Raw genomic sequence first — 42354 nt, forward strand, 5'->3', positions numbered from 1 at the left:
GGGGCGGCCCGCCCGGCGGCGGCGCCGGCGGCGGTTCGCGGTACGGATAGCGCGGGTCGCCGGGCTTGCCGGTGATGGCGTCGGGCAGCGTCAACCTCGGCTCACCGCCCTGTCCCGTTCTGGGGAAGGGCACCGGCAGTGCCGGGGTCGCCCGCTGCCCCACCTGCGGGTCGGTCAGTTCCGAGGGCAGTTTCACGTTCGGGTCCAGACCGAGATCGGAGAAGGCCGCATCGATGAACGGCTGCAGGAACTGCCCCGGCAGCAGATTGGCCACATAGGCGTTGAAGAAGGGCCCCGACGAGACCGACTCGCCCAGCGACATCGCGAAGGAGTTCAGTCGGTGGATTGCGTCCTGCAGGCGCTCCTTGCGGTTGGCGACGATGGTCAGCACCTCGTTGACGCGCTCGAGCGCCGGCCCGAGTTGCTCGCGGTTGTCGGCCACGAATCCGGAGAGCTGTTCGGAGAGGCGGGTGACGTCACCGGCGATGCTGTCCAGTGCGTTGCTCTCGCTGCGCAGCTGTGACAGCAGCGACGTGGAATCGGCGATCAGCCCGACCACCGCATCGCTGCGGTCGGCGAGCACCCCGGTGGCGCGGTTGGCGTTGGCCAGCAGCGTGCGCAGCTGGTGGTCCCGGTCGTTGAGGGTCTGGGAGAACCGGGACAGGCTGCGTACGGCCGCCTGCAGGTCCGGCGGTGTCGTCGAGAAGGTCTGCGCCAGCGTGGCCAGCGACTCCGACATCTGCCCGGTGTCGACTCCCTCCACCGTGTCGGCGATGTCACCCAGCGCATCGGTGAGCTGATACGGCGACGTGGTGCGACTCAGCGGGATCGGCCCGGCAAGCTCGCCGTCGCCGCGCGGAATGACGTCGATGATCTTGGCGCCCATCAGGCTCTTCGTCCTGATCGCGGCCTCGGTGCCGGCGCCCAGGTGCACCGCGGGGTCGATATCGAAGGTGACGAGCACCCGTGATCCGTCGAGCCCCACGCGTGTCACGCTGCCCACCTCGAAACCCGAGACCTGAACCGCAGCCCCGGGGCGCAGCCCGCCGGCCTCTGCGAAGTACGCCGCGTACGTCCGGTCGTCGTTCAGCAGCGGCAGCCGGTGGAAGTTCAGTACCGCCAGGACCGTTGCCCCGGTCAGGGTGAGGCCGACGAGCCCGACGGCGACCTTGTTGCGTTCGGCGAAAGGCTTCACTTCGGCGCGCACCGCCCGGTGTCCTGGCCGGCCACTTTGACGTACACAGGTTGCCCGCCTTTCCCGTTGAGCTTGAGCACGACATCGCACAGGTAGAAGCTGAAGTAGTCGCCGTAGAGCCCCTGACGTGCCAGCAGCCGGTACTTGTCCGGCAGTTCGTTGAGAACCTTGTCGAAGTAGTCCTTGTCGTCGAGCACCTGGTTGGCGACGCGATCCGTCTGCGCCACCACCTCCTTGGCCGGTGGTCTGGCCTCGACAAACAGGTCGGCGACGGCATCGGCAGCGCTGTCGCTGTAGGCCAGCCCGGCGCTGAGTTCGCTCCCCCGCCCGGCCAGTTCGCCGACCAACCCGGCGAGCGAGGTGATGGAGGTGTCCAGTTGGTCGGTGCGCTCACCCAACGACCCCAGCACCACATTGAGATTCGTGATGACCTGTCCGATCAGTTCGTCGCGATTGGCCAGCGTCCCGGTGGCCTCCGCGATCTGGGCGAGAAACGAACTGATCGTGCCGCCCTCGCCCTGGAATGCCGAGATGAGCTGGCGGGTCAGCACATTGACCTGGTCGGGATCAAGCGCCCGGAACAGCGGCCGGAACCCCCCGGTCAGCGCGTCGAGGTCCAGCGCGGGCGCCGTCCTGGCCAGCGGGATCGTGCCGCCGGGCTGCAGCACGGTGCCGTCGCCGGCCCCCTCCTCGAGCGCCAGATAGCGACCGCCGACGAGATTGTCGTACCGGATCACCGCCCGGGTCGCGTCGGTGAGCACCACCGAGGGGTCCACGGCGAACTCGACGCTGACAGTCGTGTCGCGGTCCAGTTCGATACCGGAGACCTTGCCGACCTCGACCCCCGCGATGCGGACGAAGTTTCCGTTGGCAAGACCGCTGATGTTGCTGAACTGCGCCCGGTAAGTGCGTTCCTGCTGGAAACGCAGTTGGGCGAAGATCGCCACGAGCAACACGATTCCCGCCACGCAGACGGTGACGAAGATCGTCAGTCGCACGACGACGGGGCCGAGCCGTTGTCTCACGTCGGTACTCCTCGAGCTGGCAGGTCGATCAGGGTGCGGGGTCCGGGAGGTCCGGCGGTGGCGGGGCGCCGAGCACCGCGGGCGGTGACGGCGCCATCGTTCCGGGCGCGACGGGCGTCCCGGGTACGGGCACCGGCGGCGGAGCAGGTGGTGGCGGGATGCCCGGCCACAGTGGTTGCCCTCCGGGTCCGTACAGCTGTGCGCCGTAGGGCGGGGCGCCCGGGTAGGACACCGGCCCGGGAGCGGGGCCGGGCAGACACTGCCTGATGCTGGGGGGCTCGGGCACGGCCCGGGTCGCCGGCAGGTAGTTCGCGTAGCACGGGTGCCCGATACCGGGATTGGGCCTGATGTCGATTCCGGTTCCCCATCCGGTGTTGGTGACCAGTTGCCGCACCGGGAACGCCTTCGTCGCGTCGGGAAGCGATCCGCAGCTCGGTTTTCCGCCCGGCCCGCCCTTGGCGGCCACGATCGGCAGATGCTCGGGATAGGAGTAGGGGTCGTCGCCCATCAGGATGGCGGCGTCGGCGATGTAGGTGCGGCCGTTGCCGCCGATCGCGTCCCGGCCCCCGTTGTCCAGCCACCACTGTGCTCCCAGCAGCAGACACGTGTAGGTGGGGTCGTAGTGGCGCAGCAGCGCGGTCGTCGGCGCGGTCACGCTGACGGCGTCGACCAGGGCGCGCTGGTTGGTGGCCAGCAGGGTGGTACCGGCGTCGGCGAAGCCGATGGTGTTCAGCAGCAACGCATCCAGTGCCGAGCTGTGGTTGGTGATCGTCGCGGCGGTGGTGCTGGACGCATCCAGCACCGCCAGGATGTCCGGTGCCGCGGCCGCATAGATGTCGTTGACGTCGCGGAACGCCCGCCAGTTCTCGGCGATGACATCCTGACGCGGGTTGACGGCCGTGAGCACCTGGTTGGCGTCGGTGATCGCCCGCCCCATCCGCTCCCCCTCACCCCGGAACCCGTCGGCCAGGGCCGAGAGGACGGCGTTGAGTTTGGCCGGATCGATCTGATGCAACAGCTCGACGAGGTTCTCGAAGACGGTGTTCACCTCGGTCGTCACGTTCTGCGAGTGCAGGACCGCTCCTGCCGAGAGTCTCCGGGCGCTCGGCTCGGCCGGATAGACCAGATCGACGAACTTGGCCCCGAACACCGTGGTGGCCCGAATCTGCGCGCCGACGTTGGCCGGGATGTTCGGGAGCTGGTCCGGAGCGATCTCGAGTTCCAGGGTCACCGGATTCACATCGCTCGAGATCGATCCGACCCGACCGACCTGCACTCCGTTGAGCATCACCTTGGCGCCCGACTCCATCACCAGGCCGGCGCGATCGGAGGCGAGCCGCACCGGGACGTACGCGCTGAAGCGCCCCGTGTAGAGGCCGGCGGTGAGGCCGACGAGCGCGGTCAGGGTCAGGATCAGGATCAACGTCCACCAAGCTGGGTGCAGGCTGCGCTGCCCGGGTCGGGTTTCCATGTCTAGGAAGCCAGGTGGAAGTTGCCGGACTGGCCGTACACAGCCAGCGATACCAACAGGCTCACCGTCACCGCTGAGACCAGCGACGCGCGCACGGCCCGGCCGACGGCCTCACCGACACCAGCCGGCCCCCCTGATGCGGTGTAGCCGTAGTAGGTGTGCACGAGCATGATCACCACCGCCATCGCTATCGCCTGAACGAATGACCAGAGCAGGTCGGTGGGTATCAGAAACGTGTTGAAGTAGTGGTCATAGACTCCACTGGACTGTCCGTAGACGGCTGTCGTGCCGAACCGCGCCGCGAGGAAGGACATCAGCACGGCGATGCAGTACAGCGGGATCACCACGATGACCCCGGTGACCACACGTGTCGAAGCCAGGTAGGGCACGGTGCGAATGCCCATGACCTCCAACGCGTCGATCTCCTCGGCGATGCGCATGGCGCCGATCTGGGCGGTCGCCCCGGCGCCGATGGTCGCTGACAGAGCGATGCCCGCGGTCACCGGGGCGATGATGCGCACGTTCACGTAGGCCGAGATGAAACCCGTCAACGCCTCGACACCGATGCCCGCCAGCTGGTTGTAGCCCTGCACGGCGATCAGTGCGCCGGCCGACAAGGTCAGGAACCCCACCACCACGATCGTTCCGCCGATGAGCGCCAATGCCCCGGTGCCCAAGCTCATCTGGGCGATCAGCCGAACGACTTCAGTCTTGTACCGCAGGACGGCGAAGGCCGTCGACCGTAGCGCGTGCCCGTAGAACTGGGTCTGTCGTCCGATGCGGATCCACCCTGCGGCGAGGTTCTCGGCATGTCTGCGCAGCCACCACAGGGGCCGGTTCGGCGCGCGGGAGGTCACAGCAGTCCCCCGAACTGTACGGCGGTGATGATGAGGTTGATGACGTAGAGCGCGATGAAGGAGTAGACGACGGTCTCGTTGACGGCGTTGCCGACACCGGCCGGCCCGCCGCCGACCGAGATTCCCTTGTAGCAACCGATCAGGCTGGCCGCCAGACCGAACAGCCCCGCTTTCACCAGGGAGACCACCACATCGGTCAGCCCGGTGAGGAAGGTCAGGCCCGCGACGAACGCCCCCGGCGTCACGTGCTGGACATACACCGAGAACAGGAAGGAGCCCACCAGGGTGGCCAGGGACACGATTGCCGAGAGCAGGATCGCCACCAGGCCTCCGGCCAGAACTCTCGGTACGACCAGCGATTGGAGCGGATTGATGCCCAGCACCCTCAGGGCGTCGAGCTCCTCACGGATGGTGCGCGCCCCCAGATCAGCACAGATCGCGGTGGCCGCCGCACCCGCGACCACCAGAACCGTCACGATCGGGCCGAGCTGAGCCAGCGATATCCCCGCACCCGTACCGGCGAAGTCCGCCGCGCCGAAGTCGAACAGCAGGATGTTGAGCGTGAACGCCGCCAGCACGGTGAACGGGATGGCCAGCAGCAGCGCGGGTGCGATCGACACCCGCGCGATGAACCAGCTCTGCAGGAGAAACTCCCGCCAGGCGAAGGGCCGCTGGGGAATCAGAATCAGCGTGTCGAGGGCCATCGCATAGAAGTCACCCAACCCGCGCAGCGGCTTTGCGAGGTCCATCCGAGCGGACATCAGATGCCGGTCCGGTCAGCGTGGCAGCGGCGGTTCCCCATCGAACTCCTTGTACAACAGCCGAGTTGAGCATTTGGTCGCCAGTGGCGTCCGTCACGTTCGACGGTAGATGTAGCGCAACAGACTTCCCAGCCGCTGCCCGGTCAGCGGAACATACTCTGAGAAAGCGCTTTTCACATTCAGACAACACGGGCCCGGGCACGTGACGTGCCCGGGCCCGCGGTCTGCCGATCTGGGTGCCGACGCGTGAAGCTCTCAGCCCTCGCGGCTTCGGAACGCTGTCACGGTGCTGCTGAACTCCTCGGTGCCGAACGAGATGAACTCCTCGGCCAGGGCGTATTCCAGCACGCCCTGCGCCGCGCGCGCGAGGTGCATGTTCATCGCCTGTTTCGAGGTCTGGACGGCTTGGGCCGGCAGTCTCGCCAGCCGCTCGCCGAGTGCCAGCGCCTCGTCGAGCACCGCGTCGTCGCCGACGATGCGGTTGGCGAGGTTCAGCTTCTCGGCGACCGATGCGGTGATCCGGTCGCCGAGCAACACGTATTCCTTGGCCTTCATCATGCCGATCAACAGCGGCAGCATCGCGGTGCCACCGTCTCCTGCGGTCAGGCCCACCGGAACGTGGGGGTCAGCGAGATAGCTCGACTCGCCCATCACCAGAAGGTCGCTCAGCAGCGCGATCGAACAACCCAGCCCGACGGCCGGCCCGTTGACCGCCGACACCAGCGGTTTGCGAAACTCGATGACAGCCCGGAACAGCTCCCGCGCCTCGGCGAACTGGGCCCTGCGGCGCGCGAGGTCCGAGATCATCCGGGTGAACATCTCCATGTCGCCACCGGCCGAGAAAGCCCTTCCCCGACCGGTCATCACCACGGCGCGGACCTCGTCGTCCACCGCGAGCCGGCCCCAGACGTGGGCGAACCCGTGATGGAGATGCTCGTCGACCGCGTTGAACTGATCGGGGCGGTTCAGCCGCAGCACATGGACGTTGCCGACCTTCTCCACCAGCAGCGACGGTGCGAACTGTTCGTAGCCTTCCAGCGTGACGCATTCCGGGCTCACGGTCATGGCTGTCCCTTCACGTGGTCGTTCATTGCGGCCCGGGCCGCAGGGTGGCCAGCGGCTCGCTACCCGACCAGTCGTGGCCCCAATAGCTGTCCGCCGAGATCTCCTCGGCGCAGTAGTAGTCGCCGTCGACGGTCTGGCCTTCGGTCCCGAACTCGATGTCCCACCCTCCTGGTGCGCGGACGTAGAACGACACCATCTTGTCGTTGGTGTGTCTGCCCAGCGTCGAGGACACCGAAAATCCCTGGGCGATAACACGGTCCAGGGCCTGACCGACCGCGTCGAGGGTATCGACCTCGACCATGACATGGACCAGGCAGGGCGCGCCGAAGCCGGGTGTCGGGCACAGCGCCATGCTGTGGTGGCGCCCGTTGACGCCGAGGAATCGGACCCGCTGCGGCGGCACACCCTCCGGTGTGGGCAACCGGAACGCGCCGCGCGGGTAGAAGCCCAGCACCTCGGTGTAGAACTCGAAGCTGGCATCCATGTCCGTCACCGGCACGACGACGTGTCCGAGACCCAGGGCACCGGTGACGAATCGCGCCCCGAACGGCGTCACGACCGGCCGGTGATCGAGCAGCGGACCGTGGAAGGCCTCGATGAGCGTGCCGGCCGGATCGGTGAAGGACACCAACTCCTCGACCCGGCGTTCGTCGGCGTCGGCGCTCGAGCGCAGTTCGACCTCGGTTCCGTGTTTCTCGACGGCCGCCACCAGTCTGCGCAATGCGTTGCGATCGGCCACCTGCCATCCGACCGCCTGCACGCGGTCGACATCGCCGGTCACCGCGGTCAGCCTGGCCGGATGCTCGTCCATCCGCAGATACAGCGCTTCCGGATCGGGTCCGTCGCCCTCGGCGAACCCGAGGACGTCGAAGGCGAAGGTGCGCCAGCGGGCCAGCTCGGCGGTCTGGAACCGGATGTAGCCCAGCGAGCTCACCAGCGGTGTATCGGTCGACATCTCTCTCCCATCAATTCGGTGATGTCTCAGTGGCCCGGTCAGATCATGAATTTCATCTTGGGTGGCGGGTCCATGCCCAGCATCGACATCGTCGAGGCCTGGTAGACGTTGCCCGGCACGTGGATCACGTGGTTCAGTCCGGCGTGCGCGTCGCGCCAGTACCGCTGCACCGTGCCGCTCGAGCGGATCGCGTTGCCTCCCGAGCGGGCGAACAGTTCGTCGACGGCCGAGACCGCACGCCAGGCCGCGCGCACCTGGGTGCGGCGACCGGCAGCCCGCTGTTCGAAGTCGGGGGTACGCCCCGAGTCGACCAGCTCCCACATCCTGTCGGCGTTGGCGAGCAGTTCCTCACGGGCGCCCTGGATCTCGGCTGCCGACTCACCGATCGTGTACAGCAGGATCGGGTCTTCGCGGACCGCGGCCCCCATCGCGTCCGCCCGCGAACGCTGGTAGGCGACGGTCGCTGCCAGAGCGCCCTCGGCCGCACCGATCAACGCAGAGGTGATGCCCAGCGGGAAGACGTGCGACCACGGGAGGCGATAAAGAGTCTCACCGCAGCCGGCTTCGGCCTGGGCCCGGCCGTCGAGCACATGGTCGCCGTTCATCACCCGGTATCCGGGGATGAAGGCGTCCTTGACGATGATGTCCTTGGAGCCGGTTCCCCGCAGCCCGACGGTGTCCCACGAGTCGGCAACGATCTGGTAGTCGGACCTGGGCAGGATCACGTGCAGCATCGTCGGGGGTTGGGGCACCGAACCGTCACCGGCACCCTGCATCGCGCCCAGGATGACCCAGCGGCAGTGATCGGTGCCGGAGGAGAACTGCCACCGGCCGTTGAGCCGATAACCGTCGCCTTCCGGGACTGCGATGCCCTGGGGGGCGTACGGCGAGGCCACCCAGGTGTCATCGTCGTCGCCCCAGATCTCCTGACGGACCCGCGGGTCGGCGAAGCCGAGCTGCCAGGGATGAACCCCGACGACGCCGCTGACCCAACCGGCGGAGGGATTGATCGCCGCCAGGCCCATGATGGTCTCGGCGAATTCACGCGGTGACGCCTGCTGACCTCCGTAGCTGCTTGGTTGCAGCATCTTGATCATTCCGGCGTCCCGGATGGCCTTCGCCGTCGTGTCGGTCAGCCGGCAGAGCCGTTCCTCTTCGAGTGCGTCAAGTTCGAGTTGTTCGGCCGCACAGAGCAGTTTCTCGAGCACTGGTGTGGTCATCGCTGTGGTCTCCTCGTTGATTGCGACACAGCTACGGTGTCGTCGCCTTGTGTACGGCGGTCGCGCGAGCCATCTGTTCGTCCCAGCGCTCCTGCGCTGTGGCCAGGTCGACCTCGAACTCGAAACGGTTGACCATGTCCGGGGTCACGTCCTCGGCATCGACGTAGAACTGCTCGTACCAGCGCCTCAGCTGGTACACCGGGCCGTCCTCCTCGCACAGCAGCGGGTTGTCGACACGGGTCTTGTTGCGCCAGATCTCGACGTCCTGCATGAAAGCCGCACCGAGGCTGTCGGCGAATTGAGCTGCCATCTGGTCGGCGTCCTCATCGGACATCCCGTCCACCCGCCTGACGATCGCACCCCATTGCAGGACGAACGAAGTGGGCGACACCGGGTAGTGGCAGTTGATCAGCAGCCCCTCCGAGGCGACACCGCCGGCTGTCAGCGTCTGCCCGTTCACCATGAACGAGGGCCCGTAGTAGGTGGCCCAGGAATCCATCAGCAGACCTTCTTGGCCGTAGTTGGAATCCAGCTCGATGTCAGGGCGCCCGGTCGCCGACATGAACTGCGAGGCGATGTGCTTCTCGAAGACGTTCTTGAAGAACGTCGGTTTGACCAGGTGCACATAGAAGAAGTGCGCCATGTCCACGACGTTGTCGATCACCTCTCGACAGTTGCTCCCCTCGACCAGTAGCGAATTCCAGCTCCAGTCGGTCCATTCCGACGTCCCGTAACCGTCGAGTACCGGAATCGTCACGTCCTCGGGCGGCGGCTTGCGCTGTGGGTCGTTCCAGACGAACAACAGACCGTTGCGTTCCAGGGTCGGCCACGCCTGGGTTCGCGCCACTCGCGGAACACGGCGCGAGTAGGGAATGTTCGCGCAAGCCCCCGAAGGCCCCCAACGCCAGTCGTGGAACGGGCAAGCGACCGCGTCGCCCTTGATCGTGCCCTGGGCAAGGTTTCCACCCATGTGCCGGCAGTACGCGTCGAGCACGTTGAGCGCGCCGTCGGAGGACTCGAAGACCACCAGCGACGTTCCGAACGCGTCTATCTGGTGCGGCTTCCCGTCCCGAAACCCCCGGGCCAGACCCAGACAGTGCCAACCCCGCGCGAAGCGGGCTCGCTCCTCCCCGGAGTTGATGGTGCGGATGTCGTCGGAAGCGGTTTCTGTTCCGGTGCTCATACTGTGCGACGCCTCCCTTTCTGGGACGAGGTGCTCGGGGTGCGAGCGGCTGTTGTCGATGGTGCTCCGGCAGAAGCGGGAACTCCACCCCAGTTCCGCTCGGCGGGAGACTCATTGGTCGGGCGCATGTCGGCGCATCTGGCGATCATCGGCCGGAGAAGTTCGCAGGCCGTCTCTCACGCACCGCGGCCAGTCCCTCCAGGCAGTCGGCGCTCCCCGCGAGCCGCACGACTGCCCGCGACTCCGCGGCCAGCGCCTCGGTCACCGAGGAGGCGATGCCGTTCCACAGCAGGTTCTTGCATTCGGCGACCGCCTGTGGCGCCGCCCCGGCCAGCAGTTCTGCCAGTGAGTCCGCCTGGGCGCTCAGTTCACCGTCTGCCACGACCTGTGTGATCAGACCGATCCGCAGCGCCTCGGCCGCATCCAGGGTCGGATTGGTCAAGGTGATCTCGACGGCTTTGCGCAGGCCCACCAGCCGGGACAGGATCGCTGTCGTGCCGGCGTCGGGAATCATGCCGACCCGAACCGCCCCCGACATGAACTTCGCACTGTGCCCGGCGATCACGAAGTCACAGCTGCAGATCAGCCCCAGCCCGCCCCCACCGGCGGCGTGTCCGTGGACGGCCGCGATCACCGGCACATCGAGACCGATGAGCATCGCGGCTACCGATTGGAGCCAGGCCGAGACCTCCTTGATGTGGCTCGGCAGCCGGTCCGATTGGGACAGGAAGTCCTTGACGTCGCCGCCTGAACAGAAACTGCGGCCCGCACCGGTGATGACCACGGCTCTGATGTCGGCGTCGGAGTGGCAGCGCAGAACCGCCGCGTGCAGCGCACTGACCATGTCCAGATCCATGGCGTTCGCGGTCTCGGGGCGATTCAGCGTGATCCTGGCGATGCCAACGGTATCGACGGTCAGCAGCACCGGGCCTGGCGTGACAACCGCGGCGGTGTCCGGGAAGCCGGTATCGGGTCTCATGGGTTTTCCTTCATTCGTCAGCCGACCGGCAGCGGAGGTGTGGTGACCACACACCGGGTGCCGGTATAGATCGTCGCCATGCACTTGTTGCAGTGAATGCACTGCGACTCCGCGGACGGGTCAGCGCTGATCCGGTTGATCAAGTCCGGTTCGCGCAGTAGCGCCCTGGCCATCGCCACGTATTCGAACCCTTCGGCCATCGCTGTCGTCATCGACGCGTGATCGGTGACACCACCGAGCAGGACCAGCGGCATTGTCAGCTCCTTGCGGAAGCGACGAGCCTCGTCCAGCAGGAACAGATCCCGATAGGGATAGCTCTTCAGGAACGCCCGGCCGACCAGCTTGAGTCCCATGCGAACCACCGGCGACATGGCCTGGCCCCACTCCCTGATCGGGGCGTCGCCGCGAAACAGATACATCGGGTTGATCAGGGAACTGCCGGCGGTGAGTTCGAGTGCGTCGAGGGCCCCGTCCCGTTCGAGGGTCTTTGCCACCTCGAGGGCTTCCGGCGGCCGGAGGCCACCTGGCACCCCGTCGTCCATATTCAGCTTGGCGATCACGGCACACTCGCCGCCCACGGCATCCCGCACGGTGGCAGCAATCTCTCGTGCGATGCGCATCCGATTGGCCAGCGAACCACCGTAGTCGTCCCGGCGCCGATTGAGCAGCGGGCTCAGGAAGGAGCTGGTGAAGTAGTTGTGTCCGAAATGCAGTTCCACTGCGTCGAATCCGACGTCGACGGCCATGCGGGCCGCGCCACCGTGTGCCAGCCTGATGCGTTCGATGTCCGCCCTGGAGGCCGTGTGCACCGCGCGCAGGCTCAGCGGATTGACCGTCGCCGACGGGGCCACGGCACGGTAGCCGGTCAGCGCCTGGTTCCCGACTGCGCCGGCATGGCCGATCTGAGCTGACACCGCGGCCCCCTCGGCATGGACCGCGTCGGTCAGTCTGCGCAGCCCCGGCAGCGCTTCTGGGCGCAGCCAGATCTGCGCATCGTCGGTCCGGCCCTCCGGCGCGACGGCCAGGTAGGCCACCGTCGTCATTCCCACGCCCCCGGCGCTGACCTGACGGTGGTAGTCGATCAGCGCGTCGCTGACCACGGCGCCCGGTGTCATGCCTTCGAACGTGGCGGATTTGATGACGCGGTTGCGCAGGGATATCGGACCCAGCTGGGCCGGAGCCAGGACGTCGGGGGTGGACAGTGTCATCAACGGCTCCGTCCGTATCGTTTCGCCGGCAACGGCTGCACATATTCCGCCGTCGAGACTGTCTTCGGTTTTCCACCGCGACAACGGCCATTCCGGTCAGCGGAACGGTGAATGTCGTGTCTCAGCGGGGGCGGTAATGTCCGCACGGTTCCCGACAACGGAGTATCCAGTGACATCGTCGACCTCGGTCACCTTCGAAAGCACGAGCCGCCGAATAGAAGGTGAATACAGCCTGCATTATCACGAAGCAGGCGAAGGGCCGCCACTATTACTGCTGCACGGCTCCGGACCCGGAGTGAGTTCGTGGTCGAATTTCTCCGGAAACATCTCCACTTTCGCCCAGAGTTTCCGCACACTGTGTCTCGACATGCCGGGATTCGGCGACAGCCGTGCCGTCGCCTGGCGAGACGCCTACTCCCGGGTCGCGGCGGATGCGGTGCGCGCATTCCTCGACGAACTGGACCTCGGGGCGGTGGACATCATCGGGAATTCGATGGGCGGCAACGTCGCCGCCGAGTTCGCGCTCGCGCACCCCACCCGGGTACGCCGGCTGGTCCTGATGGGGCCCGGGGGCCTGGCGGTGAACACGCTCTCCCCGCCGGTCAGCGAAGGCGCTCGGCGCATGTTCGAGTTCCTTGCCGCGCCATCTCGGGCTGGCATGCGCGCCTGGGTGGACACCATGGTCAGCGATCCGAGCACGGCCACCGAAGAGCTGATCGACGAGCGAATGGCAAACGCCATGAAGCCCGGGGTCATCGAGACGACCGCGGCGATCTTCGCTACCTTCGGCGATCCCGCGCTGGACCGACTGCCGCCGTTGTGGGCACGCGCGAAGGATCTGCAGACGTCCACTCTCATCGTCTGGGGCCGAGACGACCGGATGCTGCCGTTCGAAGGGGGACTTTTCCCGTTTCGGCAACTGCCGAACGCCGAACTTCACGTGTTCGCACGCTGTGGCCATTGGGCGCAAATCGAATGCAAAGAAGAATTCGAACGCGTTACCATCGAGTTTCTGACCCGGCAATAATCCGTGCTTGTCACAATGGGGGGTGGCACTTCCCTCCGGCTGACACTGCTGTAATATTCCAGCAATGAGCGACGCAGGGGCTGAGGGTCGAAAATACCTGAAACTGAGCCCGAACGGCTGGATCGTACTGGGAATTGTTTCCTACAGTAATGAGGTCTCGGGGTATCAGGTCAAGAAATGGTCTGACTTCGGCCCGGGGTTCTTCTATCTGAGCCCATCATTCAGCCAGATCTATGCCGAGTTGAAAAGGCTCGAGGATTTGGGGTTGGTCACGTCCAGAGACGCCCTGCCCGACGATACGAACGCCCGGAACCGACGGCTCTACCGAATCACGGAGGCCGGTGAGCAGGCGCTGACCGACTGGTCGCGGCACGCACCCGTGGAGCGCCCGGTACTCAAGCAGCCCATGCTGATGCGGGTGATGCTGGCCCACCTCGGGGACCCTGTCGCGCTGAAGACCCAACTGCTGGACTACATCGACTGGGCGGATCTGCAGTCCAGACATGCGGCGCACTACGCGCAGTTCGCCGCCAACGACCCCTACTTCGCGTACGTGTGGATCGTGCTTCGTTGGGCCGAGAGATACTACGCATCGGAAAGCACTCTTGCCGGAGAGCTCCTCAAGGACATCGACCTGGCGGCCGGCCGCTTCGCCCGGCCCGACGAGAAACCCGAGTGGTTCGAGGCGCCGATGTTCTCGGACCGCAGTACCGGAGTTGCCGAGCCTCGCAACAGGACCGAGAGGTCGACCTGACCTCTCACCGGCTGCACAGTCGTTCTCGCAGTAGTTGTTTCTGCACCTTGCCGGTCGCTGTGCACGGCAGCACGTCGACCACCTCCACCCGCTCCGGGCACTTGTGCGCCGCCAGTCCCGCCGATTGCAGGAAGTCACCGAGCTCCCCGGTCGACGGCGGGGTGCCCGCCGGTCCGTGCAGCACCAGAAAGGCGGCCACCCGTTCACCCATCAGGGCATCGGGATAGCCGACCACCGCGACATCGTCGATCGCGCTGTGCGCACGCAAGTTCGTCTCGACCTCCAGCGCGCTGATGTTCTCCCCACCGCGGATGATGATGTCTTTCACTCTGCCCCGCACGGTGACCGATCCGTCCTCGCCGAACTGGACCAGATCACCGGTTCGGAAGTGGCCGTCGGCGGTGAACGCCTTGTCGTTCAGAGCGGCGTCGAGATAGCCGAGGAACAGTTCCGGCCCGCGTACGACGAGTTCACCCACCCCGTCCCGCTCGTTGATCAGGTATCCCTCGGATGGGTGAATCGGCAGTCCGTCGGTGCGCGAGCGGGTCGCCACCGATGTCGCCGGCCCCGATACACTGAATGTCGGCAATTCGCTCGAACCGTAGGTGCGGGTGACGATCGCGTCGAGGACCTCACACCCGTCCGCCACCAGATCCTCGGGCACATCCGCGCCCCCGCAGATGAACAACTGCAAACTCGACGCCTGCCGGCGTTGTCGGTACTCAGAGACCAGACCGCGCAGAAACGGTGTCGCGCCCAGGCTCACCCGGCAGCGGTCCCGCTCGATGATCTCGACGGCGGCCTCGGCGCTCCAGACGTCCAGCAGCGAGACACTCTCCCGCAGCAGCGTGGGCAGGTAGACCCCGTAGACGATGCCGATCAGATGTCCGATCGGAGACGCCATGAAGGTGCCGTCACCGGTACCGAGTCCGAATTCCCGGATGATCGAGCGCATCTCCCAGACCACCGTCTGATGACTGTGAAGCACTCCCTTGGGCTCGGAGGTCGTTCCCGATGTGTAGAGAAGCAGGCAGATGTCGGCCGGCCGGCCCCGTCGGTCCATCGGCCCGCCCTGCGCCGCCAGCTCCTCCAGGCCGACGAACCCCGGGGGCAGCTCCCCTTCCGGCCGTACAACCACGACCAGCGGCGGATCAGCGAGCTCGTCGAGCATGTCGGAAACCATCGCGACATAGTCGAAACCTCGGAACCGATGCGGAATGAACAGCGCCCGCGAGGCAGACTGCCGCACGATGAACGACAGCTCGGCGCGACGGTAGGTGCTGACCACGGGATTGACGACGCATCCAGCCCAACTGGCCGCGTGAACGGCGACGATCGCCTCGGGCCAGTTCGGCAGGAACACGGTCACCACATCGTGTTCACCCACACCCCGTGCATCCAATCCGGAGGCCAAGGTCGCCGCCGCAGAACGCAGTTCGTGGTAGGTGATGGGCTGGTCGTCGGTGTCGACTGCCGTCGACCCCGGATGTGCCGTCGCGGCGTCATCCAGGAACGACGAAAGGGTCCGGTCCTCCCAGAATCCGGCCCCGGCGTAGTCGACGTCGGAAGGCCTGGTGGGTACCAGCATGAGCACTCCTTGTGGATCGGTTCACGGCGATGTGGAAACGGCCCGACGCGGTCTGTTCAGGTGATCGCGCCTGCCCAGTCGGGTGCGCACTTGAAGGCACCGCGGTAGAACAGCAGCGGACCGCGCTGCGGGTTCGACCAGAACCCGGTGGGTTCGGCGACGACGATCGTGTGGTCGCCGACCTCGATCTCGTCGACGACGTCGGCTTCGATACGGGCCAACACGTGGAGCAGCGCCGGAGCCCCGTTGCCTGCCGGCTCCCAGGGCGTGCGGGCGAAGCGGTCCGCTGTCCTGTCGGCGAAGACCCGCGCGACCGATTCTTGGTCGCTGGCCAGGATGTTGATGCACAGCGCCGTTGCGGCCCGCAGCTGCGGCCAGGTCGTCGACGACCGGGCCGGAGCGAAGGCCACATAGGTGGGATCCAGCGACAGGGCGACCACCGACTGACAGGTGAAACCCCGGGGAACGCCGCCGGGCCGACCGGTGACGACCGCGACACCGGTGCCGAAGTGACCGAAAGCTTCCTTGATCTGCGCAGTGCTGAAGCGCCCCACCGGTGGATCCTCAGTCATCGTAGCTCACCGTGATGTCTTCGGATTCCGAAAGTGCCTGGCATGCGAGCACATAGCCATCTTCGATATCGATGGCGTCCAGGGCGCCTCCATCGACCATCGTGACTCGGCCGCGCTGCACCTTGCAGACGCATGCGCAGCACGACCCCTCGCGGCAGGAGTACGGGGCGTCGATGCCGGCCTCGATCAAGGCATCCAGGAGCCGGGTCCCCGCGGGCCAGGTGGCGTTGAACTCCCGGCCGTCGAGCCGAACCGTCACGGTACATTGCCCACTCACGCGGCCCCCTCCTGCGGTCCCTCGCCCGAGGACGGGTCGGTGCGCGTCGTCAGGGCGATGACTCCGTCGCGGATCTGCAGCGACAGCGTCGCCCACAAACTGGGGCACGTCGGAATCGTCGCGGTGAGTCCTCCCTGCGCGGCGCGCCGGGCCAGCTCCGGACACACCTTCACCGCGTCGTCCGTCCACTGGATACTGATCTGCTGTTCGGTGTAGCGCTCCACCAGAACCGCGTTCTGGCAGAGATCGCACGATACTCGGTTCATCCTCGTTCCCCATCTGCGGTCACATCGCGGCGATATGACAGTTGCTGTGCGCCAAGCATTCTGGCGATGAGCGCCCCGACGCTCAGACGGCCATTCGGGCTCTTCCCAACTGGCGGTAGATCTGTACACCCGCCCTCCGGACCAGGGCAGCGGTTCTGCTGTCCAGCGCGAGTTTGTCGATGGGCCCGCAAATCGACACCGCCGCGATGACATCGCCCCTCATTCCGACCGCGGCACCGACGCAACCGACCCCGCGCAGAGTCTCCTCCCGGTCGAATGCCACGCCGCGAAGCCGTATCTCGGCCTGTTCCCGGCGGGTACGGTTGTCGCAGGAGGCTGTGTCGGCCTGACTGTCCGGCGATGGCACCAGGTCCGGCTTCGCGCCAGCACCATGGGCGAGAAGTACTTTGCCCACGCTCGTCACCCCGGCCGGGCGCCGGCGCCCGGGACGCGTGTCGATCTCCAGCCCGTGCTGACCGTCGAGTTTGTCCAGGTAGATCACGTCATTGCCGTCGAGGACGGCCATGTGCACGGTGTGCCCGGTGATCCGCCGCAGCTCGCGCAGGTGCGGCAGCGCGGCGCAGTGCAGCCGATCCTGTTGCACTGCCAATGATCCCAGTTCGAAGAGCCGCAACCCCAGGCGGTACTGCTGGCCGCTGCGGATCAACCACCCCAGCTGCACGAGCCGTTCGAGCATTCGGTGCACCGATGAGCGCGGCACCCCGGTGCGCCGGGCGATCTGCGCCAGCGTCAGCTGCCCCGGGCCGTCGAAGGCGTCCAGGATGAGATCGGCCCGGGCCAACCCCACCAGCGGTGCGCAGTCCTGAAGTTGTGTGGACATCAAATCCTCCGTCCTCCGTACCGCGGCGACATCGCCACGGAGCATGGGAGCCTTATTACTGTTAGGTACAATACCGCGGACGCCGCGACGTAACCGGTTTCCGACGAAAACAGGTGATAACTGCTTGTTTGACCCGCGCAGCGCCCGCGAAATCGCGCACCGAGATATTTCTGTTAGGTACTCATACTTGTTGCGCGCTCCGGAATGCCCAGGTAGAAGTTCGACACCAGGTCCTCCTCGCGTGCGGCCAGCCGATACGGGCCGAAGTCCTCGACGCCCGCAGCCCGCAGGACCTCGGCATCGGTGAGGAACTGCCCCGTACCCGCCTCGGCCGGGCGGAGCAGCAGCGCATGTACAGCATCAGCGAAGATCTGGGTCGTACGCGCCTGCGCCCGGACAGTGGCTTCACCCATTGCAGCCATCAGGCCGGTGCTGGCCACAGTCGTCTCCGGCCACAGCGAGTTCACCGCGATCGGGATCGTCGCGAATTCCGCGGCCCAACCGAGCGTGAGCAGGCTCTCGGCATACTTGCCGACCGTGTGTCCGACGTGATCGGCCAGCCATCGGGGATCGAGATTCAGCGGCGGCGAAACGTTGACGATGTGCGCGTCGGCCGACTTGGCCAGCCAGGGCAACGCGCTGTGCACCAGCGCGTAGGGCCCTTCGACGTTGATGGCCAGCAGCCGGCGAAAGTTCTTCGGCGCCAGAGCCGAGGTGGGCCGAAGATCCAACGCTCCGGCGTTGTTCACCACCGCGTCGATACCGCCGAAGGCCGCGACCACTTCGTCGACCGCCCGGGCCACCGCCTCGGGATCACGAACATCGCAGGCGATGGCCAGGGGTTGTCCGCCCGCATCGCGCACCGCACTCGCCGTCTCGGTCAGCGTGCCGGCGATCTTCGGGTTCGGCATGTCCGTCTTGGCCAGCAGCGCCACCTTGGCTCCGTCGGCGGCCACTCGGACCGCGATGTCGCGACCGATTCCCCGGCTCGCGCCGGTGACCACGACCGCCCGGCCCGCGAGTGAGCCCTCCGGCCGATACGTGCTACGCGTCATTGCTGCCTCCAGGTTCGTTCGACGCACCGGTCGGGCTGGTCGTTTTCTGTTTAATCATATAACTGATTGTGCGCACGCCTCTCGATTGCTGTCAATAGCGCTGGGGCGCAGAGCTATTGCACACCGCCGCGAACGGCACCCGGACGGGGCCCACCTTGCTTCGCAATTGGTTTATATGTTTAGCTATTTCGGTGACTGATGCCTCGGGCCCCCGAACACTGTCCGCCGACGAGGCCGCCGACCTCGGCCGGGCGGTACGGCAGGTGTGCGATCAGCTGGCCACCGAAGAACGGCTGCGCGAGATCACCGAGCACCCCAATGACACTGCCGGTGCCGGATTCGACCTGATGCTGTGGAAGGCGCTGTACGCACAGCTCGAGGTGGGAACCATCGCCGCGCCCGAGCATCTCGGCGGTGCCGGATACGGGGCGGCGGCGCTCGGAATCGTCGCCCACGAGCTCGGGCGATGCCTGGCCCCCGTGCCTTTCCTCGCCTCCACCGTGCTGGCCACCGGCCTGGTTCTCGACTGTGCCGACTCAGAGCCACACCGGTGCGAGTCCATCGCCTTGACGCCCCTGATCGACGGTGACCGGACCGCTGCGGCGGTGATCAGCGGCGGCGGCCCGTGGCCGACAGCCGGCTCCGCGGTCGTATCCACCGGTGGCCAGACCCCGCTGCTGACCGGCACCGCGCACCACGTGTTGCACGGAAGCGGCGCCGACGACCTCGTGGTCGTGGCCGAATGCGGGCCCGAGGCCGTCATCTGCTGGCTGCGTGCGGACACCCCCGGGGTCCAGCGCGAACCCGAACCGGTGCTGGACACGACCAGACCGATGGCGACGATCCGGTTCGACAGGGCCCCCGCGGTCACGATCGGTGCCGGCCGCGGGGTCGAGGGGCTCGTCGCCGAACGCATCCATCGCACGATCGCAGTGCTCTCGGCAGAGCAGGTGGGAGCCAACGAGAAGGTACTCGAGGACACCGTCGCGCACGCCCGGGTGCGCGAGCAGTTCGATCGCCCGATCGGCAGCTTCCAGGCGGTCAAGCACCGATGCGCCGACATGCTCGTCGACCTCGAGTGGTCGCGTTCGGCATCACAGGCAGCACTGTCGGCCGCCGACGACCGACCGGAGGGTTCGGCATCCGAACTCTCTTGGCGCGCAAGTATGGCCAAGGCCGTCTGCTCGGAATCGCTGCGCGCGGCCAGCCACGCCAACGTGCAGATCCACGGTGGCATCGGATTCACCTGGGATCACAGCGCCCACCTGTACCTCAAGAGGGCGCGGACCGACGAGGTCATCTTGGGTGATCCCGCCCATCACTGGGATCAGCTGGGCCCGATGGCGACCCAGCATCACTCCGCCGGCACGGATGTGCAAGGAGCCGTGGATGCCCATGCCTGACGACCAGTCGATCGATGCGCTCCGACTGCGTATCCGCGAGTTCCTGCGAACCTCGCCCCGACCACCAGGTCTGCGCAATTACGGGGCGACCCCCACCGATGCCGACGTCGGGCCCGGGCGGATCTGGCACCGGCACCTCGCCGACAACGGCTACGCCTGCTTGCACTGGCCGGCCGAGTTCGGCGGCGCCGACGCCTCGGTGCTCTACCAGGCGGTCTTCGCCGAGGAGTGCGCTCGAGCCGATGTCCCGCGGCAACTGGCGATGCCCGCCATCGACCTCGTCGGACCGGTGCTGATCAGGTATGGCACCGATCAACAGCGGCAGCGCCATCTCGAGCGTATCCGGCGTGGCGAGGACATCTGGACACAGCTCTTCTCCGAACCCGATGCGGGATCGGATCTCGCGGCTGTGCGCAGCACCGTGACCCGCACGGCATCGGGCTGGGTGATCAACGGCCAGAAGATCTGGAGTTCGGCGGCCAATTCCGCGCAGTACGGAATCCTGCTCGCGCGCACCGGACCGCACAAGCATCGCGACCTGAGCATGTTCATCGTCCCGATGGACTCGGCCGGGGTCACGGTGCGGCCGATCCGCCAGATCGATGACGAGAGCAAGTTCAACGAGGTGTTCCTCGACGACGTGATGCTCGGCGACGACGCGCTCATCGGCGATGTCGGCCAGGGCTGGACGATCGCGATGATGACGTTGGGCCGGGAACGGCTGACCCTCGGAAGTCAGGCGGTCGGCATGTTCAAACGACACGAACGCATGGTCAGCGCGGCGATCCGACGAGGCCGGCTGGACCCGGTGCTGACGCGGTCGATGACCAGGCTGTGGGTCCGCATGTGGTTGCTGCGGTTCACCTGGCAGCGGGCGATCGATGCCGGCGACCTCGATTCCCCCGCCTTCTCGGTGCTGAAGATCATGACCTCTGAGACCGACCGCGACCTGGGCGATCTGGCCACCGATGTGCTGGGCACCGATGCGTGCACTCCGCCCGGCTCGCAGACCGAAGCCGGCGAGATCGTCCACCACATGCTCGTCGGACGCGCCCAGACGATTCTCGGCGGCACCAGCGAGATCCAGCGGGACGTACTCGGCGAACGCGTGCTCGGGTTGCCCAACGACCGCCGACGCGCCGGCTCGGCCGGGGTGCCCGCAGCCGCCAACGGAAGGGAAGCGCGATGACTGCACCGCTGAGCGGCCGTGTCGTGTTGGTCACCGGCGGCGGCCGGGGCATCGGCCGAAGCCACTGCCTCACCCTGGCCGAACTCGGTGCCGCGGTGGTCGTCAACGACCCGGGAGTCGGACGAGACGGCGCCCAGGAGGGTGGTGGCGCCGGGCCCGCAGCCGCGGTGGTAGCCGAAATCGAAAGTGCTGGAGGCAGGGCTGTTGCCCATACCGGTTCGGTCGCGGTGTGGCAGGACGCCAAAGACATGGTAGATACGGCTGTCGAGAGGTTCGGCACCCTGACCGGTGTGGTGAACAACGCCGGCATCCTGCGCGACGCACTGGTCGTCAACACGACCGAATCCGACTGGGATGCCGTGCTTTCTGTCCACCTCAAGGGCACGTTCGCGGTGAGCCATCACGCATGTGTGTACTGGCGCGAGCAGTCCAAGGCCGGCAAACAGGTCGCCGCGCGGGTCGTGAACACCGTCTCGGGTTCGGGGCTGTGGGGCAACGCCGGGCAGTGTGCCTACGGCGCGGCCAAGGCCGCGATAGCCAATTTCACCAACGTGCTCGCAATGGAGGCACATCGCTTCGGGGTGACCGCCAACGCGATCTCGCCGCTGGCTCGTTCGCGGATGACCGACCAGCTGTTCGCCGACCGGGCCGACGACCCCGCGCTGGATCCGGCCCGAAGCTCCGCTGTCGTCGCGTGGCTGCAGTCACTGGATTCGTCATGGCTGACCGGGCAGATACTTCGGATCGACGGGGCGCGGCTGAGCCGCGTCGGCGGCTACACCGAGCGCCCCGAGAGCTACCTCGCCCGGGACGGGTCATCGCTTCGGTTCTCCGAGGTCGGGCCGGCGGCCCGGTGGCTGTGGGAGCTGTTCCCGCGCGGCCTGACCGATCCGCTCACCACCCGCTGAGATCCGTGGCGCATGCCCGACCGGAGAGGAGCCCGATGACCAACCGGACAACCGCAGTGGACGGTCCCCCACAGGAGGCGTGGGCGATGATCGAACAGTCCGTGCGACACGTGTTCGACGAGACCTCGGAGGGCTCCGGTGGCCACTGCGTGGTCGGCGAGCGGCTCGCCGAGCTGGGTTGGGCCGACATCGAAGCCGAGTACTCCGTCGCCGCGACCCAACTGCTGTTCTGCACCCGGGCGCGCACCCTGACCCAGACCGACTGCCTGGATCGGGTGATGCTCGCAGAGCTCGGCGCCGCGCTGAGCCGTCCGGCCGACCGCGTGATCCTGCCGGCTGGCGCGGCCGACTGCTCGGGGGACGGCACCACGATCGAGGGCATCGTGCTCGGACCGGCACACGGCGTGCTGGCGTTCGGCCTGGCGCAGCCCTCCGGAGTCGTGCTGACCGGCACCGTGGACGCCGCGCACCTGCGCTGTGAACCACTCGACACCTTCGACGCGTCCTCGACGTGGACTCGGGTCACCGGCACCGTCTCGGCCGAGCTCGCCGACGGCGCCGGACCGTGGCGACGCGCGATGGCCGCTGGCCGCCGGGCACTGGCGACCGAACTGGTCACCTTGGCCGAACAGATGCTCGACACCGCGGTCGACCACGTCCGCACCCGGGCGCAGTTCGGCTCCCCCATCGGCGCGTACCAGGCGCCGCGGCACGCCCTCGCGGACGCCTGCGCGCGCCTGGAGGGAGCCCGCGCGCTGACCGCCGAGGCGTGGCGACACGGCGACGACCTACGTTCGTTGATCGCCAAAGCGGTGGCGGGCAGAGTCCACCGCCAGGTCGCCGACGTCTCGATCCAGGTCAGTGGTGCGATCGGGCTGACGATGGAGCATCACCTGCACCGCTACGTGGCGCGCGGAATGCAGCTCGACACGCTGCTGGGCACCCATCGCCGGCTCGAATCGGCACTGGCTGAACGGTTGCTGTCGCAGGCTGACCGGGCCGGACCGCTGCCCGACGTCATCTCCTGCGCGTGACCCGCGAGCCGCCACCGGGACTCTGTGCCCGCCGACACGGCGGCACCGCTACGGCGCCACCCGAACGGCCCTCGTAATATCGTTAGTCATATCACTGATTGCGATCACGCACGTCAAAAGGGGATGCGCATGGAGGTCGCCAGCTTTCGCGAGCCCAAGATGTCGGGCCGGGTAGCTGATGTGCTGCGGAAGATGTTCATCCGCGGCGAGATCGCCGAGGGTGAGATGCTGCCCCCGGAATCTGAGCTGATGCAGCAGTTCGGCGTGTCCCGCCCGACCTTGCGGGAGGCCTTCCGGATCCTCGAATCCCAGTCGCTGATCGAGATGCAGCGGGGCGCGCGCGGCGGCGCGCGGGTCACCCGACCCACCCGCGAGACGCTCGCCGACTACGCCGGGCTGATCCTGCAGTACGAAGGGGTGGCGCTCAAGGACATCTACGACGCGCGAGCGATCATCGAGACCCCGATGGTCGTTCAACTGGCCAAGGACCGTGATCCCGCAGTCATCGCAGAACTGGAGGAGATCGTCGAACGTGAGCGCGGGCAGAAGACCGGCGACGAAGGCTTCACCGTCCAGACCGACTTCCACGCTGCCGTTGCGCGCCTTTCCGGCAACGCCACGATGCAGATCATCAGCGAGATGTTGCACCACATCGTGGAGAAGGCCAACAGAACCATGCAGCCCACCGAGGGAGCCCGGGCCGATCAGGCGCTCAAGAGATCGGTCAAGACCCACGCGATGGTTCTGGACCTGATCAAGGCGGGCGACGCCGACAAGGCCGGTGAGTTGTGGAACCGCCACCTGCTCAAAGCCGAGGAGTACCTGCTCTCCGGCTCCAAGATGTCCACGGTGCTCGATCTGCTCGACTGAGCCTCACTGCACGGTCATCCTCGAGCACTCGACAATACCGTCACCGCGGAGACCGCGGTGGGACCACCGATGTTGTGCGCCAAGGCTACCCGGGCGCCATCGACCTGGTTCTCGGCCTCGCCCCTGAGCTGATTGAACAACTCGTAGCACTGCGCCACTCCCGTCGCCCCGGGTGGATGGCCTTTGGCCTTCAACCCTCCACTCGGATTGATCGGTATCGAGCCGCCCACGTAGTGTTCGCCGCGCTCTACCAGCTTGTGTCCGTCGAAACGGTCGGCGAAGCCCAGGTCCTCGTAGCTGATCAACTCCACTCCGGTGAAGCAGTCGTGCACCTCGGCGACGTCGATGTCGCGCGGGGTCAGGCCGGCCATTCCCAGTGCCGCCCTGGCGGCCTTCACCGTGGGCGGAAACGTGGTCATGTCCGGCTTGTGCTGATGCATGACCCGATCCATTCCCACCCCGACACCGCGCACCCAGACCGGCCGGTCGGTGAACCGGTCGGCAATCTCCTCGGCTGCCAGGATCACCGCCGCAGCCCCATCACTCTGCGGCGTGCAGTCATAGAGCCCGAACGGGTCCACCACCACCGGGGCGTCCAGAACCTGGGGGACGGTGATCGGATAGCGCAGCTGCGCCTTGGGATTGGTCAGGGCGTGCTGGTGGTTCTTCACCGCGATCATCGCCAGATGTTCCCTGGTGGCCGGAGCCTCGTACAGGTAGCGGTTCACGTGCAGCGCGAAGTTCGCCGGTGCGACGAGTCCCAGCGGATAGTCCCAGGCCCCATCGCGCGTCATCCCCGACCATTCCCAGAACGTTGCGTTCGCGGCCGTCTCCCTGACCTTGTCGACCCCGACCACGAGGACGACGTCGTAGAGGCCGGATGCCACCGCCAGTACACCGTTTCGGATGGCATCGTTGCCTGTTGCACAAGCATTCTCGATCCGGGTCACCGGGATGTCGACCAGATCCAGCGTGTCGGCGAGAATGCCGGACGGGAAGCCGTCCGTCGTCGAAAGCTCCCCGATCCAGGCGGCCTGGATCTGCGATTTGAGTATTCCCTTGTCGACGTTGGCGACACAATCCGCGTACGCCATCGGGATCAGATCCTTCACCCCGAGGTCGAAGTGCTCGGCGAACTCGGTCATCCCGGCACCGACCATTGCCACTTTCCGCATGAGCAGTCCCCTGTCTAGTTACGTGCCTGTGTCGAGCCGAGCAGCTCCGAGGGCAGAAAGGCCGGCCCGTAGTCGGGTATCCCGGTGCGGGTGGCGATCCTGCGCAGTACGACCGTCCCGGGGGAACCGATCCGGGTTTCGCCGGCCGGCACGCCGGTGACCTTCAGCAGCACTCGGACCGGGCTGTCGTCGAGCTGCACCACCGCGAGCGAGTAGGGGCTCGCGATGCCGGGAACCGGCAGATGCACGGTGGTCTGGGTGTAGACGCATCCGGTGCGTGGCAGCGGCTCGGAGCTGCCGTCGCGACGAAGTCGACCGTCTTCGGTCACCACCGAACGCGGCGGGAACCATGTGCGGCTACCTTGCTCGGAGGGCTCACCGAACACCGTCGCATCCCAGCGCAGTTTCGGGTCGAATGCCCGCGCATATGCTGCCAGCGAGATCGGTATCTCGGGCCCCTCGGCCACCACCGCGGACGGCAGCACCTGCGCCCGACGCTCAACCCGCTGGATCCGCGCGACGCCGGACGTCAACTCGGCGACGGTGATCGACGACTGCTCGGCCGCGATCACCAGGCCCTCGGCGTGCTGCTCGATCGCGTCGACGAGTGCCCCCAGCACTCCCGCCGCGGAGTCGTTCGTCGTCACCGGTCCGACATCGGTGAAGGCGGCCAGCTGCTTGGGGCCGATTCCCGCCGCGGCCGCCACCGGTCGGGAATGGTCGAGGCCCATCCGGGCCAGAGTGTCGGAGAACCCCAACTCCCGCTGCAGGCGTGGATCACCGTACTGGCGGCGCCGGCCGTCGGCCTGCCGGACCACCACCGGCAGACTCCGGGTCTGCCGGGCTGCGGCCACCAGCTGCGGACCGGATTCGCCACCGAGCAGGACCGCCACGGCAGCAGAACCGCAGGCCGAATCGTCGGCAGCGGCGATCACGAGCGTCCCGGGCGCGCCGTCCTGCACCTCGTCGAGCACTGCGGGTGCACCACCGAGCACCTCGCGCACCGCCACCGCGGGGCTCAGGGACAACCCGGCCAGCAGAACCGCTCCGTTCCCGCCTTCGAGCAGCGGCATGTCGCGCGAGACCAGAACGACGCGTTCGGCCTCGGCCGCGGTGTCGGCAGCGCGTCCGGCCGCGACAGCCATGGTCAGGGCATCCTCATCGGGACCGCTCACGCGGCGGCCGGAACCGCCGGCGGTCCAGGGTGGCAGATACGTTCCCGCTGAACAGATCACGCTCATGCGCGGCCTCCCTGGCGATAGTGGTCCCGGCCGGCGACCGAGTCGGCCGCCGCCTTAATAGGGTATATAGTTATCTTATTCCAATGCAACAACGCGTGTCCGCGAACCGTTCGGGACGACGCCGAAAGGGGAACGGTGACTTCAACGTTCGACATGTTGTGCGCAGCCGACGATGACGTCGACGAGATCCGTACCGCGGTCCGCGAGTTCCTGCGCGCCGACCAGGACGAATTCGGCTGGAGCAGCGGTGTCGACACCTGGCTGAGCTCGTGGGACGAGAGCTTCAGCGCAAGGCTGGGAGCCGCCGGGTTCGTCGGCATGACCATCCCGACCCGTTACGGTGGACGCGGAGCCGGTCACCTGCACCGCTACGTCGTCACCGAGGAGTTGCTCCTGCGGGGAGCGCCGGTGGCCGCCCATTGGATCGCCGACCGTCAGATCGCTCCGGCTCTGTTGTCCTACGGAACCGAGCGGCAACGCCAGACACTGCTACCGGCGATCGCCGCCGGACGGTGCTACGTCAGCATCGGAATGAGCGAGGACACCGCCGGATCGGACCTCGCCGCGGTTCAGACCAGGGCGGTACGGGCAGAGGGCGGTTGGCTGCTCACCGGTCGCAAACTCTGGACCAGCGGAGCCCACCGCGCGCACTGGATCGTCGTGCTGGCACGCACCAGCCCGCCCGACCCCGACCACCGCCACGGTGGTCTCAGCCAGTTCCTGGTATCGCCCGAATCGGCTGGTGTGACCGTCAATCCCATCCCCCAGATGACCGGCGAGCAGCATTTCAACGAGGTCGTCCTGGACAGCGTATTCGTCGCCGACGCCGACGTTCTCGGTGAGATCGGGTCGGGTTGGCGGCAGGTCACCGCGGAGTTGTCCTTCGAACGCAGCGGTCCCGAGCGCTTCCTGTCGACGGCGGCGCTGCTGGCCGGCACCCTGACCGCGCTCGCGAAGCGGCCCGACGACCGGCACACCGCCGCCCGGGTGGGCGACCTACTGGCACGGCTGGCGTCGCTGCGCCAACTGTCGGTCTCGGTGGCACGGTCACTGGCAGCCGGCAACGACGCCACCGTCCGCGCCGCCCTGGTGAAAGACCTGGGAACCCAGTATGAGCAGGATTCGGTCGAGGTGTGCGCCGAGATGCTCGACCAGCTGCAGGCCCCACCCGATGCCGCACTCGAGCTGTTGTTGTTCGACGCACATCGCCATGCGCCGATGTTCACCCTTCGCGGTGGCACCAACGAGGTGCTCCGCGGACTCGTCGCCCGTGGCATGGGCGTGCGCTAGATCGACCCGAAGGAGTCATCATGACGGTACCGATCGATCCGCTCGACGGCGGCGTGCTGTGCTCACCGCCCGGGCCCTCGGGCAGCACCGACCTCGACGACCTGCGCGAGCTCGTCGACGACATCGTGCACCACACCGCATCCCGGTCCGGGTCGCAATGCCGGGTCGAGCAGGAGTTCGACGAAGCGCTCTGGGAACGGCTCGATGCCGCGGGCGTGACCAGGCTGACGACCGAGCTCGGATCCGGTGGCGGCCCTGTCGAGATGAGCGTGGTGCTGCGCGCCCTCGCCCGCAACTGCAGCGCAGTGCCGCTCGCCGAGACGGACCTGCTCGGCGCATGGCTGGCCGGCTTGGCCGGTATCGAATGTCCGCAGTCCGCACCGGTCACCGTGGCCCTGGGTGATCCGGCGCGTTGTGAGACCCACGCCGGAACCGTCACCGCCGCGCTCCGTGCCGTGCCATGGCCGGGTCCGGCCACGATCCTGCTCGCGCTACCCGTCGGCCGCCACCTACTGGTGGCCAGGGCATCCGATGTCGGGGTCACGGTGCAGCACAACCTGGCCGGAGAACCACGCGGTCGGCTGGCCGTGGACCTCCCGACCGCGGAATGCGCCGAGCTCGACGTCGCCGTGGCTACCCAGCTGCAGCGGCGCGGTGCGTGGGCACGGTGCGTCCAGACCGTGGGAGCACTCGACGCCGCCGCCGAAGCGTCGGTGGCCTACACCGGCGGGCGGATCCAGTTCGGCCGGCCACTGAACCGATTCCAGACCGTGCAACACGCCCTGGCGCTGATGACCGGCGAGATCGAACGGGCCCGATCGGTGGTCAGCCTGGCCGTTGCCGCTGCCGCCGACCACGGTTTCGACAGTCCACAGGCCGACTATGCCGTGACGCTGGCGAAGGTCACCCTGGGACAGGTCGTTCCGGTGGTCTCCCGAACGGCCCACCAGTTGCACGGCGCCCTCGGGGTCACCCTCGAGCACGACCTGTGGCGGGCGACGATGCGGGCCCGCAGCTGGGTCGGCGAGTTCGGCACCCCAGGCGACTACGCAGCTCACCTGGGCGACATCGCGCTGCGGTCCCACCGCGACGGGGACCCCGCCTGGGACGCACTGTTCGGAACATCCACGCTGGCATGGGCCTGACGGCGGGCCGCGCTCACCGCCGCCGCAGACTCATTCGGGCCGGCCGTAGACTGCCACGACCACCGAGCGGTCCAGTGAATTCTCCGACCAGACGCCGATGACGGTGCGGGTGCAATCGCTCATGATCGCGTAGTCCCGCGGATCGTAGTACCGCTGCTGAAGGATCTCGATGTTGTTCACCGCCAGCGCCGGGTTGACCGCCACCGTCTGAACCGCATCGCCGCGGAACCCCGCCGCCGACGCCCGATCCTGGGGCCCGGAGCCGTCCGAGCCCACATCGTCGGACAGATCGCGGTGAACCATGATGTCCCTGGCATGGCGTGCGGCCGCGGCTTGGAGTTCGGGGCTGACGTGAAGTTCCCCACCGCATCCGGCGTTCCGCTGGATCGTATAGACGTTGGCCACCACACCATCGTTGAGGCGCCTGTTGTCCCCGCGGGCCTCCGGGGAGACCAGCAGAACCACCAGCACCGCGCACGACCCGAACCAGGCCACCGTCTTTGCCGCCGCCATCCACCGACCTGCAGGCACAAGGGATCTCACCGTGGCCCGCCCCGAGCAGCAGCCAGTCGGCGAGCGAATGCCGGGGCCTGGATCGATTCCACCTGGTGGTCGAGTTCCAACAGCATGGCGGCCTCGTGCTGGGCGAGGTCCGCCCGGCCCGGTTGGACGGTGTTTCGCATGGTGTCCTTCGTCGCCAGCACGACCTCGCGCGGTGCCCGAGCCGGCCCGGCGGCCAATTCGCGCGCCGCGGCCACCGGATCCTCGGCCGCCTCGAACGCCAACCCGTGCCGCACGGCCGCTGCGGCGTCGAACCGCACGCCGAACAGCAGTGCGGCGCGGGCCGCCTGCACCCCGATGGCCCGCTGCAACATCCAGGTCGCGCCGCCGCCGGGATGGATGCCGAGTTGCTGGAAACGCGCATCGAACACCGCCTTCGGCCCTGCGATGCGCATGTCCGCTGCGAGTGCGAGGTTCAGCCCTGCCCCGACCGCTGGACCGTTGACCGCGGCGATCGTCGGCAGGCTGCATCGACTGACGGCCATGAAACCAGAGTAGATACGCTGCAAAGACTCTCGATCCGCGACTTTGAGCGTGGAGAGGTCTGCCCCGGCACAGAACGCGGACCCGGCGCCGGTGACGATCACCGCGTGGGCTCCCTCGTCGCCTTCGGCCCGGGCGATCGCGGCGCACAGCTGCACCGACATCGCCTCGGTCACCGCGTTACGGCGCAGCGGGTCGTTGATCGTGACGAGGACAACCCCGTCTGCCATTCGGTACTCGACGAGATCACCAGCGTTCACAGCCTCCGGACGTTACCGAGGGCACGGTACGACATCACTGCCGATCCCGCTGAGCGGTCGGGGTTTCCGGTGATGCTGCGCCGCCGGTGACCCGTCCGTCCCGCTGTGCGGTAGGACTGCCCCGCCGCGCTCCCCGCCGCTGTACCGTGTCGGCCATGCCTGAACCCGCCGCTGAACTCGTGAGCACTCTCCTTGCCGCAGAACACGAATCACCAGTCGACATCGTGGCGCTGGTGCAGAGATATCTCGACACGGTGGCGCACGCCGACGCCGACTCGGTGGGCGCGCTGTTCGCCGACAACGCCACGCTGGAGGATCCCGTCGGCTGCGGGGTCGTGCACAGCGGCCGGCAGGCCATCACGGAGTTCTATCGTGCACTCGACGGTGCGGAGCTGACCACCCAGATGAACGAAATTCGTTTCGGCGGACTCGAAGCGGTGTTCTCGTTCGTCATCACCATGGGTTCTGCCGACGCGCGGGTCACGGTGCACCCGATGGAGGTGATGGTGTTCAACCTCGATGGCGAGATCGTCTCGATGAAAGCGTACTGGTCGCGGCGGGACGTCACCGAGAGCTGATAGGCCATGAGTAGTCGGCGGGCGGATTCTTTTTGGAGGTCCGGTTCGGAGGAGGCTGCTCATGTCGGTGTTGGAGGTTGCGCTTGATCCGTCCACGGTGATTGTGGCCGTGGACCCGGGTAAGGCATTTCATCGGGTGTGGATCAGTGACGGCTCTGGTCTGCTTACCGATCCGATGTCGTTGCCGGTCTCGCGAGAAGGTGTCGCTGAGCTGGAGCGGGCGCTGAACAAGCACGGCCCCAGAGACCCGGTGATCGCGATCGAGGCGACGGGGAGTCTGCATCGACCGTGGGTCGCCGAGCTCGAACGTCGTCACCCCGGTTCAGTGCGATTGTTTGCGCCCTCGGCGACGAAGTCGGCGCGTAGTCAGCTGGGTTCAGGCAGGTTCAAAACCGACGACCGTGATTGTGCAGCCCTAACGTATATGGCTCGCCAGGGCGGCGGGCAACGCTTCGGCGAGCACACGGCGGTGGAGTCGCTACGTGCTGCAGTGCGACACCGCCGCGGGTTGGTCGCCGACCGCAAGGTCGCTCAGCAGCGGTTGCATGACCAGCTCAACGCCCTGTGCCCAGGATTGTCAGCGCCCGCCGGTCATGGCCGAGCCTTGGCCGTGGAGTCACCTACCGGTATTGCGGTGCTGGCCTGTGCAGCGGCGTTCGCGGGACGTGTACCGCAGCTACGGTCGTTGCTGTGTCGCGCTCCAGGGCGATTGACCACCGGTACCGCCCAATACTGGGTCACTCGGTGGCGGCAGTGCCTGCCGCCGCCGGCCGATGCAGATCAACGCGCTCACCGGTTGGGTCGTAACCTCGACCGCTATCGTCGACTCCGCACCGACATCGATGCCCTCGACCTCGAAATCATGGCGTTGCTCGCCGAAACCGACGGCCAGATCCTGACCAGCCTTCCCGGTGTCGGCTCGATTCGTGCGGCGGCCTTCGCTGCGCACAGCCTGCCGATCCAGCGATTCCCCGATGCCGAACATCTCTACTCGGCAACAGGTTTAGCGCCGGCCCTGTATCAGTCGGCCACCATCACTCGCCGAGGACGAATCTCGCGACAAGGCCTGGCCGAGCACCGCGATGCCTTGATGGGCATCGCGTGGGGACTGGCCCAGAACTCGCCGTCGTTTGCCGAACGCGACGCGCAACTACGAGCCCGCGGCATGGCACCCATCCAGGCTCGTGTCGCGCTCGCACGTCACGCCTGTCGACTGGCCTACCGACTACTTCGAACCCAACAACCCTTCGATGAACAGCGCTATCGTCAAGGAAGGCTCAGCGGCGGACGGTGACGGCCTTGAGAGCTATGCCGCACGACGGCGCAACCTAGCTTGCCGCCCGCTCGCCCTGGGCCGCTATCACGGCGCACACGAAAGCCTGCCGAACACGGCGACTAATCAGCCTGCCGGACCACCGCGGCCCACCAACCACACCCGACGCACTGCTCATCGCGTGAAAGCCGAGCATCCAGCCCGGCCGCTCGACCATGCTCACCGCCACCCTTGACCGCCGGCGCGAAAGCTAGCGAGCCCCGCAGCGCTGCCGCCGGCCGAAACACGCGCCGCAGCCTGCCCGGCCCGTCGCCCGGAGAACACGCAGTCGGCCAGCGACAGACCACTGACATAGGAGTTCGAGCACACACCTACCGCGGTGCGCCCCGCGGCGTAAAGGCCCGGCACCGGGTCGCCGTCGGCGGCGAGGACCATCCCGCTCTCCGCCGCGACCTGCAGTCCACCCAGCGTCAGGCCCGGGACGAAGTCCAGCGGCGAGGCTTTCAGCGAGATGTCGACGGCGTAGAACGGCGGCTCGGCCACTGGGGTGCAGAACTCGGCGGCCTTGTGAGCGGGATCCACGGCACCGGATGCGATCGCCGCATTGTAGGCGGACACGGTCTCGACCAGGCCGGATCCCGATATCCCCAGCTTGGCGGCGAGGGCGGCGAGGCTGTCGGCCTTCTTGTAGTGCGTGTACGTACTCACCCCCAGCCACGCCTTCTGAAAGGCCAGGGTCTGCGAACCGATCTGGCTGATCGCCTTCTTCCAGAGCGCGGAATCCAGAATCAGAAAGCCCGATCCGCCGAACCGGCGGATCATGATGTCCGAGAAGGTGGCGCCGTAGAGGTCTTCGTTGGCGATCCGCTCACCGTTGACCCCGACGACGACGCCTTCGGCCATCGCCGACGGTGGCGACATGAAGCGCCAGGCGGTGACGCGGTCCAGATGCGCCGAAACGCCACCGGCGCTCAGTCCCAGCGCGATTCCGGTTCCGTCGTCACCGGCGGTGCCCAGTGGGGAGATCAATGCATGCCCGGGAGCATGACGGCACAGCATGTCTCGATTGAACGCGAACCCACCGGCGGCCAGGACCACGGTGGACGCACCGATCCGCACCGTGGCCGATCGGGTGCGCCACTGCTTCTCGACGTAGCGGTCCATGATCCGGCCCACGGCGGGAAACCAGTTCGCCAGCTTGGTGTTGACCGCCACCGCGCGGCGACGGCGCCGATCGGCGCGTGATTCCCCGTCGAGCAGCGTGCGCCCGTGGACGCCGCCGACGCGACCTCCTTCGATGATGAGCTCGTCCACCCGCGTCATCGGCATGAACTCCACACCCAGGCTCAGCGCGGCATCCCGAAGTGCCTCCCACAGAACGCGCCCGGACTGCATGCCATCGGCGACCTGGCGATGGCCGCGCGGCGCCGGCGTGGCGAGATTCCGGTAGGGATGGGCCTTCTCGTTCCCGGAGAAATACAGATAGTGCCGGTCTGTCGGGTAGGAGGTCTTGTAGTCACACAACGACGCACCGAACCTGGCGCCGTGGCGTTCCAGCCAGTCGAGGTGTTCGACACTGCTGTCACAGAATCGGCGCAGCGTGTCGTCGTCGACGACACCCTGCACTTCCTCCCGCAGATAGTCGAACATGTTCGCCGGGCTGTCCTGTTGACCTGCCTGCAGCTGATACTTCGTGCCGCCGCCGGCGTAGACGATGCCACCGGAGAGCGCCGATGCCCCGCCACCCAGGCCACGATCCACCACGAGGACCGACGCACCGGCTTCTGCCGCCGCGATCGCGGCGCACGCACCGGCGGCCCCGAATCCGACTACCACGACGTCGTAGCGTTGCGGGCTTACCTTCACTCTGGATCTCCTCCACCACGGACCGGATCGGATCCACAGTAGGCCGACACACTCACCGTGAGCACCGGCTTCCCGCGCAGTGGAACCCGCGCCGAGGTCATGTTCAGCGGCGGCGCCCCGCTCACGGCTTGTTGACGTTTCCCGCGTCTACCGGCAGTTGGACCCCGGTGATGTAGCGGGCATCGTCGGAGATCAGGAACAGCACCGTCTTGGAGACCTCCTCGGCGGTGATCATCGCGACGGGTGAATAGGCGCTTCCCTGCGGCTCGTCAAGGTCGGGCAGCAGGTTGGTGGCCCCCTGGCCGAAGAAGGGCTGCACCGCGGCGCACTCGTATGCGGTGCGGTCCGAGCCCATCGCGGTCTGCACTCCGGTGGGATGGATGGTGTTGACCCGAATCCGATGTGGTGCAAACTCGTTCGCAAACGCCTTCATCAATCCGACGATGCCGTGCTTGCTGGCCACGTAGTGTGCATAGGGCACCTGGCCGCGGATTCCGGCCACCGAGCTGGTGATGACGATCGATCCGCCGCCCGCGTCGATCAACGCCGGCGCGGTCGCCTGGACGGTGTTCCAGACACCCTTCAGATTGGTGTCCATGATCAGGTCGTAGACCTCATCGGGAATGCTCAGCGAACCTTCCTTGTGGAAGGTGCACACCCCGGCGTTCGCGCATACCGCGTCGATACGACCGAACTCGCCGATCGCGCGTGCGGCAGCGTCGTCCATCGCGGCGCGGTCGCGGACGTCGGCGACGATGGGCACGCACCGGCGGCCGGTGTCGGCCACCAGCTTGGCTGTCTGCGCCAGATCGTCCTCGGTGGCGTAGTCGTAGTGGACGCTGTCGCTGACCTGACGGCAGACGTCCACCGCGATGATGTCGGCGCCCTCTTCGGCCAGCCGGACGGCGTGAGCACGACCCTGCCCGCCCCCCGCGCCCGTGATGAAAACAACCTTGCCCTGCACTCGGCCCATCTGGCATGCCCCTTTGTCCATCGGCGCTGAGCGGTTCGGCGCGCGCCGGGGCCATGGTCTACCGCAGGAACCCGACTCCGCTGCGTCCGTACCGGCGAGCGGAACACCGCAGTCCGAATCGGGTCTGCGGTGGCACCGCAGCCCTTCGCGTGGGGCCCGGCGGGGTCGCTACCCCACCGCCGCGGCGATGTCGGCGGCCGCGGCACCCGCGGCGATCTCGCGCTTCTCACCGCCGAACCGGTCCCGCAGCTCGACGACGCCGTCGGCCCAGCCGCGGCCCACCACCACGATCCACGGAACCCCGAGCAGTTCGGCGTCCTTGAACTTCACCCCGGGTGAGGCCGTCCGGTCATCGAGCAGCACTTCCAGACCCAGCCGGTCCAGCTCGGCGGCCAGCTCGACGGCGCCGGCGCGGGCCTCGGGGTCCTTGTTGGCGATCACCAGGTGCACGTCGAACGGCGACACCGCTGCCGGCCAGCGCAGCCCCAGCTCGTCGTGGTGCTGCTCGGCGATCACCGCCACCAGCCGCGACACCCCGACGCCGTAGGAACCCATGGTCAGCCGCACCGGCTTGCCGTCCTCGCCGAGCACGTCGGCGGAGAACGCGTCGGCGTACTTGCGGCCGAGCTGGAAGATGTGGCCGATCTCGATTCCCCGGGCGGACACCAGCGGGCCGCACCCGTCGGGCGACGGGTCGCCGGCGCGCACCTCGGCTGCCTCGATCGTGCCGTCGGCGGTGAAGTCGCGACCCGCCACCAGACCGACGACGTGCCGGTTCTTCTCGTCGGCACCGGTGATCCAGGCGGTTCCGTCGACCACCCGCGGGTCGACCAGGTAGCGCACTCCGTTGGCCAGCAACGCCTTCGGGCCGACATAGCCCTTCACCAGGAACGGGTTCCGGGCGAAGTCAGCGTCGTCGAGCAACGCGTATTCGGCGGGCTCGAGCGCGGCGCCGAGCCGCTTCTCGTCGACCTCACGGTCGCCGGGGACACCGACGGCGAGCAGCTCCCAGTCGCCGCCCGGCTCGCGCACCTTGAGCAGCACGTTCTTCAGGGTGTCGGCGGCCACGACCTCACGTCCGGCGAAACCGGGCAGGTCGGCGGCGTTGGCCCACTCCACCAGGGTGGCGATGGTGGGGGTGTCGGGGGTCACGTGCACCACCGCTTCGGGCTGTCCGTCGATCGGGATCGACGGCGGCACCGCGGTCAGTACCGCCTCCACATTGGCCGCGTAGCCCGACTCCAGGCAACGCACGAAGGTGTCCTCGCCGACCTCGCTCTCGGCCAGGAACTCCTCCGACGCGCTGCCGCCCATCGCGCCCGAGACCGCGGAGACGATCAGGTAGCGGACGGCCAGCCGCGCGAAGATGCGTTGGTAGGCCTCCCGGTGGGCGTGGTAGGCATTCTTGAGGCCGTCGTCGTCGACGTCGAACGAGTACGAGTCCTTCATGATGAACTCGCGGCCACGCAGGATGCCGGCCCGCGGCCGCGCCTCGTCGCGGTACTTGGTCTGGATCTGGAACAGCACCAGCGGGAAGTCCTTGTAGGAGGAGTACTCCCCCTTCACGGTCATGGTGAACAGCTCTTCGTGGGTGGGCCCCAGCAGGTAGTCGTTGCCGCGCCGGTCCTGCAGGCGGAACAGGTTGTCGCCGTATTCGGTCCAGCGGTTCGTCGTCTCGTAGGGCGCACGCGGGAGCAGGGCGGGGAACAGGATCTCCTGCCCACCCATCGCGGTCATCTCGTCGCGCACGATCTTCTCGATCTTGCGCAGCACCCGCAGCCCCAACGGCAGCCAGCTGTACAAACCGGGCCCGATGGGCCGGATGTAACCGGCCCGGATCAACAGTTTGTGGCTGGGCACCTCGGCGTCGGCGGGGTCGTCACGCAGGGTGCGCAGGAACAGCTCGGACATACGGGTTATCACGAGCGCCAACCTTACTGGTGGCCGCCGAGTGCGATTTCGGCGTGCTCAGTCGCGCGGTGCGCGACCGGCCACGCCGAAACCGCCGAGCTAGAGCTCTCCGGCGTCGATCGCGTCCTTGACTTCCTGGGCGTGCGCGACCTGCTCGGCGGTGTAGCGGATGAACAGTGCCGCGCCGCCGACCACGACCGCGACCGCGGCGACCCACAGCAGCCCGTAGGTGTAGCCCTGATCGAGCGCGTGCAGCTGCGCCGGGTTCATGTCCTTGACCGGGCCGGTGGTGCCGCCCAGATACAGCGTGCGCGACGTGATGACGGCCTGGACGATCGCGAGCACGACCGGCCCGCCGAGGTTCTGCAGCATCAGCGCGATCGCCGAGACCGGGCCGATCTGGTCGAAGCCGACGCCGGCGATCGCCGAGAGCATCAGCGGCACCACGATCATGCCGATGCCGAATCCCCCGACGGTGATCGGGATGACCAGGTTCGGGAAGTACGGGATGTTGGCGTCCAGAGTCGAGCCGTAGATCATCGCGCCGAGGACGAGCACGCCGCCACCGATGACCAGCACGCGCGGCGGGAACCTCGACACCAGCGCCGAGGCCAGCCCCAGGCCGATACCCAGCGCGATGACGAACGGGATGAACCCGATACCGGCCCGCAGCGCGCTGTAACCCATGATGTCCTGCACGTACAGACCGATCAGCACGGTGAGGGTGAACATCACCCCGCCGGCCAGGAAGACCGCCGCGAACGTGGCCACCCGGTTGCGGTCGTGGAACAGGCTGAAGGGCACCACCGGGTTCTCCGCGGTGCGTTCGACGATCAGGAAGGCGATGAAGAAGGCCGCCGCGGCGATCCCGGAGGTGATCGTCATGGGCGACAACCAGCCCTGCTCGGGGCCCATCGAGAAGCCGAACACCGCGGCGGTGCAACCCAGCGTGGCCAGTAGCGCTCCAGCGGCGTCGAGCTTGAGCCGCTCACGGTTGGTCTCGCGCAGCGTCTTGCGGGCCAGGTAGATCATCAGCAGCCCGATCGGCACGTTGACCAGGAACGCCAGCCGCCACGACACCTCGGTCAAAGCCCCGCCGACCACCAGGCCCATCACCGAGCCGACGCCGGTCATCGCGGCGAACACCGCGGTGGCCGCGTTTCGTGCGGGACCCTTCGGGAAGGTCGTCGCGATCAGCGCCAGCGCCGTCGGAGACGCGATGGCCGCGCCGACGCCCTGCAGCAGCCGGGCGATCACCAGCGTGGCCTCATCCCAGGCGATACCGCACAGCACCGAGGCGATCGTGAACAGCGTGACGCCGACGATGAAGGTGCGCTTGCGGCCGATGGTGTCGCCGAGACGGCCACCGAGCAGCATCAGCCCGCCGAAGGTCAGCACGTAGGCGGTGATCACCCAGCTACGGCCGGCGTCGGACAGACTCAGTTCGTCCTGGATCTTCGGGAGCGCGACGATGGCGATGGTGCTGTCCATCGTGGCCAGCAACTGCATGCCGCCGATCGCGATGACCGCGGCGATGAATCGGCGCGACGGCAGCCATGCCGCCGGCGACCTGCCGGGTCGCTGGGCGTTGCCACCCTGCCCGCTCCAGGCGGGCGTCCGTTCCGGCATCGCACGGCCGTCGGCTCGTTTCGAGCCTTGCTGGCTGTTGCCTTCAGTTTCACGGTGGATGGCGGCACGCTCCGCATCGTTGAGAGCCGTCATGACGGGTTACCTTACAGTACTCTTAAGAATCCTTTAAACGCCGAAAGCCGCCACCGATCCGATCACGATGATCGCCGGCGGCCTGATGCCTTCGGCGCGGATCCGCTCGGGCGCGTCGGCGAGCGTAGCCCGCAAAACCCGCTCAGCGGCCATCGAACCCTGTTGAACCACAAGAACTGGGGTTTCGGCAGGGCGGCCACCTTCTCGCAGAACTTTGGCAAACAATTCGATGCGCTCGACGGCCATCATCAACACGATCGTGCCGTGCATTTTGGCCAGCGCATCCCAATTCACTAACGATTCGGGATGCTCGGGCGCGAGATGTCCGCTGACCACCACGAATTCATGGGTCATGGCCCGGTGGGTGACGGGCACACCGGCCAGCGCCGGAACCCCTATGGCGCTGGTCACACCGGGTACCACGGTCACCGGTATCCCCGCCTCCGCGCACGCCAGGATCTCCTCGTACCCGCGGGCGAAGACGAACGGGTCACCGCCCTTGAGCCGGACCACGAACTTGCCCGCCTTGGCCCGGTCGACGAGCACGCCGTTGATCGCGTCCTGGGCCATCGCACGTCCGTACGGGATCTTCGCCGCGTCGATCACCTCGACCTCCGGCGACAGCTCGGCCAGCAGTTCCTGCGGCGCCAACCGGTCGGCCACCACCACGTCGGCGTGCGCCAGCAGCCGCCGTCCGCGCACCGTCACCAACTCCGGGTCACCCGGCCCGCCGCCGACCAACGCGACACCACCGCGCACCACCCCCGGCGTCGTGGAACTGTCCCTGGCGATGACGCCCTGCTGGAAGGCCTCGTGGATGGCCGAGCGGATCGCCGCCGAACGCCGATGCTCACCACCGGCCAGCACCCCGACGGCCAGCCCCTCGTACTCGAACGACGCCGGGGTGACGGCCGTCCCCTCCCGCGCCACGTCGGCCCGCACACAGAAGATGTGCCGGTCCTCGGCCTCGGCGACGATGGCGGCGTTGACCTCGGGGTCGTCGGTGGCGGCGATGGCATACCAGGCGCCGTCCAGATCACCGGCACGGAACTCGCGCAACGTCAGCGTGATCCCGTCGATGCCCTCCACCGCCGGAGTCGCCGCACGGGTGATGACGTGGACGTCGGCGCCACTGGCGACCAGCAGCGGCAGCCTGCGCTGCGCAACCGTCCCGCCGCCCACGACGACGACCTTCTTACCGGCCAGGCGCAGTCCGACCAGATAGGCGTTCTCAGACGACAAATTCGCTCCTCACGTGCGCGGAAGTCAAACCCGCTCCTCGCCTGCGCGTCACCCGGCGAGCCTAGATGCTGCGGCGGCCGTAACGAACCGGGCGATCGCACCCGGACGCCCCGCCGGGTGAGTGTGCAGGTAGGCCGCGTGCACCCCGGCCCGGACCGCTCCGTCGTCCACGACCCGACCGCCACGCCCGGCGAACCGCCACGCCGGGTCCCGGTCACCGGTGAACCGCACCGTGGTGCGGTGGAACTCGTGGCCCACCACCCGGTCACCGGCACGGTGCAGCGGCGAGTCCGCCACCGCCACCGCGTCGCGGTACCCCAGCGTGAGGGCGTCGGTGAAGGTCGCCGACCCCGCCAGCACCCCGCACATCGGCTGCCCGTCCAGGTCGTCCACCAGATACGTCAGCCCCGCGCACTCGGCGTGCACCGGAGCGCCCCGCCCGGCCAGCGACCGGATCTGCGCACGGACGACATCGTTGGCCGACAGCTCGGAGCCGAACTGCTCGGGGAAACCTCCGGGCAGCACCAGGGCCGCGGCCTCCGGTGGCAACGGGTCGCGCAGCGGGTCGAAGTCGACCACGGTCGCACCCGCCGCCGCCAGCAGTTCGGCGTGCTCGGCGTAGTTGAAGCTGAAAGCCTTGCCCGCGGCCACCGCGACGGTCACCGGCCGGGCCACCGGCTCCACGGCCGCCGGGGTCCATGCCGGCTCCGCGACGCGGCTGGCGGCCACCGCGGCCAGCGCATCCAGATCGACATGTCGGGCCACCAGCGACGTCATCGCCTCGACGGCCGCGGCGGCCAGCCGGCCGTGCTCGACGGCGGTGACCAGGCCCAGATGCCGGGACGGCACGGCGAGTTCGGCGGTGCGCGGAATCGCACCCAGCACCGCGACCCCGGCCTGTTCACAGCCCTGGCGCAGCACCTCCTCGTGCCGTGGCGAGCCGACCCGGTTCAGGATCACCCCGGCCAGCCGCACACCGTTGTCGAAGGTCGCGAAGCCGTGCACCAGTGCGGCGATGCTGTGGCTCTGCCCCCGCGCGTCGACGACCAGCACCACCGGCGCCCCGAGCAGCGCGGCGAGCTGAGCGGTCGAGCCGTGCGCCGTGCCGTGGTGCACGGCACTGATGCGCCCGTCGAACAGACCCATCACCCCTTCGACGACGGCGATGTCGGCGTCGTCACTGCCGTGCCGGAACAAGGGGCCGATCAGCTGGTCACCGACCAGCACCGGATCGAGGTTGCGGCCGGGGCGCCCGGCGGCCAGCCCGTGGTAGCCGGGGTCGATGAAGTCCGGACCGACCTTGAACGGCGCCACCCGACGTCCCGCCCGGCGCAGCGCCCCCATCAGCCCGGTGGCGACGGTGGTCTTGCCGCTGCCCGAGGCGGGGGCGGCGACCACGACAGCCGGGGTGCTCATGCGGCCGTCACCACAGCCCGGTCAGTCTGTCGTGCCTCGCTGCGCTCACCACTCGATGCCAGTCTGTCGTGCCTCGCTGCGCTCACCACTCGATGCCAGTCTGTCGTGCCTCGCTGCGCTCACCACTCGATGCCCTTCTGGCCCTTGCGGCCGGCGTCCATCGGGTGTTTGACCTTGGTCATCTCGGTGACCAGGTCCGCGGCTTCGAGCAGCGCCGGGGGCGCATCGCGGCCGGTGATCACCACATGCTGGGTGCCCGGACGGGCCGCCAGGGTCGCGACAACCTCGTCGGCGTCGACCCACCCCCATTTCAGCGGGTAGGTGAACTCATCGAGCACATAGAAGTCATGGCGTTCCTCGGCCAGCCGGCGGGTGATCTCGGCCCAGCCCTCGGCTGCGGCGGCGGCGTGGTCGGCCTCGGTGCCCTCCTTGCGCGACCACGACCAGCCTGACCCCATCTTGTGCCATTCGACGGCCCCGCCGACACCCCGCTCGTCGTGCGCCCGGCCCAACTCGTTCAGCGCGGTCTCCTCCCCCACCTTCCACTTGGCGCTCTTGACGAACTGGAACACCGCGATGTCGAAACCCTGATTCCAGGCCCGCAGCGCCATCCCGAAAGCGGCGGTCGACTTCCCCTTCCCGGGCCCGGTGTGCACCGCCAGCAGCGGTGCGTTGCGCCGCTGCCGGGTCGTCAACCCGTCGCGGGGAACGGCCAGTGGCTGACCTTGTGGCATCGGCCCACCCTTCTATGCGGCACCCCGGCCGGACTGCGATTTGACCAGAGCCGACAGGTCGTCGGCGCGCAGCTGGTCCAGCCGCACCGCGGGAGCGTTCAGATATCCGGCCAGTTCTTCGGCCAAGCCCAGCCGGACAAAGGACGTTTCACAGTCGACCACGACAGCGGCCGCACCCTCGGCCACCAGCCGGGCCGCCGCCGCGCGGGCCCGGTTGAGTGGATCCACCCCGCCGGTGGCCCGTCCGTCGGTGAGTACCACCACCAGGCTGCGGCGCGCCCGGTCGCGGGCGCGTTCCCGGACCACCATGTCGCGAGCCGCCAGCAGCCCCTCGGCCAGCGGGGTGCGGCCCCCGGTGTCGAACCGGGCCAGCCGTCTGCCGGCGATGTGCACCGAGGAGGTCGGCGGCAACACCACCTGGGCATCCTGCTGGCGGAAGGTGATCACCGCGACCTTGTCGCGGCGCTGATAGGCGTCGCGCAGCAGGGACAGCGTGGCCCCGCCCACCGCCGACATCCGGTCGCGCGCCGCCATCGACCCCGAGGCGTCGACGACGAAGATCACCAGGTTTCCCTCGCGGCCCTCACGTACGGCGCGCCGGACATCGTCGGCCACCACCTGCAGCCGGCCCTGCCCGCTGTGCCGCCCGGCCGCCGTCTGCACGGTGGCGAACAGGTGGACACCGTGGCCGGCGTCGGGTTCGGTGGCCGCCGAGATCACGGTGCCGGCTCGGTTCCGGGCCCGCGAGCGCCGGCCGGGAGCCCCCTCGCCGACGCCGGGC

40 protein-coding genes are annotated in these 42354 nt (G+C 67.8%); 11 read left to right on the forward strand and 29 right to left on the reverse strand.

Going from position 1 to position 42354, the window contains the following annotated elements; genetic code table 11:
- From ACXAID_RS09915 to ACXAID_RS09965, 11 genes are all read right to left on the reverse strand, one after another.
- On the reverse strand, nt 1–1207 hold a 1207-nt coding region (locus ACXAID_RS09915; protein ID WP_475022033.1), incomplete at its 3' end, for an MCE family protein.
- Nucleotides 1192–2220: an MCE family protein gene (locus tag ACXAID_RS09920; protein WP_475022034.1), complete on the reverse strand. Its 1029-nt coding sequence runs from the start codon at nt 2218–2220 to the stop codon at nt 1192–1194. The genes ACXAID_RS09920 and ACXAID_RS09915, both read right to left, overlap by 16 nt.
- A gap of 28 nt (nt 2221–2248) precedes the next feature.
- Nucleotides 2249–3691 carry an MCE family protein gene (locus tag ACXAID_RS09925; protein WP_475022035.1) on the reverse strand — a complete coding sequence of 481 codons (1443 nt, stop codon included), beginning with the start codon at nt 3689–3691 and terminating at the stop codon, nt 2249–2251.
- Between the two features lie 2 nt (nt 3692–3693).
- Nucleotides 3694–4548 (reverse strand): ABC transporter permease, encoded by an 855-nt coding sequence (locus tag ACXAID_RS09930; RefSeq protein ID WP_475022036.1) that lies wholly within the window; start codon nt 4546–4548, stop codon nt 3694–3696.
- On the reverse strand, nt 4545–5297 hold the full coding sequence (locus ACXAID_RS09935; RefSeq protein ID WP_475022037.1) for an MlaE family ABC transporter permease: 753 nt from the start codon (nt 5295–5297) through the stop codon (nt 4545–4547). Before ACXAID_RS09935 ends, ACXAID_RS09930 begins: the two co-directional genes overlap by 4 nt.
- A 267-nt stretch (nt 5298–5564) precedes the next feature.
- Nucleotides 5565–6374 carry an enoyl-CoA hydratase/isomerase family protein gene (locus ACXAID_RS09940; protein ID WP_475022038.1) on the reverse strand — a complete coding sequence of 270 codons (810 nt, stop codon included), beginning with the start codon at nt 6372–6374 and terminating at the stop codon, nt 5565–5567.
- A 22-nt stretch (nt 6375–6396) separates the two neighbouring features.
- Entirely contained in the window at nt 6397–7329 is a 933-nt protein-coding gene (locus tag ACXAID_RS09945) for a VOC family protein (protein WP_475022039.1), read from the reverse strand.
- Nucleotides 7330–7367: 38 nt separating this feature from the next.
- A complete protein-coding gene (locus ACXAID_RS09950) occupies nt 7368–8549 on the reverse strand; it encodes an acyl-CoA dehydrogenase family protein (RefSeq protein ID WP_475022040.1) in 1182 nt (393 codons plus the stop codon).
- A gap of 31 nt (nt 8550–8580) precedes the next feature.
- Nucleotides 8581–9732: a 3-ketosteroid-9-alpha-monooxygenase, oxygenase component gene (locus ACXAID_RS09955; protein WP_475022041.1), complete on the reverse strand. Its 1152-nt coding sequence runs from the start codon at nt 9730–9732 to the stop codon at nt 8581–8583.
- 145 nt (nt 9733–9877) lie between these two features.
- Nucleotides 9878–10711, reverse strand: coding sequence for an enoyl-CoA hydratase/isomerase family protein (locus tag ACXAID_RS09960; protein ID WP_475022042.1), 834 nt, complete (start codon nt 10709–10711; stop codon nt 9878–9880).
- 17 nt (nt 10712–10728) lie between these two features.
- Nucleotides 10729–11919, reverse strand: a complete 1191-nt coding sequence (locus tag ACXAID_RS09965) for an NADH:flavin oxidoreductase (protein ID WP_475022043.1) — start codon at nt 11917–11919, stop codon at nt 10729–10731.
- 169 nt (nt 11920–12088) lie between these two features.
- Between ACXAID_RS09965 and ACXAID_RS09970 the strand changes: the two genes are divergently transcribed.
- Both ACXAID_RS09970 and ACXAID_RS09975 read left to right on the forward strand, forming a co-directional pair.
- Nucleotides 12089–12946: an alpha/beta fold hydrolase gene (locus ACXAID_RS09970; RefSeq protein ID WP_475022044.1), complete on the forward strand. Its 858-nt coding sequence runs from the start codon at nt 12089–12091 to the stop codon at nt 12944–12946.
- 64 nt (nt 12947–13010) lie between these two features.
- Nucleotides 13011–13700: a PadR family transcriptional regulator gene (locus tag ACXAID_RS09975; RefSeq protein WP_475022045.1), complete on the forward strand. Its 690-nt coding sequence runs from the start codon at nt 13011–13013 to the stop codon at nt 13698–13700.
- Nucleotides 13701–13704: 4 nt separating this feature from the next.
- On the opposite strand, the gene ACXAID_RS09980 is transcribed toward ACXAID_RS09975, so the two are convergent.
- The 6 genes from ACXAID_RS09980 to ACXAID_RS10005 all read right to left on the reverse strand — a co-directional run bounded on the left by ACXAID_RS09980 (nt 13705) and on the right by ACXAID_RS10005 (nt 18299).
- Nucleotides 13705–15288 (reverse strand): AMP-binding protein, encoded by a 1584-nt coding sequence (locus ACXAID_RS09980; RefSeq protein ID WP_475022046.1) that lies wholly within the window; start codon nt 15286–15288, stop codon nt 13705–13707.
- A gap of 56 nt (nt 15289–15344) precedes the next feature.
- The gene (locus tag ACXAID_RS09985; protein ID WP_475022047.1) at nt 15345–15860 is read right to left on the reverse strand and encodes a flavin reductase family protein; all 516 of its coding nucleotides are present in this window, start codon (nt 15858–15860) and stop codon (nt 15345–15347) included.
- Entirely contained in the window at nt 15853–16119 is a 267-nt protein-coding gene (locus ACXAID_RS09990; protein WP_475022048.1) for a 2Fe-2S iron-sulfur cluster-binding protein, read from the reverse strand. The genes ACXAID_RS09985 and ACXAID_RS09990 overlap by 8 nt, the downstream gene beginning before the upstream one ends.
- A gap of 14 nt (nt 16120–16133) precedes the next feature.
- Nucleotides 16134–16403: a hypothetical protein gene (locus ACXAID_RS09995; RefSeq protein ID WP_475022049.1), complete on the reverse strand. Its 270-nt coding sequence runs from the start codon at nt 16401–16403 to the stop codon at nt 16134–16136.
- Between the two features lie 82 nt (nt 16404–16485).
- Nucleotides 16486–17244, reverse strand: coding sequence for an IclR family transcriptional regulator (locus ACXAID_RS10000; protein WP_475022050.1), 759 nt, complete (start codon nt 17242–17244; stop codon nt 16486–16488).
- A gap of 173 nt (nt 17245–17417) precedes the next feature.
- Nucleotides 17418–18299: an SDR family oxidoreductase gene (locus tag ACXAID_RS10005; protein ID WP_475022051.1), complete on the reverse strand. Its 882-nt coding sequence runs from the start codon at nt 18297–18299 to the stop codon at nt 17418–17420.
- 191 nt (nt 18300–18490) lie between these two features.
- Here ACXAID_RS10005 and ACXAID_RS10010 point away from each other — a divergent pair, with 191 nt between their 5' ends.
- From ACXAID_RS10010 to ACXAID_RS10030, 5 genes are all read left to right on the forward strand, one after another.
- Nucleotides 18491–19702, forward strand: a complete 1212-nt coding sequence (locus tag ACXAID_RS10010; RefSeq protein ID WP_475022052.1) for an acyl-CoA dehydrogenase family protein — start codon at nt 18491–18493, stop codon at nt 19700–19702.
- Nucleotides 19689–20891: an acyl-CoA dehydrogenase family protein gene (locus ACXAID_RS10015; RefSeq protein WP_475022053.1), complete on the forward strand. Its 1203-nt coding sequence runs from the start codon at nt 19689–19691 to the stop codon at nt 20889–20891. Before ACXAID_RS10010 ends, ACXAID_RS10015 begins: the two co-directional genes overlap by 14 nt.
- Nucleotides 20888–21799, forward strand: coding sequence for an SDR family NAD(P)-dependent oxidoreductase (locus ACXAID_RS10020; RefSeq protein ID WP_475022054.1), 912 nt, complete (start codon nt 20888–20890; stop codon nt 21797–21799). The genes ACXAID_RS10015 and ACXAID_RS10020 overlap by 4 nt, the downstream gene beginning before the upstream one ends.
- Nucleotides 21800–21834: 35 nt before the next feature.
- On the forward strand, nt 21835–22833 hold the full coding sequence (locus tag ACXAID_RS10025; protein WP_475022055.1) for an acyl-CoA dehydrogenase family protein: 999 nt from the start codon (nt 21835–21837) through the stop codon (nt 22831–22833).
- Nucleotides 22834–22962: 129 nt separating this feature from the next.
- A complete protein-coding gene (locus ACXAID_RS10030) occupies nt 22963–23703 on the forward strand; it encodes a FadR/GntR family transcriptional regulator (protein ID WP_475022056.1) in 741 nt (246 codons plus the stop codon).
- Nucleotides 23704–23717: 14 nt separating this feature from the next.
- Here ACXAID_RS10030 and ACXAID_RS10035 read toward each other — a convergent pair whose 3' ends face one another.
- Nucleotides 23718–24878 carry a thiolase C-terminal domain-containing protein gene (locus tag ACXAID_RS10035; protein ID WP_475022057.1) on the reverse strand — a complete coding sequence of 387 codons (1161 nt, stop codon included), beginning with the start codon at nt 24876–24878 and terminating at the stop codon, nt 23718–23720.
- Nucleotides 24879–24892: 14 nt separating this feature from the next.
- Complete coding sequence (locus ACXAID_RS10040; protein WP_475022058.1) at nt 24893–26119, reverse strand: Zn-ribbon domain-containing OB-fold protein; 1227 nt, start codon at nt 26117–26119, stop codon at nt 24893–24895.
- A 135-nt stretch (nt 26120–26254) separates the two neighbouring features.
- Here ACXAID_RS10040 and ACXAID_RS10045 point away from each other — a divergent pair, with 135 nt between their 5' ends.
- A complete protein-coding gene (locus ACXAID_RS10045; protein WP_475022059.1) occupies nt 26255–27409 on the forward strand; it encodes an acyl-CoA dehydrogenase family protein in 1155 nt (384 codons plus the stop codon).
- A gap of 20 nt (nt 27410–27429) precedes the next feature.
- Nucleotides 27430–28554, forward strand: a complete 1125-nt coding sequence (locus ACXAID_RS10050) for an acyl-CoA dehydrogenase family protein (RefSeq protein WP_475022060.1) — start codon at nt 27430–27432, stop codon at nt 28552–28554.
- Nucleotides 28555–28584: 30 nt separating this feature from the next.
- Here the strand turns inward: ACXAID_RS10050 and ACXAID_RS10055 are convergent, their stop codons facing one another.
- Together ACXAID_RS10055 and ACXAID_RS10060 are read right to left on the reverse strand one after the other, a co-directional pair.
- Nucleotides 28585–29067 carry a CAP domain-containing protein gene (locus ACXAID_RS10055; RefSeq protein ID WP_475022061.1) on the reverse strand — a complete coding sequence of 161 codons (483 nt, stop codon included), beginning with the start codon at nt 29065–29067 and terminating at the stop codon, nt 28585–28587.
- 26 nt (nt 29068–29093) lie between these two features.
- The gene (locus ACXAID_RS10060) at nt 29094–29858 is read right to left on the reverse strand and encodes an enoyl-CoA hydratase (protein ID WP_475022062.1); all 765 of its coding nucleotides are present in this window, start codon (nt 29856–29858) and stop codon (nt 29094–29096) included.
- A 155-nt stretch (nt 29859–30013) separates the two neighbouring features.
- Between ACXAID_RS10060 and ACXAID_RS10065 the strand changes: the two genes are divergently transcribed.
- On the forward strand, nt 30014–30436 hold the full coding sequence (locus tag ACXAID_RS10065) for a nuclear transport factor 2 family protein (RefSeq protein ID WP_475022063.1): 423 nt from the start codon (nt 30014–30016) through the stop codon (nt 30434–30436).
- Between the two features lie 61 nt (nt 30437–30497).
- Nucleotides 30498–31730 (forward strand): IS110 family RNA-guided transposase, encoded by a 1233-nt coding sequence (locus ACXAID_RS10070; protein WP_475022064.1) that lies wholly within the window; start codon nt 30498–30500, stop codon nt 31728–31730.
- A 198-nt stretch (nt 31731–31928) separates the two neighbouring features.
- Here the strand turns inward: ACXAID_RS10070 and ACXAID_RS10075 are convergent, their stop codons facing one another.
- From ACXAID_RS10075 to ACXAID_RS10110, 8 genes are all read right to left on the reverse strand, one after another.
- Nucleotides 31929–33575, reverse strand: a complete 1647-nt coding sequence (locus tag ACXAID_RS10075) for an FAD-binding protein (RefSeq protein ID WP_475022065.1) — start codon at nt 33573–33575, stop codon at nt 31929–31931.
- Between the two features lie 121 nt (nt 33576–33696).
- On the reverse strand, nt 33697–34548 hold the full coding sequence (locus ACXAID_RS10080) for a mycofactocin-coupled SDR family oxidoreductase (protein ID WP_475022066.1): 852 nt from the start codon (nt 34546–34548) through the stop codon (nt 33697–33699).
- Between the two features lie 168 nt (nt 34549–34716).
- Nucleotides 34717–36471 (reverse strand): proline--tRNA ligase, encoded by a 1755-nt coding sequence (locus ACXAID_RS10085; protein ID WP_475022067.1) that lies wholly within the window; start codon nt 36469–36471, stop codon nt 34717–34719.
- An 87-nt stretch (nt 36472–36558) separates the two neighbouring features.
- Nucleotides 36559–38181, reverse strand: coding sequence for an MFS transporter (locus ACXAID_RS10090; protein ID WP_475022068.1), 1623 nt, complete (start codon nt 38179–38181; stop codon nt 36559–36561).
- Between the two features lie 33 nt (nt 38182–38214).
- Complete coding sequence (gene cobA / locus ACXAID_RS10095) at nt 38215–39423, reverse strand: uroporphyrinogen-III C-methyltransferase (RefSeq protein WP_475022069.1); 1209 nt, start codon at nt 39421–39423, stop codon at nt 38215–38217.
- 48 nt (nt 39424–39471) lie between these two features.
- Nucleotides 39472–40839, reverse strand: coding sequence for a cobyrinate a,c-diamide synthase (locus tag ACXAID_RS10100; protein ID WP_475022070.1), 1368 nt, complete (start codon nt 40837–40839; stop codon nt 39472–39474).
- A 119-nt stretch (nt 40840–40958) separates the two neighbouring features.
- The gene (cobO, locus tag ACXAID_RS10105; protein ID WP_475022071.1) at nt 40959–41573 is read right to left on the reverse strand and encodes a cob(I)yrinic acid a,c-diamide adenosyltransferase; all 615 of its coding nucleotides are present in this window, start codon (nt 41571–41573) and stop codon (nt 40959–40961) included.
- A 12-nt stretch (nt 41574–41585) separates the two neighbouring features.
- On the reverse strand, nt 41586–42354 hold a 769-nt coding region (locus ACXAID_RS10110; RefSeq protein WP_475022072.1), incomplete at its 5' end, for a vWA domain-containing protein.

It is taken from the genome of Mycobacterium sp. ABE4_509 (genome assembly GCF_056160785.1).

What these genes read in the sequence shown, in the direction of transcription:
- ACXAID_RS09940 (WP_475022038.1), bottom strand. Translation starts at nt 6,374, where the DNA reads ATGACCGTGAGCCCGGAATGCGTCACGCTGGAAGGCTACGAACAGTTC.
- ACXAID_RS09975 (WP_475022045.1), top strand. Translation starts at nt 13,011, where the DNA reads ATGAGCGACGCAGGGGCTGAGGGTCGAAAATACCTGAAACTGAGCCCG.
- ACXAID_RS09985 (WP_475022047.1), bottom strand. Translation starts at nt 15,860, where the DNA reads ATGACTGAGGATCCACCGGTGGGGCGCTTCAGCACTGCGCAGATCAAG.
- ACXAID_RS10030 (WP_475022056.1), top strand. Translation starts at nt 22,963, where the DNA reads ATGGAGGTCGCCAGCTTTCGCGAGCCCAAGATGTCGGGCCGGGTAGCT.
- ACXAID_RS10065 (WP_475022063.1), top strand. Translation starts at nt 30,014, where the DNA reads ATGCCTGAACCCGCCGCTGAACTCGTGAGCACTCTCCTTGCCGCAGAA.
- ACXAID_RS10070 (WP_475022064.1), top strand. Translation starts at nt 30,498, where the DNA reads ATGTCGGTGTTGGAGGTTGCGCTTGATCCGTCCACGGTGATTGTGGCC.
- ACXAID_RS09995 (WP_475022049.1), bottom strand. Translation starts at nt 16,403, where the DNA reads ATGAACCGAGTATCGTGCGATCTCTGCCAGAACGCGGTTCTGGTGGAG.
- ACXAID_RS10040 (WP_475022058.1), bottom strand. Translation starts at nt 26,119, where the DNA reads ATGAGCGTGATCTGTTCAGCGGGAACGTATCTGCCACCCTGGACCGCC.
- ACXAID_RS10090 (WP_475022068.1), bottom strand. Translation starts at nt 38,181, where the DNA reads ATGACGGCTCTCAACGATGCGGAGCGTGCCGCCATCCACCGTGAAACT.
- ACXAID_RS09980 (WP_475022046.1), bottom strand. Translation starts at nt 15,288, where the DNA reads ATGCTGGTACCCACCAGGCCTTCCGACGTCGACTACGCCGGGGCCGGA.
- ACXAID_RS10055 (WP_475022061.1), bottom strand. Translation starts at nt 29,067, where the DNA reads ATGGCGGCGGCAAAGACGGTGGCCTGGTTCGGGTCGTGCGCGGTGCTG.
- ACXAID_RS09955 (WP_475022041.1), bottom strand. Translation starts at nt 9,732, where the DNA reads ATGAGCACCGGAACAGAAACCGCTTCCGACGACATCCGCACCATCAAC.
- ACXAID_RS10100 (WP_475022070.1), bottom strand. Translation starts at nt 40,839, where the DNA reads ATGAGCACCCCGGCTGTCGTGGTCGCCGCCCCCGCCTCGGGCAGCGGC.
- ACXAID_RS10035 (WP_475022057.1), bottom strand. Translation starts at nt 24,878, where the DNA reads ATGCGGAAAGTGGCAATGGTCGGTGCCGGGATGACCGAGTTCGCCGAG.
- ACXAID_RS09965 (WP_475022043.1), bottom strand. Translation starts at nt 11,919, where the DNA reads ATGACACTGTCCACCCCCGACGTCCTGGCTCCGGCCCAGCTGGGTCCG.
- ACXAID_RS10025 (WP_475022055.1), top strand. Translation starts at nt 21,835, where the DNA reads ATGACCAACCGGACAACCGCAGTGGACGGTCCCCCACAGGAGGCGTGG.
- ACXAID_RS10080 (WP_475022066.1), bottom strand. Translation starts at nt 34,548, where the DNA reads ATGGGCCGAGTGCAGGGCAAGGTTGTTTTCATCACGGGCGCGGGGGGC.
- ACXAID_RS09960 (WP_475022042.1), bottom strand. Translation starts at nt 10,711, where the DNA reads ATGAGACCCGATACCGGCTTCCCGGACACCGCCGCGGTTGTCACGCCA.
- ACXAID_RS10005 (WP_475022051.1), bottom strand. Translation starts at nt 18,299, where the DNA reads ATGACGCGTAGCACGTATCGGCCGGAGGGCTCACTCGCGGGCCGGGCG.
- ACXAID_RS10020 (WP_475022054.1), top strand. Translation starts at nt 20,888, where the DNA reads ATGACTGCACCGCTGAGCGGCCGTGTCGTGTTGGTCACCGGCGGCGGC.
- ACXAID_RS09935 (WP_475022037.1), bottom strand. Translation starts at nt 5,297, where the DNA reads ATGGACCTCGCAAAGCCGCTGCGCGGGTTGGGTGACTTCTATGCGATG.
- ACXAID_RS09925 (WP_475022035.1), bottom strand. Translation starts at nt 3,691, where the DNA reads ATGGAAACCCGACCCGGGCAGCGCAGCCTGCACCCAGCTTGGTGGACG.
- ACXAID_RS09945 (WP_475022039.1), bottom strand. Translation starts at nt 7,329, where the DNA reads ATGTCGACCGATACACCGCTGGTGAGCTCGCTGGGCTACATCCGGTTC.
- ACXAID_RS10015 (WP_475022053.1), top strand. Translation starts at nt 19,689, where the DNA reads ATGCCCATGCCTGACGACCAGTCGATCGATGCGCTCCGACTGCGTATC.
- ACXAID_RS10000 (WP_475022050.1), bottom strand. Translation starts at nt 17,244, where the DNA reads ATGTCCACACAACTTCAGGACTGCGCACCGCTGGTGGGGTTGGCCCGG.
- ACXAID_RS09950 (WP_475022040.1), bottom strand. Translation starts at nt 8,549, where the DNA reads ATGACCACACCAGTGCTCGAGAAACTGCTCTGTGCGGCCGAACAACTC.
- ACXAID_RS10050 (WP_475022060.1), top strand. Translation starts at nt 27,430, where the DNA reads ATGACGGTACCGATCGATCCGCTCGACGGCGGCGTGCTGTGCTCACCG.
- cobO (WP_475022071.1), bottom strand. Translation starts at nt 41,573, where the DNA reads ATGCCACAAGGTCAGCCACTGGCCGTTCCCCGCGACGGGTTGACGACC.